This window comes from Phyllobacterium sp. RCAM01083, from assembly GCF_055685835.1.
The window spans coordinates 253015-309539 of sequence record NZ_JBVFZN010000004.1; the positions used below are offsets into that span (position 1 = coordinate 253015).

Consider the following 56525-nt stretch of genomic DNA (forward strand, 5'->3'; position numbering starts at 1 on the left):
TCCGAAGCCGATAGCCCGACGGTCTCGAGCAGTTCCTCAACGCGATCAGCGATTTCATTCGACGTTTTGAGCAGCTTCGTCTCGCGTAGCGGCTCGGCAACGATGTTCTTTACACGCCACCGGGGATTGAGCGAGGCATAGGGATCCTGGAAGATCATCTGCACCGAAAGTGGCGCCCCATTGCGTCCCGATGCAAAGCGAAGTTCGCCACTGCTGGGTTTGTGCAACCCGGTTACAAGACGCGCAACCGTTGATTTGCCGCAGCCGCTTTCTCCGACGATGCTGAGGCATCCGCCTGTGGGCACGGTGAAGCTGATGTCATTGACGGCTTGCAGAAGCTGACGTGGCTTGCGCTCGACAACCCGACTCAGCCACGGCGCCGAGACATCGAATGTCTTGACGAGACGTTCGGCGGTAAAAGCCGGCGTTTTTTGTCCGGTCCCGGTCATGCTGTTCCTCCCGCGTTGAGCCAGCAGGCGCTTGCGCCATCGCCCGCCGGCATGAGTTCAGGTTGCTCTCGAATACAGCGAGGCCCGACCGATTTGCAGCGCGGATTGAAAGCACACCCATCCGGAATCGCATCGAGCCGGGGCATGGAACCATCGATCTGATTGAGGCGCTCCACGCGGGCAGCAAGTGCCGGAATGGAAGCCATGAGGCCGCGCGTATAGGGATGCGCCGACGCGTGCAACACCTGATTGACCGAACCAACCTCGATCAACCGGCCCGCATACATGACCGCCACCCTGTCGGCTGCTTCTGCGATGACACCCATATCATGGGTGACCAGCATGACAGCCGTGCGCTTCTCCTTGCAAAGTTTACGCAGCAGCGAAATGATCTGCGCCTGAATGGATACGTCCAGCGCCGTGGTTGGCTCATCGGCGATCACCAGCTTGGGCGAGGCCGCGAGTGCCAGGGCGATGACCACTCTCTGCCGCATCCCGCCCGAGAACTGATGCGGATAATGGTTCACCCGCTCATCCGGGGAAGGAATGCCGACCTCCCCGAGCAATTCGATCGCCCGGGTTTTCGCCTGCGATTTGCTCATGTTGAGATGCTGGCGGATTGTCTCGCTCAGTTGGGCCCCCACCGTGAACAGCGGGTTCAGCGAGGTCAGCGGATCCTGAAAGATCGCACCGATTTTGCGGCCGCGGATTTTTTCCATCTCATAGTCATCAAGCGTATCAATCCGGCGGTTTTCGAGCCAGATTTCGCCGCCGCTGATATGTCCGGGGCGCTCAAGCAGACCTTGAATGGCCAGACCGGTCATCGACTTGCCGGCTCCGGATTCGCCGACCACGCCAAGGATCTCGCCTGCCCGGATGTCGAGACTCACATCCGAAAGCGCGGCCACTGTTCCGTGGCGCCCGGGGAATTCCACCGTGAGATTGCGAACCTCAAGGATGGGCTGATCCATTGTTTCACCCATGTGCGCTGCTCTCTATTGGATAACTCGGAGGGAATATTTCGGCGACCGATGGATGCGCCCAGCTTCGCTCGGGATATTTGGCAATCAGTCCGTCAAACTGTTTCTGTATGCGTTCCCGGGCAGATGTCATATCGATGCCTGCAACCTCACCGAACAGCATGGAAGGACGCCCATCGACAAAGGCCGCCCGTGTCACCTTGCCAGACCCGCCGGTAACAAGCGTCGTGATCGGATCGATCGATGGCGCCATGATCGCATCGTCAAGGCCGAACACCGCAATATCCGCGCGCGCACCCTGCGAAAGATGGCCGAGGTCCGTTCTGCCGAGCGCCCGCGCACCGCCAAGCGTTGCGGCGTCGAAAAGATCAGCGCTTCGCACCCGGTCCGGCACCCCGTCATTGATACGCGATGTGATCAGGCCGATGAGCAGATTCATCAACATGTCGGCCGGTGCCGTGTCGGTACCCATCGCAATATTGATCCCGCGGTTGCGGCATGCGGAAAACGAGTTCAGCGTATTGCCGCCACGGGCAGACACCAGCGGACAATGCACAATTGAAACACCGTTGGCCGCATAAAGGCGAAGATCTTCGTCCGTTGCGTTGGTTGCGTGCGGCGCAATCAGCCGCTCGCTCAAAAGTCCCGATTGCGCGAGCCAGACCGGCGCTGTCGAGCCATGCAGCGCACGGACCGTATCGACCTCCATGGCGCCTTGCGCCATATGCAGGCGAATCTTGCAACCGAGTTCGCGCGCTGCGGCGTCGGTGCGTTGCAGCAATCCAGCCGTGCATGTCTCGACGCGGTCGGGCGCAAGCATCCCCCGCACGAGATCTCCGTGACGCCCGGTCTGCCGTTCGATGAAGCGCACGGCATCTTCCAGACCACGCAGGCCGCGCTGCTCATCGAATACCGGTCGTATCTGGCCCGGGCTTTCAAGGACCATGCCACCCGAACGGTAGGCGGGACTGAGATAGACCCGCAAGCCGAGGTCTCCAGCTGCATCGGCAGCCGCATCGAACTCGGCAACGGTCTCACCCCACTCGCGATAGAACAGCGACGCGATCGGCGCGGCGGTGGTTATGCCGTTCAGCAGAAGCTGACCGAAGGCAAACCGCTTCTGGAAGGCCAGCTCTTCCGGCGTATACATCTCGTAGGGGCCAGCCTCGACATAAGAGCGGGGCCAGACCCGCCCCTTGGCCCAACCCGGATGGTTGTCGATGCCGAGGATCGTCGTGTCGAGATCGGAAAGTGCGTCGAGGTCGATGAAACCCGGACTGATCAGCGATCTCCCGAAATCGACACGGCGTGCCACCTCCCCCGGAAAGTGATGCCCGACGAACAGAATTTCGCCGTTCTCGAACACAACTTCTCCTTTATGGACAAGCCTATGGCCCCCATCACGATGGCCAAGCACCCAATCGGCAGTCAGCAGCGTCCGCCCTTCGGGCCTGCGGCCAAGCGTCAGCGTCTCGAATCCGGCTTTTGTCATGGCATGTCCACAATAGCTTGGCCTTGCCGTGCCGTGACACGTCCGCCCTTGATGACCAGCGGACGCGGGGCAATGTCGACAACCGCATGCGCCAGGGTTTCACCCGTCAAAAGGGTCAGATCGGCCGTACACCCGACTTGCAGACCATAACCCTCGATCTGCATCACGTCAGCGCCGCCCTGCGAAACGATATGCAGAACATGTTCAAGTTCGCGGTCTTTCCGCAGCCCGTTTTTCATACCGATGATCTTGGCACGGTCGAGCATGTCGGGCTGGCCCCACGGCCCCCAGGTATCGCGAATACCATCGCAGCCGCCGCCGACGCGTATGCCGGCTTCCTTCAGTCGCATGACCGACGGAACCGAAGCAGACGGCGCGCCCGTGGTGAGGATCGCCACATCGAGTGCTGCGAGTTCATCCATCAGCTTTCCGGCCCGCAGATAGTCGTTCATCCCGAGTGCGAACGCGTGGCTAATGGCAACTTTACCCTGCATGCCGTTTGCGCGGATACGCTCAAAAATGAGCTCCATGGTGAATGCGCCGAGATCCCCGACCTCGTGCAGATGAATATCGATCGGTCGTTGATGTTTGACGGCAAGCGCAAATATCGTGTCGAGCTGGCCTTTTGGGTCGCGATCTATACCGCAGGGATCGATACCTCCCAGCACCTCACAGCCTTGCCGCAGCGCCTCGTCAAGCAGTTCGGCGGTGCCGGGCATGACCATGACACCGGACTGGGGGAAGGCAACGATTTCGATATCGATGATACCGCGCAATTTCTCGCGCGTTTCCCAAACGCCTTCCACGATGGACAGGCCGTGGGTCGGGTCGATGTCGACATGGCTGCGGATATGGGTTGCACCATGCGCCGCCAGCCCGATCGCATGCCGCATGGACTGCCGGTGCGGATCAATGCCGATCGCGCTGCGGTTCTCGCGCTCAAAATCAATGCGCTCGCGCAGCACGGCCGCCCGGTTGTTCTCGTGCCACGGCATGCCCCATGTCGTCTTGTCGAGGTGGGTGTGGGCATCGATGAGGCCAGGAATGACGATGGAGTTGCCTCCGTCCTCGACCGGCACGCCCGGCTCTGGCGCAAATTGACCGAAACCGGCTATTTTCCCATCCTTGATCAGGACATCACAGCTGTCGCCAGCCATGGGCCGTACATTACGGAGCAATAGATTGGTCATGTGTCATCTACCTCAATTTCGGGTTTAGAGCGTCGCGCAACCAGTCGCCCAGCAGGTTCACCGCAACGACGAGAAGGCAAAGCTGGAGCACGGGAAACAGCACGATCCACCACGAACCGGAAAACAGGAACTGGTTGCCGATGCGGATCAAAGTTCCCAGCGACGGCTGGCTGGGTGGCATGCCTATGCCGAGGAAAGACAGCGTCGCCTCAGTCAAAATCGCCATGCCGAAGTTCAATGTCGCTGCCACAAGGACCGGTGTGAGCGTGTTTGGCAGGATATGGTTGGCCATGATCCGGCGAGCCGGTACCTTGATGAGCCTGGCTGCGTGCACATAGTCCTTGCCGCTCTCCACAATCGTCTGGGCGCGCACCGTGCGCGCATACTGAACCCATGCCGACAGCGCGATAGCAAACACCAGCACGGCCGAAGCCCCCATTTCCCGAAGTTCTGCGGGAAGCATTTGCCGAACGACCGTCGAAACCAGAATAGCGACGAGAATGGTAGGGATCGAAAGCGTGACATCGCCGATGCGCATCAAAAGGTTATCGACAAAGCCGCCGAAATAACCCGCCACGAGGCCGGCACTCATGCCGATCACCAGGGACAAGGCGACTGACGCTATGCCGATGAAAATGGAGATGCGTGTCCCGTAAAGGATGGCCGAGAGCATATCGCGGCCTTGCGTATCGGTTCCAAGCAAGTAGGGCCATTCACCATTTTGCTCCCAAATCGGCGGCAGCTCCGCCTTCCACATGTCAAGCTGTGCTCCGTCATAGGGGTTTTGAGCCGCGATCAGCGGCGCAAACAGGGCCGTCAAGATCAGGATTGCCAGAATGACGGCACCCGCGATTGCGACCTTGCTATGCGTGAATGACCACCAGAGGTCGCTGTTGCGCATGCGCCTGAGTAGCGGCGCGCGTGCAGGCCTTGGCGCTTTCGGTGTCTTCGATACGTCTGTTGTCATCGGACAGGTCCCTGACTCTGGGGCTAGCGTGTGCTGCGCAAACGCGGATCGATGACCGCATAAGCGATATCCACGAGCATATTCAGAACAACGAAAATGAAAGAGATGATGCACAGATAGGCCGCCATCACGGGGATATCGATGAATGTCACAGCCTGGATGAACAGCATGCCCATACCCGGCCACTGGAACACGGTTTCCGTGATGAGTGCGAAAGCGATCAATGAGCCCACATTCATTGCCGTCATCGTGACAACCGGCATGAGGCAGTTTCTCAGCGCGTGGCGGAAATAGATGCGCCAGCGGGGAATACCCCTCGCCCTGGCGAATTTAATATAGTCGGACCGGAGCACTTCCAGCATCTCTGCCCGCACCAGCCGCATGATCAGCGTGATCTGGTAAAGTGACAGCGCGATTGACGGCAGGATGAGGGCGGCCCGTCCAGACGATGTCAGCAACCCGGTCGACCACCAACCAAGTTTGACGACGTCGCCGCGTCCGAATGCCGGCAGCCACCCCATGCTGACCGAGAACACCAGGATCAGCAGGATGCCGACGACGAAACTGGGCAACGACACGCCGACAATGGAGAGGAACTGAAGCCCTTCCGTGTACCACTTACCGCGCTTGATCGCCGTAAGAACGCCAAGAGGAATGCCGAACACCAGAGAAATCAGCGTTGCCACCAGCACCAGCTCCAGGGTTGCGGGAAACCGGTCTGCAATCAGCGTCAGGACATCCTGGCCGTTGCGATAGGAGATACCGAAATTGCCCTCAGCCGCATGGATGACAAAGCGAATGTACTGGGTGGGCAGGTTATCGTTGAGACCCAGCCGTTCACGCAGGTTGTCGCGATCGGCCTGCGTCATCTGTTCATTCGCCATAAGCTCAACCGGATCGCCGGCGAGCCGGAAAATCAGGAAGGCGAGCATAGCCACTGCGAGCATCACCAGGATTGCGTTTGCCAAGCGCCTCACAATAAAAACCAGCATCTGTCGCCTCCCTTAATTCTGTCTGCCTTGAACCCGTCAAGGCAGACCGCCACGTCTACTTGGCAAAATGCGTCAACCAGTGACGGGGCTTGTTGTCGGGCAGTTGAACGATATGATCGATCTTGTCCGTCATCACCCAAGCCATGGGCTGCTGGTGCAAGGGAAGCATGATAATCTCATCCTTGACCATCTGCAGGGCCTTGGTCTGCAGCGCCAGACGCTTGTTCCTGTCCATCTCCGTCGAGGCCTGTATGACCAGCTTGTCGATTTCGGGATAGCTCCAGCCGCCCCAATTGAAGACACCGGCATTGTCCGACTTCGTCTCAATCATCTGCAGCAGAATGGAGTAACTGTCGAGCATCGGCTCGTTCGCCCAACCGATCAGATAGACATCAGCCTTGCCATTGGTCCGTTTGGGCGTTTGTGCCGCCACCGGTGCAATGTCAAGCTGCGGCTTGAACCCGGCACGGCTCAGCATGTTGACCATGCCCTGGCAGAGCTCTTCCTCGTTGACATAGGCGTCTGTCGTGCACACGAGCGTGAAAGCGAAATCCTTTGCTCCAGCCTCTGCCAACAGCTTCTTGGACAGTTCCGGATCATAGGAAACCGGCTTGTCGAGCGCCTCGGTATAGCCCGGAATTTCCGGTGCAATAATCGCACCGGCCGTACGCGATTTACCGCGCATGATCCGCTTCTGGATCAGCTGCGGGTCCAGTGCATGGGCGAATGCCTGCCGGACACGCAGATCATTGAACTTATTGTCATCGCCGTTGGTGAGCTTCGGCTTGCGATTGAACCCCATCATGACCGTCCGCAGATCGGTCCGCTCCATGACCTTGAGTTCGGGTTGGGCCGACAGGCGGGGCAGGTCCTGGGAGGGCGCGTTATCCGTAAAATTGATCTCCCCCGACAGGAGAGCTGCAACGCGGGTGGCTGCCGATGTTATCGGGGTGAACTCGATACGGTCTATATTGGTTTCGGACTTGTCCCACCAATTCGGATTCTTGATGAGAACCGTCTTGCTGTCCGGCACCCGGCTTTCAATGGTGAAGGGGCCTGTGCCATTGGCATGGTAGGTCGCATAGCCCTCGAGCTTCGCGCCGACGTCGGTCGGCTTCAACGAATTGTTCTCCGCAAGCCAAGCGGCGTTGAAAATGTGAATGTTGGTCAGATCGTTGAGCAGAAGCGGGTATGGACCCGTCAACTCGATGTCGATCGTGTAGTCATCGACCTTTTTTGCAGATTTGTAGGCGGGCAGATTTCCACGCAAGGGCGAGGTCTTGTCACTCACGCGGGTGAGCGACGCCAAGACGTCATCGGCGGTAAAACCCGCGCCGTTGTGGAATTTCACGCCCTTGCGCAGATGAAACCGCCAGACCGTGTCCGACACCGTCTCCCACGATGTGGCAAGGGCTGGCTCAATCTTCAGCTTGGCGTCGTACCGGACCAGGCCTTCATAGACGTGGTTCAGGAAAGCAAGCGTATAGCTGTCACCGTAGGAATATGGATCGAGCGAGTATATGTCATGGGGCGCGCCCCATTTGAGTGTTGCGGCTTGGCCTGGAAAAATCAGGCTCATTGCCACCGCGGCCGCGAGGCCTAGTTGCTTCAACATTGTGGTTTGCTCCGCTTCTGGACGTTTGCCGCCTCCTTGAACGGAGGTCTTGCCTTGGTTATCAGACAGCGCCAAAGGCGCTGCAGATCAGTCTGTCATGCGTGTCAGCCAATGCCGCGGCTTGTTGTCGGCCCGGATCACGACGTTCTCGATTTTGCTGGTCATGGCCCATGCCATCGGCTGCTGGTGCAGCGGGATCATGATCGCCTGATCCTTCGCAAATTTCAGCGCGGCGGTTTCAATCGCCAGACGCTTGTCGCGATCCTGCTCCGTGGCGGCCTCTTTGACCATCTTGTCGAGTTCGGGATAGGACCAACCGCCATAGTTTGCGACACCATCAGCACCATGACGGGTGGAAAGCACCTGAACTAGGATCGAATAAGCATCGAGCGTAGGCTCGTTGGCCCAGCCCACCATGTATACGTCGGATTTACCGCTCGAGCGCTTTGGTGTCTGCACGGCACGCGGGCCGATATCGAGCGTCGGCTTGAAGCCGGCACGCGTCAGCATGTTGACGACACCAGAGCAAACGTCCTCCTCGTTCACACTTTCATCGCTCATGCAAAGATAGGTAAAGGCAAGATCGCTCTTCCCGGCCTCGGCCAGAAGCTTGCGCGACAATTGCGGATCATAGGTTGCAGGCTTGTCCAGCTCGGCGCTGTAGCCCGGTATCTCCGGCGCAACCAAAGCACCGGCGGGATGCGCCAGTCCGCGCATCACCTTCTTGTTGATCAGGTCCCGGTCAATTGCATGATCGAACGCCTGCCGCACCCGCAGATCGTTGAATGGATTGTCACGCCCGTCCGTCAGCTTTTCCCGGCGATTGAATGCGATGGAAATGGTTCGCAGATCCGAGCGCTTATCGACCTTGATGCCCGGCGTCGATTCAAGCCGGCCGATATCCTGGATAGGCGCCGCATCAACCAGATCGACTTCCCCGGACAACAGAGCGGCGACCCGCGTTGCCGCGGATGTAATCGGTGTAAACTCGATGCGATCGATATTGTGCTTCTTCTCGTCCCACCAGCCGTCGTTCACGACAAGGATTGTCTTGCTGTCTGGAACGCGGCTTTCAAGCTTGAAAGGCCCGGTCCCGTTGGTGTGGTAGGTTGTGTAGCCTTCGACTTGCGCGCCCACGTCGGTGGGCTTTTCGCTCTTGTTGTCGATCAGCCATTGCGCATTGAACATGAAGATGTTCGTCAGATCGTTGAGAAAGAGCGGCGACGGCGCCGAGACTTCAATATCGACCGTATAATTGTCGACCTTTTTCGACCCGACGTAGAGAGGAATGTTGCCCCTGAGCGGCGAGCTCGGATCACTCACACGCTTGAGCGATGCAATGACATCATCAGCATTGAAATCCGCGCCATTATGGAACTTCACGCCCTGGCGGAGCTTGAAACGCCAGTATTTGTTGTCGATCAGCTGCCATTCCGTGGCCAGCGCCGGAACAACCTTGAACTCAGGCGTGTAACGGACCAGGCCTTCATAGATATGATTGAGAAATGCCAGGTTGGATGTCGAGCCGTAGGAATAGGGATCGAGGGAGAATATGTCCCGTTGCCCGGCCCACCGCAGTGTCGCAGCCTCTGCCGCTGTTCCAAACAATAGCAACGATGTCATTGCCACCAAGACGGATTTTCGCAGTCGCGTCATCGGCATTTCCTCCTCGTGTGTGCCCCGTCGTCAGGCTTGCCCGCGACTTTTATTTCCCTCCATAGGCCACAAGGATTTTGCTTTGTCAACGATATTGTCGACAATTTTCTCTATTATTGGCACCAATAAAGTATACAGTTGATGCGCAACCATCACTGAATTCGGCGCAGGTCTTCAACGATGCTGTTGTCGAAATAGCACTTCCCCTTTGCCAGACACCGCAGTATCGCCGCCATATTTTCCCGGCTTTGGACCGAGAAGCGGCTTGTCCATGATTTTCTCATCCATCAGAAAGCGATCGAACAGACGGGAGAAAGCGATATCCGGCTCGCCGCACGGCATGAAAGTTGGCGACAAATTCTCAGGCGGGCGATCAAGCAGCAATGAACCGCGCTTCATGAGATAGCCAGCCATGGCGCCGGTACGGCCGGTAATGACAATTGTTCCGGCGATCATGCGATAGCCGGCATAATCGCCACAACCTTTGACTATCGCGATTGTTCCGCGGCGAAGGCGGTCCCCCGCATAATCTGCGGCCTTCCCGCGGACGATCAACAGGCCGCCCTCCATGCCGGTGATTTCTCCGGCAAGCGGCCCACCGAGATAGTCTCCGGCATTGCCTTTGATCTCGAGCCGCCCATTGATCATGCCCGAACCGGCATGGGTTCCGGCACTCCCGTCCACATACAGCGTGCCGCCGGACAGCCTTCTGCCCGCCTGGTTGCCGACATCCCCCATCACTCGGACTGATCCGGCACTCAACCCTGCCCCCACCTTGTCAAACCGTGAACTGCCGCCCTCGAACACGATATTATTCACGTCTTTGCCGGTGATCCTGAACACATCGCCAACCAGGGCCGGATTGCGGCTCGTCCCTATGCGCAATTTGGCAATCTGGACATCCGTCAGTCCGGCCAGAGCAGCAGGCGTCAGGCATGATAGATTCAGACGTTCGACCGGTTGGGCCAACAGCGAGAAGGTCAACGCTTTCATGGCAGCAGATCCTTCAGATGATAATGGAATTTGCCAAGCTTGCCGCCGTAGTTGCCAGCGCTTATCCGCAACGCGCCATTCTCCGGCCCAAGATCAATGGCTGCCTTCAACCCCGCGCGCATGGCAGCCGCAACAGCGTCACTGGTTTCCCCATCAATGACGATTTCAAGCACCGCGTTGACCCCGGGTGTCAAGGCGCTGTCAACAACGCCGCGCAATGTCGGTGCAAAGGCGTCATTGGTAGAAGCCATCATCCCCTTGTATTTTCCGCCCACTTTCGAACCGGAACGAACGATGCCGCCGGGAAATGGCATGATCGCCCCCGCTACTTTCTCGATGGCGGCAACCGCGTATTCCGCCGCATTCAAGGCTTTGGCATTATCGGCCGCGAGAAACAGCAGATTGCCACCGCCAACCGCAAGCTTGGTCAGCCCCGTGGTTGCTTCACACAGGAACTCGCCATCCATGACGGGAACACGCCAATAATGCTTTCCGCCAAATTTCTTTGATATCTGCCAGCCGTCGCCGAAATAGCGCAGCGAATTGCCGAGGTCGAGCGGGGCCGTACCTTCGAGACCGGCAAAGCAGGCACTTCCCGGCGAAGTCAGCACACATTGGCCAAGCCTGCTTTTCAATTGCTTCTGCAGATCGTCGGTTCCCATGGCAAAAATCATCACGCGGCATCCCGGCCGCCCGTCCGGCGTCTTGGATGCGGGCAAATCGACATCAATCGCGGCCTCGCAACCGCAGCCAATAACGGAGGTCGCATAGCCCGTCATGGTGATGGCGGCCTGCCGCGCCCATTTCAGGGTCGGCGCAGTGATGATGATCGCCGTCGCACGCATGCCGAAAGCTTCGGCGAAGGTATCGTCAATAAGAACGCCATTGCGGCTCAGCTGTTGCATGGCACCTCGGCAAACGGTTCGTCGCGCTGGATGGCAGAATCCGGAAATGTGAACCAGTCCAGTGACAGTCCATAACGCTCTTCGTGATAGGTCTTCATGCGCTTGATTATCGCCTTGTCGGGCGGCGGATTGAGCCGAAGCGTTTTGCCCCAACGATATCGACTGACCTTGCCATTTTTAACGACCAGATCGCCATTCTTGAAAACCAATGCGGCCTCGCGGAACATTTTGGCGATATCCCTGCCCTTCCGGTATACGGCGATATCGGCAATCGCCCCTGCTCCCAGATGACCGCGATCCTTGAGGCCAAGCAATTTGGCGGGGGCCGCCCTGGTCATGATCGCGATCTCTTCCAGGGTGTATTCGCGACGAACCGACGCGAGCGTCGTCAGTTCAAGCGCGGCAGCATTGAGCTCCGCCGATTTCGTGTCGCGGGCCGCACTGCTCATCAGCAGCTCGAACAATTCCGGATAGGCCGTGAATGGTGCGCCATTGGGATGATCGGTCGTGAAGAACACCCGCCATGGATCGGTGATCAGCAGGAAGAGCTCAAGCCCGATAGCCCATTGCAGCGAACCGAAATAATCCTGTTTGTAGCGATAGGGCACGATTCCGCCACCGCCATTGCCGTCACCATCAAAGATGATTGTCTTTTTCGGACTGGCGTTGCCGATGGCGGAAAACTGCCGCATCACGTCCGAGGAAATTGTCACGGTCTGGCCGAACATGACCTGACCGACATCGATTGTGACATCGGGATTGGCATTGACGGCTTCCGCCAGCCGCGCAGCCTCCGACGAGAACTTCCGCTTGCCTCCTGTGCCATAGCCATAGAATTGCAGATGGGCCAGATGCAGAGGCACGCCCTCCGTTGCCGCGATGGTTGCAGCCGCCGTATCCGCGCTGCCGGCAATGCCGAGATTGTTGGCGTGAACATGCAGCGGATGCGGGATGCCAAGCCGGGTCACCGAGGACTGGAGCGACTTGACGATCTTGCGCGAGCTGACGCCATATTCCGGAACCACGTCATCCAGCGCGAAGGAACGGACATTGTCCTTGAACGCCGCAGCTGCACCGGCATTGATGACTTTGACACCAAGAGCGCGTGTTGAACCGACCACCCACGCCACATAGTCGTCGATCATTGCCGACGATTTGCCGTCACGCAGCAACGACAGGGTAAAATCGTCATTGCCGAGTATCGCCAATGTCGCCCTGTCAATAATCGGAATATCGGCCAGCTCCAGGTGCGTATGCAACGCGGTGTAGGGCGCCATGGCCGGCTCCACCACCGTCGTGAAACCCATTTGCGCATAGAGGCAGCCGGTCTGGAAAGTCGACCAGCCTGCATTCGACAGTGGCGTATTGGCAGGCCTTGGCATGTGTGCCGCGTGATGCTCCGGCAGGAGCAGGCGCGCGGTATTCACATTGCCGCCACCGATATGGGAATGAATATCGATAGCGCCAGCCATGACGATACAACCCGAAACATCGTGGCTTTGATCTGCCGCTTCACCCGTTGGCGCATCGATGATCACCTCATCCCTGATCCAAACGTCACGCTGGCTGGTTTTGCCGTTGACGGGATCGACGACGTCACCGCCTGACAACCGGATCAGCATGCGAATTCCCTTCTTCCAGGCAATGCATCAGCCAATTGGCCTATGACCTTTGAAACACTGGGCAGATGCGACGGTGTGGCGGCCTGTACCGCTCTGAACGTGCCGATCCGGCTCGAATAGGCAACACCATCATGATCCACCCCAGCCTGACCAACGGCAATCGTTACCGCCGCGCCAGCTGTTGGCACTTCGGTCCGACTCAACGAAATCAAGGCGACCTTCCCCCCCCTGGGGGGACTTTGACCGCCACGCCCCGACACCCAGACATGAAGATCCGCTTCCTTCGCATGAATCATGCGCTGGACGTCCCATTGCACCGGGTCATAGCTTGGGAGGCTATTGATAAAACCTGTCCGGAGTGGAAATCCGGTCATCCACAGCGAGGCAAGAGCAGAACCCCATGCATCGTCGTCAGCCGGCAGGAATACACTGCTGGCACGCCCCATTCTGTTCAGGTCGGCGATCAACCCCTGCAACATGACGAGACCCGCAGTTTCAACTGAACTGCCGGAAAACACGAAAACCGGGAATTGCGCGGTCGCCAGGGCCTTTTCAAAAGAATCGATATTGCTCAGCGAGGACAATGCAGGACGGCCCTGCAATCGAGCCCGCAGAACCGCCAGCGTCGTTTCCAGCGAAAGGCCCTCGCCGCGCAGCGGTTTAGCCTTCAACTGCCGCAGAAGTTTGCCATGCAATGAACTTGTTTCATCGCTCGCGATGTGAAACCAGCGACGGCTGTGTTTGTCACCAAGATCGGGTTGCGAGGCCGCCCAGGCCTGCAAAAGGTCGTGGTGCAGGGGCGGGATTTCACCGACCAGAATGATCAGGCTGGAGCGACGGCGCGCTTCTCCCGGCGTCGTGAACATGCCGCCATGATTTGTGAACAATGCAACTTCATTTGCAAGCACCTGACCTTTGGCGTGATCGTAAGCGCCGCCCAACATGGTCGCCAGCGCGATGGTGCTGCGCGTGCCATGCACATCCGTATCGAGAGTGAAAACTGGGCAGCGGCATGATGCCAGAAGCTTCGCAGCATTCCGAATTGCATCCGTCAAAGGTACCGGCTGGCTGCCAATCCATGCAACCGACATATTCCGCAACTTTCTGGTGCCAACCTGAGCTTAGCTATTTTTTTTCGAATGTGAACCCTATGGAGATGCAAAAGTTTACGGGATCAATTGTCGTACTTGATATAGGCAAAGCGCTGGTCAGTTTGCGGCGTCCCTTCAAGCGATCCCGCCTCCTGGCCCGGCTGCCACTGGACAACGCTTTCAATCTTCGCTGCAAGATCGAAGTCCTTGTCGGTAACGCCTTTGGCAGCATGGTTCATCAACAGCACCTCCACCCAGGCATACGATGCCTTAAGATCCGGATGATGCCAGGCCGCCTCCGCCAGATGACCGATGGTATTGATGACCATCAGGGTCGATTTCCAGCCATGCGTCTTGTATTTCCGGCGAATCCAACCGTTCTCATAGCGCCAGTGCGGCAGATCTTTCTCGAGTCTCGCAATAATTTCAGGTTCTGAATACACCTTTTCAGCGGGCCTCGTCCCTTTCGCTTCTTCAACCATTTGACCAATCCTCCACTTCTTTGCTCATGGTGCTTGCGCCTCGCCCGAAAGACGATATCATACTGCAGGGCCCGATTTCTGAGATTGTGTAAATTAAGCAAATGTCGGAATCCGTCACGATCGAAGTCCCGGCCCGTCTTCACCTTGGCTTCCTTGATATACCACGCAACGTACCCGAACCTGGTCAGGACCGGTTCGGCAGTATTGGCTTACCCATTCAGGACATTTCGACCGTTCTGACGATCTCCCGCGCGGCAAAAGCCCATATCGAAGGAGACGAGCGGGAACGCGTTGCGCAACACGTTGCAACCCTTTCCCGTCAGCTTGGGATCACGGCGCACCACAAGGTTGTCGTGCATCGAACCATTCCCCGACATATCGGCCTTGGCTCTGGCACCCAGATTGCCCTTGCCGTTGCAGCGGCGCTGCGCACCCTGCATGCGATACCGCTTGATATCGTGAACGATGCCCATCTGCTGGGACGCGGGACGCGGTCCGGCATCGGCATAGCTGCTTTCGACGCGGGGGGTGTCATTATCGATGCCGGCAAAGCCACCCACGGCGCTGCACCCACCATTATCTCGCGGATTGCATTTCCCGAGGAATGGCGAATCATTCTTGTCTTTGACACGTCAACCCAAGGCATTCACGGCAATGCAGAGGTCGAAGCTTTCAAGGCGTTACCTCCGTTCCCGGTGGCGACATCGGCAGCGATCAGCCGTCTTGTGCTGATGAGCGCCATGCCCGGCCTGATCGAACGGAACCTTGCCTTGTTTGGCCGGGCGATCGCCGGCATCCAGACCGAGATCGGCAATTATTTTGCACCCGCACAGGGTGGAATTTTTACCAGCAAACACGTTGAAACCACCATCACGCAGCTTGCAGAGGCTGGCGCAGTCGGTATTGGCCAGAGTTCATGGGGACCGACGGGCTTCGCCTTCGCCGCGTCACAGGCGGAAGCCGAGCGGATCGTCAATACCATCCACAGCAACCCGCATGGCACGGCCATTCAAATCGTCGCAGGAAGAAATGCCGGGGCCGATATCACGCATGCCGCTCTGAATCTTGCGAGAGCTTGTACCATGGGCGCCGTCATCAAGAAGGAGCGGATACCGTGAGCCGCAAAACGATCCTGCATATGCTAACCCCGCTTCGGCAAATGAGCCCTTTCGACGTCAACATGGCGCTCGACGCAGGTTATGACGCCGTTGTTCCCTACACCGACGTCACTCTTTCGGATGTCGGAAATCTTGTTCAAGACGCCATATTCTCGCGGCCACCGGATGCGGGTGTGGCCACGGGCATTTTCCTTGCTGGCAAGGACGCGCCCGCAGCGCTCGACATGCTGGATGCAGCAAGGAATGCCATGGTTCCGCCCTTCGAAATCTCGGTGTTTGCCGACCCGGCGGGATCATTCACGACCGCCGCCGCCATGGTGGCCAAAGTCGAAAAGGCTCTCGCCAAAATTCACGGCCGCAAGCTGGAAGGAACCAGCGTGGCAGTCTTCGGCGCGACAGGCGTGGTCGGCTATTGCACCGCGGTGATTACAGCCCAACAGGGGGCAAACGTGACGGTCATCGGCCATGACGGCATTGAGCGGGTGAAGGCGATCGCCGCTTCGATCAAGCAAAGGTTCAATCTGACTGTTGAACCAGCCGACGGGTCAACAGAAGCGAAAAAGATGGAGGTCCTGCGAACCGCAGAGGTCGTGCTGGCCGCCGCAAAAGCGGGTGTGCAGGTGATATCGGCCGCACAACTCGGCAAGGCCGGCAAGCTTCTGATCGCTGCCGACGTCAACGCCGTTCCGCCAGCTGGTATCGAGGGACTGAAGGTCAACGCCAATGCCGATCCGCTTGATGCGACAGAAGCTGTCGGCATTGGCCCGCTTTCCATCGGCAATGTCAAATACAAGACTCAAGCCGGTTTGTTCGAACAGATGATCAAGGCGAAGAAGCCGGTTATCTTTGATTTTCGGGACGCATTTGCCCTTGCTCGCGAACTCGCCAAATAATGCGGTTCTGATAGCCGCTGTCTCTGGACGCTCGCTTGCCGCGGCGGCGCGGCGGGCGGGCTTGCGGCCGTTGGTTGCCGACCTCTTCAACGATGCGGACACGCTGGCATTGGCGGAACGCGCCGTGAAACTTTCGGGGAGCCTGCAGAATGGTATCGACCGAAAACATCTTGTTGAAACGCTGCAGAAACTGGCTGGCGATGAGGACCCGGTGGCCGTGATCTACGGCTCCGGTTTCGAGCGCGATCCGCAGATGATAGAGGCGATTTCACAACACTTTGCCGTTGCAGGAAACAGCGCCAGGACGGTTCGTCTCGTCAAGGACCCCATCTCTCTGTCGCAGCTGTGCACCGAGTTTGCCATACCGCATCCCGATATATGTTTCGACACTCCCGACAATCCTCGGGATTGGCTGAGTAAGTTGACCGGTGGTGCAGGCGGTTCACATGTGAGGCCCGCGCATCGCGGAACATCGGGACAAGAATACTATTTTCAGCGGTTTGTCCAAGGCAGGAATCTGTCTGCCCTGTTTCTCGCCAATGGGGACAAGGCGCAAATGATTGGCCTGAGCCGGCAATGGTTTTCTCCGTCGGAAAACAGCCCCTTTCGCTATGGAGGCGCGGTCCGGCTACTCCGCTACAACCCGCGCAGAGCACAGCAGATAGGCGATTGGCTGACGGCTTTGAGCCGACGGACCGGTTTGACCGGATTATGCAGCGCCGATTTCATCGTTGGCGCAGAGGGTCTGCATCTTATCGAAATCAATCCACGACCAGGTGCCACGCTCGATATTTTCGATACGGAAGAAACGCCTCTTCTGCGCCAGCATTTGCATGCGGTCACCGGATCGGATTTCTCGATACCCAGCTACAAAATCTCGGCGGCCTCGGCAATCGCCTATACCGCAAAAGCCATCAGCGCATTTCCGGATGTTGTTTGGCCGACGCTCACCGCAGACCACCAAACAGCAGGCACCTCCCTTCAAGCCGGTGATCCTGTTTGTACCGTTTTCGCCACGGCTCCCTCTGCCTCCGCAGCGATGAAAGCCGTGAAGGGCCGCGTCAAACAACTCGCGGTTAATTGGAGGGAGGAGTTTTCATGAGAGACGGTCACGCCTATCTCAACAGAAGCGCTCAACATCTGGCAGATAAGATGATCGAGCAAGCGGGACGGCTTGGCATCAATCACAGTCGTGGCAACCTTGGCGAACATGTGATTGACGCAGGGGCAAGTTGTCCGGGCGGCGTCGAAGCCGGACTGCGGATTGTCGAAATCTGCATGGGCGGCCTTGGCGTGGTTTCGGCAACACTCGATACAGGCAAATGGCCCTACAGCGTGAATGTCAGATCTTCACAACCGGTTTTGGCCTGCCTTGCCAGCCAGTATGCCGGCTGGAACCTCTCGCATGAGAAATACTTCGCCATGGGATCGGGGCCAGCCCGGACACTGGCGCGGGTCGAGCCACTCTTTGATGAAATTGCCTATCGTGAACCTGAGGCAAAATCGTCGGTCATCGTCCTTGAAACAACGACGCCGCCGCCTGTGGCCATTGTTGAGAAAGTGTCCAAGGCAACAGGATTTGCACCTGAGAACCTGACATTCATCTATGCACCGACGCAAAGTCTGACGGGTGCGGTACAGATTGTCGGGCGTGTTCTTGAAGTCGCAATGCACAAGGCACACGATCTGAAATTTCCGCTGGGTGACATCGTGGACGGCGCGGGCCGCGCGCCCATCCCTGCTCCGCATCCGGACTTTCTGAAGGCGATGGGCAGAACCAACGACGCGATCATCTATGGCGGCACCGTCCAGCTTTTCGTGCGCGGCACCTCAAAAGCCGCACGCACACTCGCGGAACAGCTTCCCAGCCATACATCACGCGACCACGGCCAGCCTTTCGCCGACATATTCAAGAAATTCAAAGGCGATTTCTACGCGATCGATCCGCATCTGTTCAGCCCCGCCGAGGTCATTGTTACCGCGATTGAAACCGGCGATACTTTCCGCAGCGGTGGAATCCATGAAGCAATGCTCAAACAATCCCTGGACTGACGGACACAATGACAGAAACAATACTGATCCTTTCCGACCGGCCCGACGGTCAGGTGAAACAACTGCGCACCGCACTGCGATCGCATGGATTCAATGTCCAGACATTGCCGCTGGCAGATATCGGTTTTGATACCCGGTACCCCTCCGGCATTGCCGTCCCGCGCATGAACGGCGCCTTACCCGCTGCCGTCATCGTACGGTCGATTTCATCAGGGACATTCGAGGCGATCACGCGCCGTCTGGGGATCCTGCACGCCCTTGCTCATCTTGGCGTTCCCGTTTGGAATTCTGCCAAGGCGATCGAGCGGTGCGTCGACAAGTCCACGACGACATTCTTCCTGGCACAGGCAGGGTTGCCGACACCGGAAACTTTTGCTGTTGAAAGTCTGGCCAATGCCAAGATCATTGCGGAGCGGGAACTCACGCATGGACCTCTGGTGCTCAAACCGCTTTTCGGTTCGCAAGGCCGGGGGATCCGGCTGATCCGTAGCATTGAGGACCTGCCGCAGCCGGAGGAAATGGATGATGTTTATTATTTGCAGCGTTTCGTGGCGCGGCCAGGGCCACCTTACTGTGATTACCGGGTCTTCACCTGCGCGGGCGAAGTGCTGGGTATGATGGCACGCCGGGCCGAAGGATGGATCACCAATATTGCCAAGGGCGCGAAGGCGGAGCCAGTCATTGGCCCGTTGAGGAGCAAGCTGGAAGAACTTGCGCTCGCCGCGTCGGCCGCCATCGGCACGGATTTTGCCGGGATCGACATCATCCCTGCAGCTGATGGCAAACTTCTTGTTCTCGAAGTCAACAGCATGCCGGCCTGGTCCGGGCTTCAATCGGTCGTGCCGGTCCGCATTGCAGACTGTATTGCCGGCGCACTTGTCACCCGGATTGAACCTGACATCGGTGAGAGGCCAGCAGCGTGAGCCTGACACGCGAACACATCCGCCGCGCCTATATCGACGCCTGCTATCAGGAGATCGAGGCACTGAAACCAGGCAACGTGCATGTCTTCGCGGATGGCCATCGCATGAATGCGCAGCAGTTTTTCGACAGCGCGCAGGTCTCATCCGGCCCGCTGAGCGATCCCGCCAACTCTGTCGGCCAGCGTATTCTTGTGGCCGTTGCCGCGACGCGGCTGAAGGTTCAGACCAATACCAATCTGGGCATTCTTCTCCTGTGCGCCCCGCTTGCGCGGGCTGCTGCCGTTGAGACATCAGACCTGCAGCTCAGCCTCGCCGCGACACTCGCCCAACTCGATATGAAGGATGCGCGCGACGTATTCGCGGCGATCACATTGGCGCAGCCAGGCGGCCTCGGATCGGCGCCGGAACATGATGTTGCCAATGAACCGGATGTGCCGCTTCTGGAAGCCATGCGCGCCGCATCCGAGCGGGACATGATTGCCCGGCAATATGCGACGAACTTTTCCGACATCTTCACCGGCGGTTTGTCAGCTCATGGCGCAGCCATCGAGCGGAATGAACCTGCGATGTGGCCGAGCGTATTGGTTTATCTGTATTTTCTCTCGAATTTTCCCGATAGCCATATCATCCGCAAACACGGCATGCCAATTGCCGAAGAAGCGCGACAGGCCGCAGAGAAAATCCTTGCGCGCGTGATGGAGATGCATGACGGCCGTGAACGAGAAAAACTGCTCCTTGCTTTCGATGCTCAACTTAAAGCTCGAGATATCAATCCAGGCACCTCGGCTGATCTTACAGTTGCGACCCTTTTTGCATCCAGACTTATCTGGCTCTTGCATAATGGCGAGGTAAATGCTTGAATTTCTCTAGCGGATTTTGTCCGCTGCTATCTGGCCAACCGACCCCGTTCTGAGGGTGCTGTGAACAAGGATAGCTGTCCATCGAGAGTCGTGTCTCGAGGTACGGCGTCTTTGGACAAACCACTTGGAAACAGTTTAGGGAGGAATTTGGCTGTGGCTAAAATCAATAAAGTTATGGTTGGCGAGTCGCTTGTAGGCGATGGGAATGAAGTTGCGCATATCGATCTTCTGATCGGACCGCGCGGCAGTGCCGTTGAAACAGCATTCTGCAATGCATTGACGAACAACAAGGATGGCTTCACGTCCCTGCTTGCAGTCATCGCGCCGAATTTGGCGTGCAAGCCAAACACCATTCTGTTCAACAAGGTTACCATCAAGGGAGCCAAGCAGGCGGTCCAGATGTTTGGCCCGGCACAGCATGCGGTGGCTAAAGCGGTCCAGGACAGCGTTGCAGACGGTACGATTCCAGCAGATGAAGCAGACGATCTGTTTATCTGCGTCGGTGTTTTCATCCATTGGGAGGCTGAAGACGACGCCAAGATTCAGGACTTCAATTATCGTGCAACCAAAGAAGCTCTTGAGCGCGCAGTAACGGGCAAGCCGACTGCCGCCGAAGCAACCGCGCAGCGCGATTCCGTGAAACACCCCTTCAGCGCTTAGACAAGAGACAACCTCGCACAGAGTATGCCCTCTGTCGCACCGGATGGCCTGTTGCGCAGGTTGGCAAAAAGTTTGGGCTTCTGAACCCGGACAAGGGGAAGAGCAATCATTCCCCTTGTTCACCCCGTCCTGGAATCGTTCCCGTTCATCAGCGATGAGATCCCCTCCCGGGAAAGGGAGCCGTTGTGCAGAGAGGTCGCCACAAGTGCTGCTGAAATGCCAAGCGCTTCCAGTTGCTCAAGATCAGCGGCATGTCGAATGCCCCCGGCGGCAATGACGGCGCGATCACCGGCGCGGCGCTTGATCTCGGTCAATCGTTCGAAATCCGGCCCCGTATTGCTGCCAACGCGGCGAAGCGTCATCACGATAACCCGGGAAGGCCAAAGATCCGCATTCTCGAAAAGCGCGGAAGGTCCAAGAAACTCATCCCCGCGAAAATCCAGGGAGAGAACCAGTCGCGGATTTCCGCTCAAATGCCCAAGCACAGCGGTATCGGCCTGGGACTCCGAACCCAATACCGGCCAGACACCGTCCATCGTCAAGACGTCTTCCAATTGGCGCAGGCTTGCGAAGCCGGCATCCAGCCAGACATCAGCCACGGCAATCAATGGTTTCAGACGCTCCAGCGCACCGGCGGCAAGACCTTGCTGTATCGCATCCAGTTCAGCGACATAAAATGCAGGAAAGGGGTAGAGCTGGCGTAGGCCTTGCGCGACATCGAGGATATCGGCCGTTGGGCTGAGTGGTGTTTCGATGGGCCGATAGGCCGCGCGATTGCCCATGTGAGCACGGACAACGAGACCATCTTTTATGTCGAGTACCGGAATGATATGCACGAGCAGAATCCAAGGAATGATACAGCCATGAAATCCCGATTTGCCAGCAAAGGAAAGCCCTTGATCACAGGTTGGGATGTGGGCGGTGCCCATCTCAAGATGGCACAATGCCGAAATGGCGAGATTGTCTCGGCAAAAATCTTCAAGACACCGCTTTGGCTTGGTGTCGATCAGGTGCATGAGGCTCTGCGTGAACTGGGGCCTTTGCAGGCAGACGGCACTTTCAATGTATTCACGATGACCGGCGAACTCTCGGATACATTCACGTCCCGCGATGCGGGAGTTGCCGGCCTCCTCGATTTCATCGAAGAAAAATTCGGCAACGAGAATACGCTCATCTATGCGGGTCGCGGAGGTTTCTGCGACATTGCCGCCGCCCGCAGCCTGGGGAGCGATATCGCCTCGGCCAATTGGCACGCAACGGCATCATTGAGTGCAAAGCTGGCCGATACCGGTCTTTTTGTCGACATGGGGTCAACAACGACGGATATTCTTGCCTTCATGAACGGCGACCTGATCCATCGCGGCTATTCCGATGCGGAGCGACTGTTGACGGGTGAACTGGTCTATACGGGGTTCGCCCGCTCGGCGCTGATCGGCATAGCGGCGCTCGTCCCGGTAGGGGGGCATATGACCCCGCTCATGAACGAATATTTCGCCAACACCGCCGATCTCGGCCGCATTCTCGGCACGCTGGATGAAGCTGATGATAAATATCCATCCGCCGACCGCCAGCCGAAAACACTCGCCGGATCGATCCAGAGACTGGCGCGCATGGTCGGACGCGATAGCAGTGACCTTAAAGAGGCGGATTGGATCGATATTGCCCGGTGGTTCAGCGAGCACCAGTTGCGAATGATCCATGATGGCGCATTTCGCGTCGCACGCGATCTTGCGCGGGCTGCCGATGCGCCGATTGTCGGTGCCGGTATTGGCAGACCGCAGATCAGGCAGCTCGCCAAGCGCATGGACCGGCCCTATATCGATTTCGGAACGTTGATACCGGCAGCGCCAGGTGCCCGCGACGACGCCAGCAAGGCTGCGCCAGCGGCGGCGGTCGCGCTGCTCGCTTCAATGTACCTGCAGGGATAAGCTAGGCTGTGCCGGAAGGATGGGCCGCGCTCTTGCCTTTGGAATCGGCCGTCTCCTGATGCTCTTTTACCCGCTGCAGCAGCCATGACCAGGCCAGCAGCTCATCCGGTCCAGCGGTCTTGTCAATTGCAATCGTAAGATAGGCGATTTCCGCCTCGATCTTTTCTTGCGGCAGCATGTGCAGCCGGCTGACCAGAATAGCCAGTTCGAGCACCGCAGCCTTGGCACGGTTGAGCCCGGTAAAAGGGGCGTGCGTCGCCTCGGAAACCACTTTGCAGAAATGGCGCGGTCGCAGCCCGTCATCGTCGACAGACACCACCTCGAGCACGGAATGGCTCAGCGCGGATTGGAGACGCGGAACCGGACAATTCGCGACGGCAACGGTCGGCCAGTCCTTGCGTCCCGTCAGGCAACCGGCAAACACCAGCATATCGTCGGTATAGTTGGCAATGGCGAAGGGGACGGCCGCCAGGTTCTCCAGCGTCTTCGAAGGACGAAACGGAGCGATGATCCAACCATGATCCTGCTCGATGATACCAAGCGGTGCAATGTGAACAATACCGGCGGCATCGACCGTGGTGACGATGGTTTCCCTGATATAGGTCAAGTCACCCTATCCTTCTTCGCTCGCAACGTGTGGCCCGCTTCCTTTAACCTGAGACGGTCCGCCTGCTCTTCCGGCACACCCGCTCCCCAGGAAAGTGGTTCGTCCTGCGCGTAACGCTTGCCCAGTTTCCAGGCTATTTCAGCCTTGGTCAGTTCCGCACCCAGATAAAATGCATGAGCGCCATCCGATTCAACGTCGAGACGCGGAAAAAGTTCAAATGCATCCTGCGCAGTCGCGTGACCACTGGCGTTGAAAACATGGATGCCATCCGGCGCGGTCATAATGCGGAAATTGGCATCCCGCACATCACCGGCCAGCGCGGTGATATCCTCAACGCTGTTCGGATAGGGTTTGCGATCGTGAACCTGCAACAGACCCGCGTCATAGCCACGCGGCAGGGCATGATCCTGTTTGGCTGCAAACATCATGCGGCGGGCGTGGTCATGCTCCTCGACCGTGCGAACGGTGTGGGCGCTGACATTGACGACCAGAACATTGTCTATCGACAGTTCCGAGCAGATACCCGAGAGCAGCGCCGTTACACCGGAGGAATCCGCATCGGTGAGCTCGGTCAGATTGCCCGTACCCATCATCATCGGGATATCCGGCCAGCGGCGGCGTGCCTCCATGAATCGGCCAAGCGAAGCGGTAAAACCGAAATGGATGGGATCGAGAACCGGATCAGCGATGAAAGAAATCTCGGCTGTCTGTGCCTTGTGAATCGCACGGCCAAGCGAATCGAGATCGCCGGCAATCGAAGGAATGAGGATTGGGGTAACGCCATATCTTACCGCCAGATCAACGGTCTCCTCAGTCAGACTTAGTAGATAATCCGCACCGGCCGCGGCGCCGGTTTCAAGTTCCCCGGGGTTGGCGGAATCCACGCTGACGAAGAGGCCTTGCGCCTTTAAACGGCGAATGGCATCGGCAAGATGCGGAAACGGCGTTTCAGGCAGGCAGCCAAGATCGATGACATCGGCACCGGCCGCGGCAAGTTTCAAAGCGCGCTGCGTCAATGCCTCCAGCGACAATGCCGACGCATCGACGATTTCTGCAAAGATACGCATATTGTGCCTGGAGAGATCAACGGGCTTGCCCACCCGCCCGAGAAAAACAGGCAGATCGGCAACCTCATCGGGGCCCCGGACGAAGGGAACGCCAAAGCGCTGGCCCAGACGATCAAGATCACCGCGATATCGCCCGGGCAGAATGACACGGTCGGCGGTTACCGGCAATTTCAACCGACGCGCGATAATCTCCTCGCTCATAAGCGCCGCAACCTTCACGCCGATGTCGACGATTTCATAGGTGAACGCCACGTCATTGAGGCCGGCAAGGATGCGCTCCAGCCGTGAACGGGCCAAATGCCCGGTCAGGAACAGAAGATGCTCCGCCATATCAAGCGACCTCTTTGGCACGGCGCGCGATGGCTGCCTTCAACTCTGCCAGAGACTCGACGACCTCGGTCCGCTCATAGGTCTTGAGACGTGCCGTGTTTTCAAGATCGATCGGCCTGGGATAGACCTTGACCATGCCGCCGGGTGCCATCGTCTCGAGCTCAGGTGCCGTATCACAGGCAAAGACAATGGACGGCACCCGGCATTTGCCGGCTTGCGCATAAACATTGGTCGGAAGGGAATCCGAAATGCCGGCGACGCATTTGGCAACGGTATTCGACGTCGCCGGGGCAACAACCGCAGTATGATAAACCCCGTTGTAGAAGCCGCCAACCGGCACGGAACTTGCGGTCTTGTCATGCAAAACCCGTGTCGTCTCGGGAAAATCGAGCTTCACCTTATACATGCGCAGGACTTCATTGGCGGCCTTGGAGACGAACACGTCACAATGTTCGAGTGTTCTTATGAGCTCGAAACTCTCCACGAAGAAATGGCCGGAGCCGGTCAGCGCCCAAGCCCATCGCGGCGTATGCAGTCGTGTCATTGCTCACCCGTTGCTTCGAAATAACTGTTGCGCATCATCACGCGTCCGGGAAAGCCTGCCAAGGGTAAATCCAATGCATCCAACATCGCCGGCCCGGCAATATGAAGGGTCATGCCGTCTCCAAGCATATCCCGAAGCATACTGTCGACGATGCCCGCAGCGGCAACATCTTCTACCGATGAATAGTACTGGTGTTCATCGGTCTGCTTGATGAGCAGCAGTGCGTCAGCTTGCAATTGTCCGGCAAGCCACGCGCTCAAACTATCCGAAGTGATATCCCATGACATGGGAATGTCCGGTGCTCCGGCTGTCATCGCAGATGGCAGCCAGACGGGTATGAGCCCCGCTTCAAGTGCGTCAGCGATTTCCACGATGGACCGTGCCGTTTGGAAACGTTCATGACGCTCAGCAACAGCAATGCCAAACTGATCCATCGCCAGGATTGCCATCGCATGTGCTGCTTCGTCCGAATAGCCAAGACGCTTTTGCGAGACCCGCACCTGATCGGCAAAAGGCCCGCCCCCCGGAACAATCACCAGCGGAAACGTGGCGCTTGCCAGCGCCTCGATCCAGCGCCGCATTTCCACATGGCCCGCCGTGCTTCCTCCAAGCTTCACGACAAGCAGCCTCATGAGGACTTCCGTCCCCCATGCACCTGCGCAAACCGCAGCTTGGCTGAATTTTTCGCTTCGCGCGTACGCTCGATCTCGACACCGACACCGCCAGGTCCAATTTCGAGTTTTTCCGCGCGGACAAAGACCCGCGTCACCCGTGGATTTCTAAGCACCAGTGCGGCCACCTGTTCCGCCAATGTCTCGGCAAGCTCAACGTGGCCCTCGGCAACAATGGCACGAATTCCGTCCATGATGAGATCGTAGGAAACCACGTGCCGCATATCCTCGGGATTGCGCGTGACCCGCAAAACCTCGGCCGTCACGTCGAACCGTACCTTCTGTGATTTCCCATGCTCGAAACGATAGGCACCGATATGCACAGGCAAAACAAAATCACGAACGAAAATCTTGTCCGTGCCGAGCCCCGCCTCTTCCGGTTCAGGAAAATACCCCCGCGCAGCAAGCAGTTTGTAGTCGACGCTGGCAGGCATTCCCTGCTCGAGCACTTCGGGGATCAGACCACGTATCTTCACGGTCGCCAGCGCATCAACGGATGCCTTGCGGTCAAGGTCAGTGCAGAGCGCCCCGCGAAACCCCATAAAATCCGGATCGTAGGTTAGCAGCCGCGAGATATCCGGTGCTTCGAGTGATCCCGCGACGCCGACCATCAATCCGTTCGACTGGCCATTCCTGACGAATTTGCCGATCTGGTCTGGAGACAGATGATTGAGCAAGCGGCCCTTGGATTTGTCGGCGGTGTCGATCATCACGCCATGAAATCCGCCACCTGCCAAGATTTCAAACAAGTTTTGACTGTAACCGCTCCAATTGTCGGCAAAGACGACGGCAATCAATTTATTGTGTAAGGCAAGAGGCTGCAGCGCCGTCACGCAGGCCTCAAACTGCCCGGACGGAAACAAACCTATCTTGATATAGTCCAGACCTGCTGCTGCAAACTCTTTCACCGTCCGCCCGATCGTTTCCGGATGCATCGGAAGATCGCCGCACGCTGCACTGATGGGCCGCCTGCCCGATATAAAGTCCTTCACTTCCAGGACCTTGCTCAGGTCAACCGCGCCAAGTGCGCCGTTGGCCGGATCTTTCATATCGATGATATCCGCACCGCTTTGAAAGACGATTTCGGCTTCCTGACGGTTCTGCACACTGGCCAACATTTTTGTCATCGGCTTGCTCCCGCATGAAACCGAGAAACTTTGCCTCGCATGCAAGAAAAGCTGACTCGAAGGGTTGAGATTGTGGTGGGGTTGTTTAAAAACACTATGGGCACCTCTGTTCTTAACCCACCGCCATTACTTGAATGGCGGCAGTATGAATGGTTTGGTCATGAAGAGTACGGTGCCAATTACTCTCACGTTTTTATTCGGCTTTTTTTTGCTGTTCGTCAACGTGTCTGAGTTATCGGCGCAGCAGCCGGCAGCAAATCAGTCAGCAAAGCCGGGTGTGGACGCACGCATTGGCTATCTTCGCGCCTACGAACCGCAATTGGCCCTCTCGGTTCTGGATATACCGCCGCGCGACGAAGGTGTTGCCGGTGCGAATGTCGCGATTAGCGACAACAACACGACAGGCAAATTTCTCGGCCAGCAATTCACGCTCGATGTCACGGAAACAAAATTCAACGCCGATGTGATTCCGGCTTTCAAGGAGATGGTTGCGCGCGGCGATCGCTTCGTCCTTGCGGATGTTTCCGCCAAGCAATTGTTGTCCATAGCGGATATCGCAAAGGATGCCGGCGTGCTGCTTTTCAACATTGGCGCGACCGATGACATTTTGCGCGAGGAGGAGTGCCGCCCAAATGTCTTCCACACTGCACCGACACGCAGCATGCTTGCAGACGGGCTGGCGCAATATCTTGTCTGGAAGCAATGGCGCAAATGGGTGCTGCTTTATGGCTCGCACGAGAATGACAAGCTCTATGCTGACGCCATCCGGCGCGCCGCGAGCCGCTTCGGTGCAACAATCGTTGAGGAACGCCTGTACGAAGACCGGGGTACGGCACGAAGAACCGACAGTGGCGTCGTCCTTGTGCAGCAACAGATGCCGGTTTTCACACAAAACCTGCCCGAGCATGACGTCGTCATCGTTGCCGATGAAAGCGAAGTCTTCGGCAGCTATGTTCCTTACAGGACATGGACGCCAAGGCCAGTGGCGGGAACCGCTGGCCTCGTGGCCTCTAGCTGGCATCCGGCAAGCGAACAATGGGGCGGCGTTCAGATCCAGAGCCGTTTCGCCAAGATGACCGGACGGCGCATGTTGTCGAAAGACATGCAGGCATGGACGGCTGCGCGCATTCTGGGGGAAGCAATAACACGCACGAAAAGCGCCGAGACCAAACAGGTCGAGGATTACATCAAATCCGATGAATTCTCCATCGCGGCTTTCAAAGGCCAGAAGCTCACATTCCGCAATTGGAACTGGCAATTGCGGCAGCCGATCCTGATCGGTGACGGACACGGCGTCGTTTCGACGTCACCGCAAGCGGGCTTCCTGCACCAGTTCTCGGAGCTGGATACGCTGGGTGTCGACAGGCCGGAAACCAAGTGCAGGCTCAAATAAACGATAAACCTATGGGAGGACTGGATGCGACATCACATGTGCCTACTTGCTGCGGCCGCAGCGCTGCCGTTTCTTGCGCAACCCGGCTGGGCGAATATGGTTTATGTTTCCAACGAGAAGGGCAATTCGATTACCGTCGTCGATTCCACATCAATGGAAGTGGTGAAGACCATCGACGTCGGGCAACGCCCGCGCGGCATCACGATCTCGCCAGACGGGAAAATAGTCTATGTCTGTGCCAGTGACGATGACACCGTGCAAATGATTGATACGAGCACAGGCAAGATTGTAGGCACGTTGCCTTCCGGTCCGGATCCCGAACTCTTCATCCTGTCCCCCGATGGCAAGACGCTCTATGTGGCCAATGAGAACGATAATCTCGTCACCGTCATCAATGTAGAAACACGGGCGGTTGTTGCGGAAATCCCCGTTGGGGTGGAACCGGAGGGCATGGGCGTGAGTCCCGACGGCAAGACCATCGTCAATACGTCGGAAACGACCAACATGGCGCATTTCATCGATACTTCCACGCACGAGATCACGGATAACGTGCTTGTCGATTCACGCCCGCGTTACGCGCAATTCAAGCCAGACGGTTCGGAAGTGTGGGTATCGGCAGAGATTGGCGGCACCGTCTCTGTCATTGACAACAAGACACGCGCTGTAAAGCACAAGATTACCTTCGACATTCAGGGATTGCGCTCAGAACAAATCCAACCGGTCGGTATACGTATCAGCGCAGACGGCAAGAAAGCCTACGTGGCGCTTGGCCCCGCCAACCGGGTTGCCGTCATCAATGCCGAGACTTACGAGGTGGAAAAATATGTCCTGGTGGGGCAGCGGGTCTGGCAGCTTGCTTTCATGCCGGACGGCAAAACCATCATAAGCACCAACGGCCTGTCCAACGATATCACATTCATCGACACCGCGACGGATGAGCCGATCAAATCGGTCACCGTAGGCCAATTGCCGTGGGGTGTTGCGGTTGCGCCGAACTAGACAAAATCATCGACCAAAAGGAGGAACCATATGTCGACTTTCAGACGATTTGCACTGGCCGGATTTCTTGGGATAGTGCTTGCCCCGTCCTTTGCCTTGGCTCAGGCAGATGACGACGACGACAAAACAGCACCTGAGCCAAAGGCCGCGACAGAAGCCAAGACACCTGCGGTCACCCGCTCCAGCAAGAACCTGCCGGAACTCATCCTTGGCTCCAAAGACAGTGAATTCACGGTCAACCAAAAGGATTTTGAGCTGGTGGCCGGACAAGGCTATCGCTGGAAGATTACGTCGGCCGCGGGCCTCGAGTACAAATTCGCCACCGACCTCTTTCGCAATGTCTGGATGAATCAAATCGTCATCAATAACCTCGAAGTGCATATGAACGGCGCTCCCGCCTGGCTTGAATTCGACTCCCCCGGTACAATGAGTGTTCAATTCACGACAGTGCGTCCAGGCAAATACACCTGGTCGGTGCCCGATCTAGCTGACAAAGGAATGAAGGGGACAATTACCATCAAATAAGCGCTAACATCGGCAAGCGCGGCAACTGCAGTGGGTAACCAAGGGGTGGAGCTTGATGAGTCCGGATGTTGAGTTGAAGACTATTCATGACAAGCCGGCTACGGATACGAGTGTACCGGCGCTGGAACTTGCCTCGGTAAGTTATTCCTATGGCAGGCGACAGGCGCTGGACAATATCTCATTCTCTATTGCACCCGGTCGTTTTGCCGTGCTCCTGGGTTTGAATGGCGCAGGCAAGACAACGTTGTTTTCCCTGATCAGCCATCTGTTTGCCACCCGCAATGGCCGCATCCGCGTCTTCGGCAACGACATCGATCGCAGATCCGGCGAAGCATTGCGGCGTCTTGGAATCGTCTTTCAGGCTCGCACACTCGATCTCGATCTGACGATCCATCAGAATCTGGCCTATCACGCTTCTCTGCACGGGATCGGGTCGCGCGAAACCGATCGGCGTATTCATGAGCTGATGCAATCAATCGACATGAGCGACCGGTTGCATGAAAAAGCCCGCAGTCTTTCCGGCGGCCAGATCAGACGTGTTGAAATCATTCGCGCCTTGTTGCATCAGCCGTCCCTGTTGCTGCTCGATGAGGCAACCGTCGGACTTGATATCAAATCGCGGGCGACGATCCTTGCCGATATTCGCAGGCTGGTAGCGGAAAAGGGTATCAGCGTCTTGTGGGCCACCCATCTGATCGACGAGGTCAGTCACGCCGATCAGATCGTTGTTCTCAATCAGGGTAAGCTGGTCGCCAATGGCACGACGCACGATGTCATCAAGGATACTGGCGCGGACACCATGAACGAGGCGTTCTCACGCCTTACCGGTATCATCTCTTTGAACGCCGGAGGTCGTCTATGACCGATATCCCCGGCAACATTTCCATCAGGAGCATTGGACACAACCGCTTTGGCCCCATGCAATATCTGGTGTGCCTCAAAGGTATTCTCGTGCGGGAAGGACTTCGCTATCTGCATCAGCGCGAGCGCTTCATTTCATCGCTTGTCCGGCCTCTGCTCTGGCTGTTCATTTTTGCAGCAGGCTTCCGCCAGGTTCTCGGCGTCTCAATCATCCCGCCCTATCAAACCTACGTACTTTATGAGGTCTATATCACGCCCGGCTTATGCGGGATGATCCTGCTGTTCAGCGGGATGCAGTCCTCGCTGTCCATGGTCTATGACAGGGAGATGGGCAATATGCGCACCCTGCTGGTCAGCCCATTTCCCCGCTGGTTCCTGCTCATGTCCAAGCTGCTCGCCGGTGTCGCCGTCTCGATTGTGCAAGTCTATGCGTTCCTGTTCATTGCCTGGTTCTGGGGCGTCAAGGCGCCAGCGTCCGGCTACATCCTGACGCTGCCGGCACTCTTCATCGCAGGTATGATGCTGGGTGCGCTCGGCATGCTGCTCTCATCCATGATCAAACAGTTGGAAAACTTTGCGGGGATCATGAACTTCGTGATCTTTCCGATGTATTTCGCCTCCTCCGCGCTCTATCCGCTCTGGCGCGTGCAGGAGGCCAGTCCACTACTTTACAAGATATGCCTGCTCAATCCCTTTACCTATGCCGTCGAACTGGTGCGGTTCGCCTTCTATGGGAAGATCGAATGGATATCTCTTGCCGTCGTCTGCGGATTCACGCTCGTGTTCATTGCCGGCGCCATCATCGCCTATGATCCCTCGAGGGGCCTCGTCATCAAGAAACAAGAGGGAGGAAACAATTGAGACAGTGTCGCATTATCGCAACCAGTCTTCTCATCTGCACCGCTTCGGCCGGAGGGTCTTTTGGCGCGGCGCAGAATGATCCGACCTGGCCCTGCGTGCAACGCAAGGTGCCCGAATTGTCTGTTGGTCAGGTTTGGAATGGTCCGGATATTCCCGACTCCGCGAAGGGCTGGGACAACGATGCCGCAATCCATGCTCTGGTCGATGATTTGGCGGCGCGCCGCAATCCGCTCGATACGGCCCGGACCAGAATCGTCGAATTTGCCAACGGCCTGCCGAGAGACCAGGTGAATGACAAGATGTTGCTGCTGTTCCAGGGGCTGTTCGACACCCTGAACCGCGAGCGAATACAGGTCATCTCCGGCATTTCACGCTATGCCGGCAAACAGCGCGAAATGGCGGATGATCTGCGCAAGGAAGCGGCCAGGGTCGATGCCATGCGCGGCAAAGCTGATACGGACCCGGATGATCTGGACCGGGCCAATGAGCGATTGACCTGGGAAACACGAATATTCCAAGAACGCGTGCAGTCCTTAACCTATGTTTGTGAGGTGCCGACCATTATCGAACAGAGGCTTTATAGCCTGTCCAAGACCATCGGCCAATCCATGCTCAAGCAATAGCCTTCAGGCAATGAGCCCGGCAGTCTTGCCAATACGGCGATAGATGAAGCCATCCGGTGTCGCGTCCGGGGATTTTGCTGTCACGGCTTCATCGATCAGCGCGGCCATCCGCGCGTGCAACGGTGATTTGATGCAGGCCGGGTCAGTCGCCGCGGCATCCCCCGCGATCGCCATGGCCTGACAGCGGCATCCGCCCCAATCTATTTCCTGCCGTTCGCAGCTGCGGCACGGCTCCTGCATCCAGTCTGTCCCGCGAAACGCATTGAACGCCGGGGATTCATGCCAGATGCGACTGAGGCTCCACGCGCCGAAGCGTTCGAAATGCAGTGATTTGATCGATGCGGCCGCGTGGCACGGCAATACGGTTCCATCCGGTGCAACCATGAAGGCATCCCGCGCCCATCCCCCCATGCATGGCTTGGGATACACGGCGAAATAATCGGGTGTGACGAAGTCAATCGTCATGATACCGCGAAGCCGCTCCTGTGCTTCCTCGACGATCTGCACCTGCCGTTCGACAGCTTCCCGCTCAGGCATCAGCACCTTGCGATTGACGAGTGCCCAGCCCGCATATTGCACATTGGCAATCTCCAGCCGCTCCGCGCCAAGTTCAAGCGCCAGATCAATGAAATCCGGCACCTCTTCCATATTATGGCGGTGTATCGGGGCATTGATGGTCAGTGGAAGACCGGCAGCACGAACGCGACGGGCCGTTTCGAGCTTCTTTTCGTGCGCACCGCGAGCGTTGCCGATCTTCTCGGTCGTTGCAGCAAAGGCGCCCTGAAAACTCAGCTGGATATGATCGAGCCCGGCATCAGCGAGAGCCTCGATACGCCCCTCGGCAATTCCGACCCCGGCCGTGATCAGATTGGTGTAAACACCGCGTTTGGCCAGACCGGCGACGAGTTCGGCGAGATCGGTGCGCAGCGTCGGTTCGCCGCCGGATAGATGCACCTGGAGAACCCCGAGATCCGCTGCCTGTTCGAACAGAGCAAACCAGCCGGCCGTATCCATCTCGCGGTTTGCTTTGAGCAATTCAACCGGGTTGGAGCAGTAGGCACATTGCAAGGGACAGCGGTGGGTCAGCTCCGCCAGCATGCCAATCGGCGGCAGCACAGGGCTCATCATAACGACACCAGGAACTTGTCGGACCACTCCTGCAGGAAGGCGCTGATATCAGGCGCGATTTCTTCCTGCTCCGCGGTGTACTGATCGGCAAGAAGCGCAATCATCTGTGCCACATTGTGGCGGCCATCGCACAGCTGCAAAATGTCGAGACTGACTTCGTTCGGCCAGAATATTTTTTCCGGCGACAGCAGCGCCCAAGCTTCGCGCACACCATCATATTGCAGCCGCACATGACGCTTCAAAACAGGCCGTGACTGCATCGACACGATAGCACGGGAGCGAACGGCCGCGTTCATGCTGCCTCCGGAACAAAGGCACCGGGCGGTATATTGCCCTTCTCGCCATAAGCATGCGCCAACGCGTCCAGCATCGCCCAGAGGACATCACATTTGAAGACAAGCGCATTGATCACCGATTGCTGCTTCTCGGCATTGTCGGCTTGTTTCATTACATAGGCGAGTGCAAAATCGGAATCGCGCGAGGCAAGCGCCGGACGCTTGTCGAAATAGGCGAGAATGTCCGCGGTGATATAGTCATATTTCGCCAGCATCGCCGGAACGCGCTCGCCGATGATGATGGGCGAGAACAGTTCCGTCAACGACGACGCGACGGCTTCTAGCATTGTCCGGTTCGTGCAGTAGGACAGATAGGCACCGACGGCAAAGCGTGTGCCCGGCAATACGAATTTCTCGCTTTTGACCATATCGGCATCAAGTCCGAGACCCGCTGCGAGCTTCAACCAGCGGGCAATACCGCCGCTCCAGCCGTCACCGCCATCATGGTCTTCAATCCGTTTGCGCCATTCGGCGCGGAACGCGGGATCGTCCGACCGCATGATGATGGCGGCATCCTTGCGCGGAATGACCGATTGGTAGGAATAGCGGTTGAGAGCCCAGGCCTGCATCTGACCCTTGTTCAGAGCACCGCTGGTCATCTGGTGATGGAACGGATGCCGGTTGTGGTAGCGCGCAGCACCCACGTCACGCAGAACGTTTTCAAGCTGGGCCGGAGATAATCCACCACGTGCCGCATCGCCAAATTCGCTCAAAGTCTGACCTCCATGCCATCGAATGCTATTTTCCAGCCTGCATCGACAGCCGCGGCGTGCGCGGCCGATGCGGTGTCAAGGACGGGATTGGTGTTGTTGATGTGAACGTAAATCCTGTTGCTGATGCCAAGTTCTGCCAGCGCAGCCAATGACCCGTTTTCGCCTGAAATGGCGACATGCCCCATCCGTGCGCCGGTCTTTGATCCGACGCCCGCCGCAACCATTTCGTCGTCGGTGTACAGAGTGCCATCAAAGAGCAGGCAATCGGCCCGCTGCAATCTCGACTTGAGTGCCGCATCGATGCGGGCACAACCCGGGACATAGAATGCTGCCTGTTCGCCATCGGTCGAGGAAATGCGAAGGCCGATCGTATCGCCCTCCTGTGTACCGAAACCTTCACCTGCCTTGCTGTGATCCTCAAGAAACAGCGCCACCTTGCCTGGGACGGGAAAAGCTTCAACGGTAATTCCCGTCGGAGTTTTCGCGACATCAAGAATATCGGTTTTTCCGCCGATCTTCAGCTCACGCCGGTCAACAAGCGCCCGATCAAGCACGTTGAAGATGGAATTGGCCTCAAGCACATCAAGCACACGACGCGTCGCATAAATCACGAACGGCTCGCGCTCACGCAAGCTGAGCAGTCCGGCAATGTGATCGACGTCGGCATTGGTCAGAACCACCGCGCGTATCGGCGTCGAGCGCAAGCGCCCGTTCTCCTGTGGCCGAAGTTCCGGTGTTGCCGCGATCTGCTGGCGAATATCAGGCGACGCATTGAAGAGAACCCAGTCCGTTCCATTCGAGCTGACGGCAAGGCTGGATTGCGTGCGGGAACGCACGCTTTCATCGCCGTTCCATGCGCGGCGGCTCAATTGATAATTGCAATTCCATTGGGGAAACCCGCCGCCAGCCGCCGAGCCGATTATTTTCAATCGCATTGCGCGCAATACCCCAACAGGCCGGAATCCGCCCCGCGTGATTGGCTCACGCAGGGCGAAGACTGGAGATTACTTCTTCGTCTTCAGTTCAGCAGGCATGTAACGCGTCAGTTCCATACCAGCAGCAACCTGACACATGGTCGGCTTTGTCCAAATTTTCTTCATGCTAGCCTCCTTCTATCCAAAGATCACCGCAGTGATCTTTCTCCGCCACCATACGCCATCATGGCGCAGGATCTAAATTAGTAGGGTTCATTTTTTTGTGTGGCTTGCCCCGCCGCGATCCAGCCGTCCGTGCCGAGCGGGTACCAGAAGACGGAACGATATCCCCATTCGACCGCTCTTTTGGCGGCATTCCACGACATCCAGCAATTCTCCATACAATAGAACAACACCCTTCGATTCTTCTCATGCCCGAGCCGCGATTCCAGTCCCTTGCGGAAATAGGATTCCGTCTCCTTGTTCAAAATTCCGTAGCCTGTGTTTGCAAGCCAGATGCTCCCGGGAATGTCCTCCCGCACCTTGTCTCGCCATATGGTTCCGGCCGGAAGGTTTGCCGGTTTAGAATCGTGCGGCAGCACATCAATGAAAACGGTTTCCTTGTCTTTCCACAGAGCGATGGCCTCATCCGTCGTTACCACTTTCGCTCCCTTCAGCGTCGCAGGAACGGGAGCCCGGTACATCTCTGTCCGGTATCCCTCCGGTTCAGGCGCATTTCCTTCCGCACCGGCCAGATTGACACCCGTATTCATCAAAAGGACCGCAGCGACAAAGCAGATAGGCGCCGCGTCGCCCAACGGGCTATTGCGTGATCGGCTTGTCATTTTCGTCTATCAGCGGCACATGATATTCGCCCAGAATCCGATTGATCTCAGGCTGGTTCTCCTTGATGACCTTGTTCAATGCCCGCTTCCATTCCTGATCGGACGGACGCACACCCATGGTGATCCGGTAAGCCATATGTCCGGACTTTTCCTTTGCCAGCGAGACAACCGCCAGATCCGGATTGATCTCATGCGCATAATAACCCGCCATTGGGCCCCAAAGGACTGCCACATCTATGGTGCCCTTCATAAGGTCCTTGATCATCACGTCAGCCATGGACGGCGCGAGGCGCGTGTCCACCATCAACGGATAGGGAACAACGCTGCGCATGTAACCGGCCTTGGCAAGATTGGCAGCCGGCGGTGTTCCCGCGACAACACCGATCTTCTTGCCTTCCAGCGTCTTGTCCTCGATCGACACCACATCGTCGAGACCGGCTCCCTTCCTGTAGACCATGACATAGGTAGAGCGATAATAGGCGTTGGTGTTCTGTACGAGATCATCGCCTTGGGCATATCCCATGATGATATCGCAATGGTTGGACCGCAGTGTATTGCGAACGAAGCCGGTCGCCATGGGATACCAGGTGTAGGCCACCGATTTTCGTCCGGTTTTGGCCGCGACCAGTTCCGCCAGCTTGTTTTCAAATCCTTTGCCGCTTTGGTCGGAAAACGGCATATTCGACGGGTCTGCGCACACGCGCAGTATATCCGGATCGACAAGCTCACCGGCAGCTCCCAGGCCGGCGCTCTGCGCCGAGGCAGCCGACGGCACAGCGAGTATCGCTGCAATCAAGGCTGCGATCTGGTATTGGCGGGATTTCGCGCGCTGCATCATCTCATCCACCCATGCATGAATCTTCCGCCTGTTTGGCGGCCGCCGACTTGTCTTCATGCTTTGCAGGACGCCCTCGCGGAAGGTCCCCGACAGCACGGGCGCGCAGATAGACGTAGAGATCGTCCATGTAGCAATAAACGTTCTTGTTGTCGCCGAAGGCCGGCATCACTTTGTCGTTGCCGTTCGACAGATTCTTACGGCCTCCCGCCACTGTCGACAGGAAATCGGCGTAGGACATTGTCTTGAGCGAATCGGCGAGAACCGGCGCAAAGGACGACCCCGCACCGTCTGCTCCATGACAGACATTGCATTCCGAATTGAACCGCCGGTAACCACTGTAGGTATGCCAATCAACAGTTCCATCCGGTTGTATCTTGAATGTCGGATTTCCGTCCTTGTCGGCGTATTTGCCATTGTCGTCGGAAACAACCGCAGCTGCGGCCTTGTCATCGGCACGGCTGCTGCCTTGCCCTATCAGGAGAGCAAGAGTGGCAGTGACGGCCAGAAGGATTGTTCGAATCGGCATTCGGTAACCTCGCATTCGCGCGTCGGGCAACACCTGTTGGCGCCAGCTCAACGGTTATGATTGATCATCAGGTATCGGTCAGGTGACACGAGGGGCCCGGCCTGATTGAAACCGGGCGCCCTGTTCAAGTGTCTGCTCGCCCCGGTTTATTCGGGGACGGCGAAAACGGTCAGCTGACCGCCCAAAGCCGTATAGTCGGAGAGACCGGCATAACCGCCGACCGCGCCCAGACCATCCGTACCTTTTGTCAGACCGGCAGCAAGACCAATGCCTGCCCAGCCACCAACACCGGACAGAACGGCAACATATTGTTTGCCCTTGTGTTCGTAGGTGGTGACGTTGCCGATAATGCCGGAAGGAGTCTTGAACTTGTACAGTTCCTTGCCGTTCTTATCGACTGCCTTCAGATAACCTTCAAGCGTACCGTAGAACACCACGTCGCCATCGGTTGCCAGCGCGCCGGACCAGACCGAGAACTGCTCGGGTTTGGACCAGACGATTTCACCCTTTGCCGCATCCCAGGCAATGAAGTTGCCCATGCCGCCATGGCTGTTCGGAGCGGGATACATGGAAAGCGTTGCGCCGATGTAAGGTTGACCGGCGGTATAGCTGACCTTGTAGGGCTCGTAATCCATGCAGACATGGTTTGTCGGGACATAGAAGAGTTTCGTCTTCGGTGAATAGCTGGCAGGCTGCTGATCCTTGGTACCAAGTGCAGCAGGGCAAATACCCGTCGTGTTGACGTCTTCACCCTGTTTTGCCGTCGAATATTTGTCGACGACGACAGGACGCCCATAGTCCTTGCTGTTCTTGTCCATCACGACTTCTGTTGCCCAGTTCACAGCCGGATCGTATTTCTTGGCTACCAGAAGTTCGCCGGTTGCACGGTCCAGAGTGTAGGCAAAGCCGTTGCGATCAAAATGCACCAGCACATTGCGATCCTTGCCGTCTATTTTGATATCATCTGCAAGGATCATCTCGTTGACGCCGTCATAATCCCACTCGTCATGCGGGGTCATCTGGTACAGCCATTTCGCCATACCGGTGTCGGCATCACGGGCCATGATTGTCATGGACCACTTGTTGTCGCCAGGCCGCTGGCTGGGATTCCATGTGGATGGGTTGCCCGTGCCATAATAGATAAGGTTCAATTTGGGATCATAAGAATACCAACCCCACGTTGTTCCACCACCGATCTTCCACTGATCGCCTTCCCATGTCTTGGTGCTGGAATCTGCGCCAACCGGCTTACCGAGTTGGGTCGTCTTTTCCGGATCGATCAATGTGTCCTTGTCCGAACCAATTGACCATGCCCGCCACGCCTGCTTGCCATCTTTGATATTATAGGCAGTCAAAGCACCGCGAACGCCGAACTCACCACCGGAAATACCGACGATGACTTTGTCCTTGACGACCATCGGAGCAGATGTACCGGATTCGCCTTTACTGCCATCGGCAGCTTCACCATTCTTCACAGACCATTCGGGCTTGCCGGTTTTTGCATCGAGAGCCACGAGGGTTGTATCGGCCTGGTACAGGAAAATCTTGCCATCGCCATAAGCCACGCCGCGATTAACGGTATCGCAGCACATGATTGGAATAACATTAGGGTCCTGTTTGGGTTCATATTTCCACAGGATCTTGCCGTCATTGTTCAGGTCAAGCGCATAGACTGTATTCGGATAGGGCGCATGGACATACATGACATCCCCTATGATGAGCGGGCCACCTTCGTGACCGCGCAGCACGCCTGTCGAAAACGTCCAGGCGACCTGAAGGTTCTTGACGTTGTCCTTGTTGATCTTGTTGAGTTTTGAATATCGGGTGTTGGCATAATCGCCGGTCTGGATCGCCCAGTCCTTCGAATTGGAAATCAAGGCTTGCAGATCGTCATTGGCTAAAGCTCCTCCCGCCAATGAAAACGACAGACTAAAGGTGGCCAACGCTCGCATTAAATTCTTGTGTACACGCATTATGAGTCCTCCCTAAGTTCACATTTATGAACCATCGGGCGGAGCCGTTTATCACAGCGGTCCGCTCCATTAGCTCACGCAAATGGGGAAGTATTTCCGGCAGCGTGTCACGACCTAAGCCAGGCGCGCAGAGGGCACCGTTACTGCCCACCCCGCTTGGCCTACGAAGACTGTCACCACTCCCTTGACGGTAACGTCCTTGAAGCCGGAAACAAGGTGACGATAGGAGAAAGATTTGCATTAGGCAAGCATGTTTATCAATTTATATTTTCTGCGCTGCAATATATATATCTTGCACCGCAACATATATCGCGTTTTCCTATTTTATTCTACAATATATAGGATCATCATGATTTGATACTTTAATACTGGACAACTCTTGCCAATCAATATTATTATTTTCTATCCATTTGAAAACCGCGGCACCTCACCAGCGCGAAGGCAACGGCCCGATGTCCATATCAAAAGCCCTGCAATTATGCCTGTTAGCAACCGCAGCAATTGCATATTCTTCGCCGGCAAAATCAGCCGCGGATTATCCCACGCCAGCCCTTGCCGAGTACGTTTACGGCTGCATGAAGGCCAACGGAGAGAACCGGGATTCGCTGCAACGCTGTTCCTGTTCGATCGATGTCATTGCCTCTGTCATCTCCTACGATCACTATGTTGCCGCTGAAACATACAAATCAATGGGAATGGTTCCCGGCGAAAACGGCGCGCTCTTTCGCGAAAGCGCTCCGGCGAAAGCTTCCATCACGGAGCTGAAACGGGCGCAGGCCGAAGCGGACATACGCTGCTTCTGAATCCTCGGTCCCCTTCATCACAAACTTGATGATTCAAGCGGCCATTCATCCTTGAATTGCTTGCCTTCGGTGTCGGCCGCTTCAACCTTGATATCCTCTCCCGGCTTTGCATCAAATTCGAAGCGGAAGTTCGGATCTTCCGAAATCGAAATTCCGCCTTCCATCGACATGATCAGCCGATTGCCTTGAGACACCGTCAATCCCTGAATGAAGTGCGCGGGGATGTAGTACCGGGTTATCTGGTCCATCTGCAGCCCGGAATTGTTGGGATGGCGGATCATGAGCTGCATTTCCGTCGCACGGGTCATTGGCTCCATACCGGATGCTTTCGACGAAAACACGCGCAGTTTCATTTTGCCCAGATTGGCGAGTGCTTCGTCGGTGTTCTTCATGGCCGGTGCCGAGCATCCTCCCGATGCCTTGACGAAGGTCTCTGTCATATGAAGTTTACCGTCCTCGGTTTCCGCGATGGCTCTTACATAGGAATAGGCATTCACACGCAATCGCGTTGCCAGATGGGTCACTCCGGCATCCGGACCGAACTTGAACACCGCGGCAACCGGCGATGGATTTTCATCCACGACCAAGGTCACAGTCTTGACGCGGCCAGTCCCGGCATCGGTTTTGAAATGCAGGTCAACCGGCACAATCGCAGCATCTTCGGCGCGCTTCGGCGCATCGATGCTCACAATGCCGTTTGCCGGTTCGATGGGCTTCTGTCCAAAGACATCGCCCTTCAAACCGTTCCAGGTCGCGCTTTCGGGAGGCCCCGCATTTTGCGCCCATACGGGAAATGAAATAACCGCACCAACCAGCACAAAAAGCGCAGTGGCAACCATCCGGCTACGCGGCTGTACTATCGTAAACATCGTGTTCTGCCTCCACCAAGGATAATTTGGCGGTGCCCGGCTGTTACTACCTATACCACCCATCCGAGCGGTCTGGCAAATGCCGGCACCGCCCAATCATTCCCACTCGAGTTCAGCGAAAGCCGCGGTGGCATTGCGCTGATTGTATTCGTCAAAGAGCTTCCAGTTTGCGCGTTCGCGTTGCGCCGCTGACTTGACGGCATCCGACATCGGCACACCATCGGCAATGGCTTTGCGCATATCGCTCGCAAGCACATCGAAGTAACGGCGCTCCGCATCCAGTGCCTGCGGCCATGGTGATGGTATGGGTCCATGCCCGGGGACAGCAGATTTCGCCTTGATCCCGTTCAGGATGTCCAGTTGCGCGATCCATCCAAGCAGCGATCCATCCATCGTTGGCAGATGGCCGATAAAGCAGAGATCGCCGGTAAAAAAAGTATCGGTTTTGTGGTCAAAAACGGAAAGATCATTGTCCGTATGCGCTGGTTTCCATGCCTTCAAGGTGAGTCTGCGATTGCCAAGATCGAGCTCTTCCTCGCCGGTTACGAGCTTGGTTGGCGGAACGATCCTGATGTCCGCCATCAGATCATCACCCATCGCATCCCTGTAACTCTGCAGATAATAAGCCCCACGGCTTTCCAAAGCGCGCGGCAAATTGCGGTGACCGACGATGATTGCGCCGGTAGACTCGAACGCTGCGTTACCGAAGAGGTGGTCCGGGTGCATATGGGTGTTGATCAGATAGCGGATCGGCCTGTCGGTTCTGGCGCGAATGGCCCCGATCAAAGCCTTGCCTTCAACCACGCTGCCGCCACTGTCGATAACAGCGACCGCCTCGTCACCGATGATGAAACCGACATTGCAGATCTCGCCATCATTCTGATTGTTCATCATCGCAGGGATGCCGGCAAAGGCAAACACCCCGTCGGCAATCTGCTTCACCGGCAACGGATCACCTGGCCGTGACTGGGCCAGCGCCAGACGCGCATGCGACATGCCGCAACAGGCAAAGACCAGGCCTGTTTTGAGGACACCGCGCCGGGTCGTGCCGCTCATGGACCCACGCCTCTGTCCGAGAATTTTGCGTGGAACGAACGCAAGAGATCCGCCCTAACCTGTGCGTTGCGGCTGTGTCGCGGCACCCTGATGTCGAAAGTTCCGACGACGTGGGCAGGACGATCCGAGAAGACGATGATCCGGTCCGATAGCATGATCGCTTCCTGCACATTGTGGGTCACCATGAGCGCCGTCGTCGGACGTTCGGACCAGACCGACAGGAGCAGGTGACGCAGCTGATCCGCCGTTGCTTCATCCAGTGAAACAAAGGGCTCATCGAGCAGCAGAATGTCTGGTTCGATTGCCAATGCCCGCGCGATTGCCACGCGCCGCGCAAGGCCGAGAGACAATTCACCGGGATAGAACGTCCGCATTGCGGTCAGACCCAAGATACGGAACAGGGCATCGAGATTCGCGCCCCTCGACCGTTTCGGCAATGCAAGCCGCACGTTTTGCTCAACTGAACACCACGGCAACAATACCGGTTCTTGAAACACTGCCCCGACGCGTGGTTCGGCCAGCCCCGGCAACTGAACGGAGCCGCCATAGCTCCCTTCGAGCCCGAGCAATATGCGCAGTGTTGTCGTCTTGCCGCACCCGGAAGGACCAAGGATACAGGCAAATTCGTTCTGCTCCACTTCGAAACGCAAATCGCGCAGGACATCGATCGCTTCACCATTGGATGAGCGAAACGATTTTTCCTGGATATCGACCTTAAGCCGGGCGGCGACGCCAACGCGTTGATGTGTGTTCAAGGGGCTGTACCAATACAAGTTCGATGAAAAGCATCACGGCAACGAACGCCAGAGTGTAGGCGAGAATTGCAGCAACATCGAAGAGTTGAAAAAACAGGTTGATCTGGAAGCCGATACCATTCGACCGGCCCATGAGTTCGACAACAAGCACAATCTTCCAGATCAGTGAAACGCCGGAACGCGACGTTGCAGCGATGTAGGGTTGCAGCTGCGGTAACAGGATATGCCGCAAACGGTCGATTGCGCTGAACCGGTACACCCGCGCCATCTCCGCATAACGCCCGTCGAGCGCCCGTGTCCCTTCGCGCATCGTCACGACCACATTGGGGATTTTGTTCAGGGCAACCGCACCAATCGCCGCGGCCTCGTTCAGACCAAACCAGATATAAGCCAGGACGATGATCACGAGTGCCGGGATATTCAGGAAGAGAATGAGCCAGGGATTGAAGAACTGGTCTGCTCGCCGATGGCTGCCCAGGAAAACGCCGATCACGGATCCGATGAGCATGGCAAGGAAGAACGAGGCCGCCACGCGCCATAGCGTGATTGCCAAATGATAGGGTAAATCGCCGCTCGCGGTCTCGCTTGTGAACTTTTGCAGAACGAGCAACGGTGCCGGAAAGGATCGGCTCGGCCAAAACGTGGCCCCGATATGCCAGAGGATCAAGAGTGCCGCAAAGGACAGAAAAACCATGACGGATGAGGTCCAGCGCCGTGACCGCGGCAACGGTACTACCTCACGTGCTCCTCGCCGTTCGGTGGAGACCACAGACATCTATTGGGCCCTCCAGAACGTGCCGGGAGCCAGCGTGACCGCCGGACCGACCAGCCGCGGGCCACCGAGTTCCGCGAGAAGCGCATAGAGCTTTTCTGCGTCGGCCTGTTCGGCGTCGACGGATCGGGAAGGAATGCCTTCGCGATAACGATCCCGTAAGATATCGAGTTCGCGCCCTTCTGCCTTCACCACCGGCGCGAGTCGCTGCCATTCCGCATCGGAGCTGCCAAGAAGCGCCTTGGCGTCTCGGCTGGCCTTGATGAATCCTGCAATGGCCGCGGGATGGGCGCTTGCCCATTTGTCGTGGAATATATAGCCAAGAGCCGATGTGGTGCCAGTGGCGCCGAGCGCCTTGGCGGCTTCGCTTGTACTGATAACCCTGCGAAAGCCATTGGCCTCCAACCGCGCACAAAAATTCCAGAAGTTCAGAACGGCATCGAGCTCATTCTGTTGCGCTTTCTCAGTGAGCAATGGCGGAGCGCCAAAGACAATGTCGTTTTGCGCCGCCAGATCGAGCGACTGGCGTTTGGCAAGCCCCTGAATGAGCAGCCAGCTCTTGTCGAGAGGCCCGCCGGCAATGCCGATTTTCTTGCCTTTGAGATCCGTGAGACTTTTGATCGGTGAGCCATCTCGCACCATGAGTGCGCCGACAGAACTGGAATAGGGCACGAAAGCCAGGTCTTCGCCCGAGGCGCGTTGACGCGACACCCAAAGCCAATCGCTGACGATTATATCAACATCCCCGGCCAACATCGCGACATTGGTCGCCTCCTCACCGGCGAAGAACCGGACATCGACATGCACACCATATTTCTCATCAAGCTTGTTGTGTTTGATCGTGTCGAGTTCCCAATTCACCGTGCCGAATTTGAGAACACCGACGCGAACTGTTTCCGATGCCAGACCGTTCGCCGTGCCGCTGCACACAATCGACAATATGAAAAGCAACACCATGAAAAATCGATATTGATATTTGCCCGTCACAAAACCTCCCTGACAGATCGCGGCCGGATTATCCGGTCATAAAGTCAACTCGTTGGTTGGATAGGCGCACTTCCAGCGCGCAACACGCAGTTTCGGATGTTCTCCGGCCCACTTTGCAATTTCGGCCGGAGCAAGGAACATGCAATTGAGAAGGTTACCCTTGTTCTCGAAATGCAGGCGTTCCTCCCGGCAATTTGATGGGTTGGATATAAGACAGACTGTCAGGATAAGATCGATAACGTCCATTCAGCACCCTCAATCCGCTACCCCTTCCCCCCAATACCTCGAATACACAAGGTGGATTGACTGGATCAGAAGCCGTTCGACGGATTTCTCAAGGTGCCCGATGAGAAATATCGTTGCATCCAAATTACGTTTCCCGCCCGCTGCCGTCAATCATGCGTTCAGCGGAAAACGCAATCGTGATGCTGCGGCGTTATTTCCGCAGCCCGGCGATTGACTTATGCAATGTCGCGGGTAACGTTTTGGAATGCTATGATCAGCCGTTCTTCAACAAAAAGATCAAGCTAAAATGGTGGTGCCAATGCATGGAAATTGGTGCCAGTCTTCGTCTAGGGCACCCTTGGCGAAAATGAGGAAATGCCATGCGATACCTTGTACTACTGATTGGTATGTCAGTTGTAGCTCTGTCAGTTGCCAGTGCCCGCGCTCAAGATGCGGGTGATGCAACAGCAGGTGCAACGGTTTTCAAGAAATGTATGGCCTGCCACGTGGCAGACACCGACAAGAACAAGGTCGGGCCGTCTCTGTTCGGACTGTTTGGGCGAACAGCCGGTACACATCCGGGATTCGGCTATTCTCCTGCAATGAAGGCTGCCGGTGCGGGCGGTCTTGTGTGGGACATTGCCAGCTTGCGCGACTATTTGCATGATCCGAAGGCCAAGGTTCCAGGCACCAAGATGGCCTTTCCCGGCCTGAAGGATGAGACGGAAATTACCAACCTCGAGGCCTATCTCAAACAATACTCGAAGTAACAGATTGCCGCCGGCCGGATCGCCGGCGGCATCACTCTGTCAGGGCGAATCGCGCCATTTGATGGAGCAGCCCACCGAGGCAATCTGTTCGCGTGGTCCAGCGCCCGATCGCGCAATCTGGCGCATTGCCTCGAACAAATCCCGCCGCAGGTCCGCGATAGCTTCCTGTTTGCGCGAGCCGTCCAGCCGCCCGCGGTATTGCAATTCACCCCTTGCATTGAACCCGAAGAAATCCGGCGTGCAGACTGCACCATAGGCGTGTGCAACCGCTTGGTCTGCATCGTGCAAATAGGGAAAGGGAAATGCATTCTCTTGGGAGAACCGTTGCATGTTTTCATAGGAATCGGCGGGGTAAGCTGCTGCATCATTGGCATTGACGGCAACAAAGCCAACATCTAGCGCTGCGAGATCATGCGCGTCACGCACGATACGCCCGATGACGGCCTTCACGTAGGGACAGTGGTTGCAAATGAACGCGATGACAAGTCCTTGCCGTCCGGCCTGAGCCAGGAGGGAGTGCCGTTGGCCGTCAGTCCCGATCAAGCTTGCATCGACAGCTTGCCAGCCAAAATCACAAAGGGGTGGGACTGCTGCCATCGTTTTCCCCTCCTCTCACGCTGCCTTCTGGTGCCTGGCGCCATCGGCAGCACGGCGGATGGCAGCAATATTGGCGGCGTAAGCAGCCTTGCTGCCTCCCTTGAAAATCGCTGACCCGGCGACAAGAACATCAGCGCCGGCAGCAGCCACCAGAGGCGCGGTCTCCGGCGTGACACCGCCATCGATTTCGATATGAATCGGACGATCGCCGATCAGTGCTTTCAGACGCCGTGTCTTTTCGACAACCGACGGGATGAATGCCTGTCCGCCGAACCCTGGATTGACCGTCATCAACAATACGAGGTCGAGGCGGTCCAGCACATATTCTATTACCGTTTCAGGCGTAGACGGATTGAGGGACACGCCTGCTTTCCTGCCGAGATTGCGAATGGTCTGCAGCGAGCGGTCCAGATGCGGCCCTGCTTCCGCATGAACGGTGATGAAGTCGCACCCGGCATCGGCAAAGGCCGCGAGATAGGCGTCTGCCGGTGCGATCATGAGATGGCAATCGAACACCGCTGCTGTCCGGCCGCGGACCGATTTTATGACTTGAGGACCAAAGGTGATGTTGGGAACGAAATGCCCATCCATCACATCAAGGTGCACCCAGTCCGCTCCGGCCTCGATGATATCCTCCACCTCTTCACCAAGCCTGGAAAAATCCGCGGACAGAACGGACGGCGCGATGAGCGTCTTGCGGTTCATGGCGTTTGCCCCTCCACAGGCGGCATTGAAAAGACACGGCTATTGCCGATATCGGCTGCTGTGATTGTCGACAAGGCGTCAGCATCCAGCGGCCCCTTGGATGTCTCGAACAGGCGGTTGGCCTGCCGCAGACGGGCCCGATCGAGTGCGTTGCGGATGGAACGGGCATTGCCAAAATGCGGCTGTTGCCGGCGGCGCTCAATATAGTCAACCATGATCGCACGGCCTTCCGCGTCAAAGCCATAATTCTGCTTCGACAGCATCGTTTCCGCAATGCGAAGCAATTCGTCGGAGCTGTAATCCGGGAAATCGATATGATGAGCGATGCGCGAGCGAAAACCCGGATTGCTTTCGAAGAACTTGTCCATCCGATCCGTATAGCCGGCCAGTATAACCACCAGATCTTCGCGCTGATTTTCCATCACCTGAAGCAGAATCTCAATGGCTTCCTGACCATAATCGCGCTCGTTCTCCTGCCGGTGCAGATAATAGGCTTCGTCGATGAACAGCACGCCGCCCAACGCCTTCTTCAATATCTCCTTGGTCTTCGGCGCGGTGTGGCCGATATACTGCCCGACCAGATCGTCGCGCGTTACCGAAACAAGATGACCTTTGCGGATGTAGCCAAGCCGGTGCAGGAGATCCGCCATACGCAGCGCCACCGTGGTCTTGCCGGTGCCCGGATTACCACTGAAACTCATGTGCAGCGTCGGCGTCTCATGGGCAAGCCCCATCCGCCGACGCGCCCGTTCCACCAGCAGCAGGGCGGCGGTCTCCTTGATCCGCAGCTTAACCGGCTTCAGGCCGATCAAATCGCGGTCGAGTTCGTCGAGCACGTCTTTCACGCCGGATTCAACATATTCGGCGTGCAGATCAATCGCGGCTGGAATGTCCTCGCTGGCACGCGCGAGCGCTTCGATCCCGATGTCAGCCATAACGTTGCCCCGCCGGCTTGTCCGTTGCGTAGGATCTCGTCGTATAGCGGACGACACGGCCTTCGCCTTCCTGACGCGCGAGATGGAAGCCGGGCTCTTCCTGCGGACGATTGACGAGGAAAGACAACTTCACCGACTCCCAGCCATGCGAGTTGTCGAACGCAACGAAGCGAATATAGCCATCGCCATAGACCTTGCGGCATTCCTTCAGTTCCATGATCAATGCAGCGGAATCCGGATTGTCGAACATCGGATGCCCCCACATCTCCCAATAGGTATTGCGCGGGTGCGGATCGTCGGTGAATTCGAGACTGACAGCCCAGCCTTTGTCGATGCAATACTGTGCTTGCCTGGCAATCTGCTCGTCCGTCAGGTCAGGCAGGAACGAGAATGCTCCTTGGGTAATACGCATGTCGTTTCTCCTATTCGGCTGCTGTTGCCGTCGGAACGAAGTCCGGCGAGTCGGTTGACGTGTAGTTGAAGGAAACATCCTTCCAGACTTCCAGCGCCTGCTGCAGAGGCTGACAGTTGCGGGCCGCCATCCGCAGGATGTCCGGCCCCTCGCGCAGGATATCCCGGCCTTCATTGCGTGCGAGCACCATGCATTCGAGAGCAACACGGTTGGCAGTGGCTCCGGCCGCGATGCCGAGAGGGTGGCCGATAGTACCGCCGCCGAATTGCAGAACGACATCCTCGCCGAGAAGATCCAGCAGCTGATGCATTTGACCGGCATGGATACCGCCAGACGCAACCGGCATCATCTTGTTGAGAGAAGCCCAGTGCTGATCGAAGAACACACCGTTTTCGAGCCGCATCGGGTTGAAATCCTCGCGGCAAATATCGTAGTAGCCGCGCGTGGTTGCCGGATCACCTTCAAGTTTACCGACCACCGTTCCGGCGTGAATGTGATCCACACCGGCGAGACGCATCCACTTGGCGATCACGCGGAACGAGACACCGTGTGACTTCTGCCGTGTATAGGTGGAATGGCCGGCGCGATGCAGATGCAGGATCATGTCATTGCGACGCGCCCATTTGGCCATTGATTGGATTGCCGTATAGCCGATCACCAGATCGATCATAACGATGTTGGAGCCCAGTTCTTTGGCAAAATCGGCACGTTCGTACATGTCCTCCATCGTCGCCGCGGTGACGTTGAGGTAACTGCCCTTGATTTCGCCGGTGGCAGCCTGGGCCTTGTTGACGGCCTCCATGCAGTAAAGGAACCGTTCGCGCCAATGCATGAAGGGTTGCGAGTTGATGTTCTCGTCATCCTTGGTGAAATCGAGACCGCCTTTCAGCGCTTCATATACAACACGCCCGTAATTGCGGCCGGACAATCCAAGCTTTGGCTTCACGGTCGCGCCAAGCAGCGGCCGGCCGAACTTGTCGAGGCGTTCGCGTTCAACGACAATGCCTGTCGGCGGCCCCTGGAAGGTTTTGACATAGGCGACCGGCAGGCGCATGTCCTCTAGCCGCAAAGCCTTGAGCGGCTTGAATCCGAAGACATTGCCGATGATCGAGGCCGTCAGATTGGAGATGGAGCCCGGTTCGAACAGATCCAGATCATAGGCGATGTAAGCGAAATATTGACCTTCGCCATTGGGAACGGGATCAACGCGATAGGCCTTGGCGCGATATTTTTCGGTTGCTGTCAGCCGATCTGTCCACACCACCGTCCAGGTTGCGGTTGACGATTCACCGGCAACGGCGGCAGCCGCCTCGATCGGGTCAACGCCATCCTGCGGCGTAATGCGGAAGAGCGCGATGATATCGGTGTCTTTCGGTTCATAATCGGGCTCCCAATAGCCCATCTTCTTGTATTCCATGACACCGGACCTGTAGCGGTCCTTCCCTGTGACCGTTTCCGACTTGTTTGACATGATAAGGTCCTTTCCGTTTCATTCGGGACTCAAGCAGCCCGTGCTGCGGCGATTTGTGGATCGAGCTTGCCAGCCGCATAGCGTTTGGCCATGTCATCGAGACCTATGACCTTGATTTTCAGAGCATGACCTGCCGTGCCGAACCGCTCGAAGCGGTCCCGGCAGAGATCACGCATCGCATCCATGGCGGGTTTCAGGAACTTGCGTGGGTCAAACTCAGCCGGATTTTCGGCGGCTATCTTGCGGAACTGTCCGCTCATCGCCATCCGGCAATCCGTATCGATGTTCACCTTGCGCACACCGTGGCGAATGCCCCGCTCGATTTCCTCCACGGGCACGCCATAGGTTTGCGGCATCTCGCCGCCAAACCGGTTGATGATGTCCTGCAAGGGTTGCGGGACGGATGAGGACCCATGCATGACCAGATGCGTGTTCGGCAGTTTGCGGTGGATCTCCTCGATCACGCCCATCGCCAGAATGTCACCATCGGGCGCACGGGTGAATTTGTAGGCGCCATGCGATGTGCCACAGGCTATTGCGAGTGCGTCCACTTTCGTACGAAGCACAAAATCGACTGCCTGGTCCGGATCAGTCAGCAGTTGATCATGGCTCAGCACACCGCTTGCGCCGTGCCCGTCCTCGGCCTCAGCCTCGCCACTCTCAAGCGATCCCAGCACGCCGAGTTCACCTTCCACCGAGACGCCAAGCCAGTGAGCAATGGATGCGACCCGCTTGGTGATCCCGACATTGTATTCGTAGGATGCGGGTGTCGCCGCATCCGCTTCGAGCGACCCGTCCATCATCACCGACGTGAATCCATGCCGGATCGCCGTCATGCAGGTGGCTTCGTCATTGCCGTGATCCTGATGCAGGCAGACAGGAATGGCTGGGTACAATTCCACCAGCGCGTCGATCATCCGCGCCAGCATGATATCCTTGGCGTAGGAGCGCGCGCCACGGGATGCCTGCAGAATAACCGGCGCCTCGCAGGCTGCCGCGGCTTCCATCACGGCAAGCCCCTGCTCCATGTTGTTGATGTTGAAGGCAGGAACGCCGTAGCCATGCTCAGCCGCATGATCGAGCAGTTGTCGCAGTGTAATACGGGCCATCATCAATACTCCTTCTCGCTGATGAGCTTGCGTGCAGTGGCAACAATCTTTTCGGGCGTAATCCCGAAATGACGATAGAGGTCCGGTGCCGGCGCGCTGGCGCCAAAACCGTGCATGCCGATGAATGCACCCTTGTCACCGATCCAGCGGTCCCAGCCGAGACGTGCCGCCGCCTCGATACCGATGCGCGGTGCTGCAGCAAGAACCGACCGGCGATAGGCCGGGGTCTGCGCCTCAAACAGTTCCCAGGAGGGCATGGAAACAACAGCCGCTGCGATCTTATGTTGCGCCCGCAGCATATCGGCAGCGGTACAGGCAATCTCGACCTCCGAGCCCGTGGCCAGCAGAGTGACCGCACGCGGCTCGGCTGTTTCACGCAGCACGTAAGCGCCACGAGCGGACCGGTTTTCCTCGGTATAACCGGGACGCAGCATCGCGAGGTTCTGGCGGGACAATACGATGACGCTCGGACGGTCACTGTATTTCAATGCCAGTTCCCAGCATTCCGCCGTCTCGATAATATCCGCCGGCCGGAATACAGTGATACCCGGTGTGGCACGCAGCATGGCAAGGTGTTCAACCGGCTGATGCGTCGGACCGTCCTCACCAAGACCAATCGAGTCATGGGTCATGACATAGACGACCTGCTGGCCCATCAAGGCGGAAAGGCGTATGGCTCCCCGCGCATAATCGGCGAAAGCCAGGAACGTACCGCCATACGGGATGAAACCACCATGTAGCGCTAGACCGTTCATCGCGGCGGCCATGCCGTGCTCGCGGATCCCATAGTGAATGTACCGGCCGGAAAAATCACCGGATGCAACACTGCGCATGCCGGGCGTTACGGTGAGGTTCGAGTGGGTAAGATCGGCGGATCCGCCGATCGTGAGATCGGTAGCGGCGTTGACGATGCCAAGCACCATTTCCGAAGCCTTGCGCGTCGCGACCTTGGTGGCCTTCTCGATATGGTCGCGGCGAAACGCGGCAAGTTCTTCAAACACCCTTGCCGGCACCTGCTTCTGCACTGCCAGCTTGAAATCCTCCCCAAGCGGCGATTTTGATACCCGTACCGACCAGTCGCGCCGTTCATCGGCACCCCGGCGTGCAACATCGCGCCATGTCTCAAGGATATCCTCCGGAACGGTGAATGGCTCATACGGCCAGTCCAATGCCAGACGCGCTGCAGCAATTTCCACAGCACCCAGTGGGGCGCCGTGGGTCTTTTCGGTGCCTTGCAGGTTGGGCGCCCCTTTTCCGATGATGGTGCGGCACGAGATCAGCGAAGGCCGTCCGGAGGCCTTGGCATGCGAAATCGCCCCGGCAATTTCATCGAAGTCATGACCGTCAATGTCCTGAACGTCGAAGCCAGCGGCCTTGAAACGCGCCAATTGATCCGTCGACGTCGAGAGCGATGTCGGCCCGTCGATGGAGATGGCATTGTTGTCCCAGAACACGATAAGCTTTGACAGGTTCAAATGACCCGCAAGGTCGATAGCCTCCTGGCTGATACCTTCCTGCAGGCAACCATCTCCGGCCATGACATAGGTATGATGATCAACGATATCCGCTCCAAATCGCGCGGCCTGCATGCGCTCGGCCAGTGCCATGCCGACCGCGGTCGCGATACCCTGCCCAAGCGGGCCGGTGGTCATCTCGATGCCCTGTGCATGACCGTATTCCGGATGACCCGCGGTTTTTGCACCGATCTGGCGAAAGCGCTGCAGTTCCTCGATGGGCATATCGGGGTAGCCGACAAGATAGTGCAGCGCATATTGCAGCATGGAACCATGTCCCGCCGACAGGATAAACCGGTCACGGTCGGGCCATTGCGGGTGCAGCGGATCAAGTTTGATGAAGCGCCTGAACAGCACGGTTGCGACATCCGCCATCCCCATCGGCATGCCTGGATGTCCGGAATTCGCCTTCTGGACGCTATCCATGACCAGAGCGCGGATCGCATTCGCCATGTCCCGTTCCGAAAGGATTTCGGTATCCGGCTTGTCTTGAAGCAGAGCTTGCGTGTTCATCATCTTCTCCTCACGAGGCTCGGTTTTTGCGCTCGATCAACTGCATGATCAGCGGCGTCAGGATGAGTTGCATGGCCAGGTCGAGTTTGTTGCCAGGCACGACGATCGAATTGGCGCGCGACATGAACGAGTCGTGAATCATCGAAAGCAGGTACGGAAAATCAATCCCGCGCGGCCGGGCAAACCGGATCACCAGCATTGACTCGTCGGGCGTCGGTATCCACCTGGCGATGAACGGATTGGACGTGTCGACAATGGGTACGCGCTGGAAGTTGATATCCGTCAGCGTAAACTGCGGCGTGATATAGCGGACATAGTCCGGCATACGGCGCAGGATGACATCCATCACCGCTTCAGTGGAGTATCCGCGGGTCGAGCGGTCGCGATGGATTTTCTGTATCCACTCGAGATTGATGACGGGCACCACGCCGATCTTGAGATCCGCATGGCGAGCAAGATTGATGCCTTCCGTGACGGCGCAGCCGTGCAGTCCCTCGTAGAAGAGAAGGGTGCTGGGCGGAAAATCACGCCATTCGGTAAATGTACCGGCTGGCGTATTGTACTGCTCGGCTTCGGCATCATCATGAATGTAGGTCCGCGTCTGGCCAGTTCCCTTGCGACCATATTCTTCAAACACCGCGTCGAGCTTAGCGAGTTCATTGGCATCGACGTGGAAATGCGTAAAGTTGGGATTACCCTTCTTTTCTTCTTCCGCGACCTTCACCTTCATAGTGTTGCGGTCATATTTGTGAAAGGCATCGCCTTCGATGAAGGCGGCTTCGATGTGCTCGCGGCGAAAAATCTGTTCGAAGATGCGCTTGACCGACGTGGTGCCGGCACCAGACGAACCGGTGATGGAGATGATCGGATGCTTTGCTGACATGATTGATCTGGCTCCCCTCAAACCCTGAACAGGCCACGGTTGCTGAAGAGCGGCGCCCGCTCGCCAATATTGCTGGGTTCGGCATGGTAGCGGCCGATCCGGGCCACTTCCCGTGCTGAACCAAAAACGAACGGAACCCGCTGATGCATGGTGTGGGGTATCAGATCGAGGATACGGTTCGCCGTATCCGTTGCACCTCCGCCCGCTTGCTCGATGAGAAAAGCAATGGGATTCGCCTCGTAGATCAGCCGTATCCGGCCCTCGCCGTAGCCTTTGCGCTTATCACCGGGATAGAGGAACACGCCACTGCGCATAAGAATGCGGTACGTCTCGGCGACCAGCGACGCGATCCATCGCATGTTGAAATCACGCTCGCGCGGCCCCTCGCTGCCCTTCAGGCAATCATCGACATAGAGCTGTACTGCCTCGTCCCAATGCCGATAATTGGCCGTGTTGATGGCAAACTCATGTGACTGGCTTGCTATGACGATGCTTTCATACGCCTGCACGAAGGTTCCAAGCCGGCTTGAAAAGACAAAAACGTGCGTACCGCTGCCAAGTGTCACCACAAGTGCAAGCTGCGGGCCGTAAATGAAAAAGCCGGCAGCGAGCTGGCGATCGCCCTTTTGAAAGAACGATGCGCCAGGCTCGCTGCTCGGATCACCGGCCACCGGGAGGACGGAGAAGATAGTTCCGATCGAAACATTGGTATCGATATTGGACGAGCCGTCGAGCGGATCGATTGCAAGTGCCAGCGGCGCACGCGGATCTAGCATCGCCGGATGCGTCAGCTCCTCCGAGCCGTAGAGGGCAACAGGAGCCTGCCGTGCCGCTTCGAGAAACATGTCGTCAGCAAATACGTCGAGTGCCTTCTGCGGATCGCCGTCGGCATTCCTGTTGCCAGTTCCCCCGGAAAAGGCCTTTCCAAGGGCTCCCTGATTGATGACGCTGCGAATCTTAACCGCCGTCAAAGCCAGTTGGCGCAGAAGCGCGGATACCGATGCACGCAAGGGATCGTCATGTTCCGCATAGGATCCAAGAAAGGCGTCTAACGTCGCCGTGGTCATGGTCGTCCTCCCGTGCCTGATCGTCTTTCTGCGTCAGACTTCGGTGCTAAGGGACCATTGATGGATACCTAAGTAAAATTTAATATATTTACGTCTTAGATAAAATTTATTAATCTCACACAATGCGCAATCTGAATCTCAAGCAGTTACGGGCGATACAGGCAATCAAGCGGCATGGGACAATCGTCGCTGCTGCCAATGCATTGGGACTAACACCCCCTGCCGTGACCATTCAGCTCAAGCTGGTGGAGGAAGACGCGAATATTATCCTGTTCGATCGCACCACTGAGGGACTTCGCCCCACCGCCGCCGGTCTTGCTTTTCTCGATGCCGCGCAGATGATCGAGGAAAGGCTACGGGTTCTTCACGACGAAATCGATGCGATCAAAGGTTTACGGGTGGGCACCCTGTCCTTGGGTGTCGTGTCGACAGCCAAGTACTTTGCGCCGCAACTCATGGCGATTTTCGCAAAGGAACATCCCGACATCGTCGTCAAACTGGCAATCGGCAACCGCGCGGAAATCATCGACAGTTTGAAAAGCCATGCAGTGGACCTTGCTCTGATGGGCCGGCCGCCAAAGGATATCCCGCTGCGTTCGGCGGTTTTTGGCGATCATCCGCTGGTGATGATCGCCGCACCGGATCACCCTCTGGCCAAATGCCGGGACATAACGAAAGAGCGTATCGCGCAGGAGCATTTTCTGATCCGCGAGCCTGGGTCCGGCACACGCATTTCGCTGGAGATTTTCCTGAGTGAGCTGCCGGGACGTATTGATGATCTCGGCACCGAAATGTCCTCGAACGAAACAATCAAACAGGCTGTCATGGCGGGGCTCGGCGTAGCCTTCATTTCAGCCCACACGATCGCGCTCGAACTGGAAGTCGGCAAGCTCGTGATGCTGGATGTCACTGGTATGCCCATCCGCCGTCAATGGTTTTCGGTCATGCGGACCGACCGGACATTGTCGCCGGCAATGCGGGCCTTCCAGGATTTTCTCAACCGCAAAGGCGCGCAATGTCTGCCCTCCATCGATCGGCTCTATCCCATGGCCGGCGCGCAAATTTCGTAAAGTCGACGAACTTGGACAAGTAGGAATGGCGTTGCTGGCCCATATGACGTTTAATGAGTGCGGGATGTCCGGGGGTACCATGATTGAACAAAAGCCGTTGAGCCTGGCGTCGCGGATCGCCTATTTTGCCTCCAGCCTCATGTTCGCGATCTTGATAACCATTGGGTTATCGGTTGTATATCTTGCAGCACTATCCAACCCCGCGGTGAGCAGGGTTGATGTTGGTGGCTTTATGGTCGGGATGTTGTTTGTATGCACGCTGCT

Annotated in this window: 60 protein-coding genes (2 of these 60 only partly in view); 18 read left to right on the forward strand and 42 right to left on the reverse strand. The window is 57.1% G+C overall.

Annotated features, from left to right (window positions below):
• The 13 genes from ACZ25R_RS05275 to ACZ25R_RS05335 all read right to left on the reverse strand — a co-directional run.
• On the reverse strand, positions 1 to 449 hold the beginning of the coding sequence (locus ACZ25R_RS05275) for an ABC transporter ATP-binding protein (protein WP_472460301.1). 547 nt of this gene lie to the left of the window's left edge; only the first 449 of its 996 coding nucleotides appear in the window; it begins with the start codon at positions 447 to 449; its stop codon lies off the left edge, out of view.
• Complete coding sequence (locus ACZ25R_RS05280; protein WP_472460302.1) at positions 446 to 1420, reverse strand: ABC transporter ATP-binding protein; 975 nt, start codon at positions 1418 to 1420, stop codon at positions 446 to 448. Before ACZ25R_RS05280 ends, ACZ25R_RS05275 begins: the two co-directional genes overlap by 4 nt.
• A 4-nt stretch (positions 1421 to 1424) precedes the next feature.
• On the reverse strand, positions 1425 to 2921 hold the full coding sequence (locus ACZ25R_RS05285) for an amidohydrolase family protein (RefSeq protein WP_472460303.1): 1497 nt from the start codon (positions 2919 to 2921) through the stop codon (positions 1425 to 1427).
• A complete protein-coding gene (locus ACZ25R_RS05290) occupies positions 2918 to 4111 on the reverse strand; it encodes an amidohydrolase family protein (RefSeq protein ID WP_472460304.1) in 1194 nt (397 codons plus the stop codon). Before ACZ25R_RS05290 ends, ACZ25R_RS05285 begins: the two co-directional genes overlap by 4 nt.
• A gap of 7 nt (positions 4112 to 4118) precedes the next feature.
• Positions 4119 to 5078 carry an ABC transporter permease gene (locus ACZ25R_RS05295; protein WP_472460305.1) on the reverse strand — a complete coding sequence of 320 codons (960 nt, stop codon included), beginning with the start codon at positions 5076 to 5078 and terminating at the stop codon, positions 4119 to 4121.
• A gap of 23 nt (positions 5079 to 5101) precedes the next feature.
• Positions 5102 to 6070 carry an ABC transporter permease gene (locus ACZ25R_RS05300; protein ID WP_472460306.1) on the reverse strand — a complete coding sequence of 323 codons (969 nt, stop codon included), beginning with the start codon at positions 6068 to 6070 and terminating at the stop codon, positions 5102 to 5104.
• A 55-nt stretch (positions 6071 to 6125) separates the two neighbouring features.
• On the reverse strand, positions 6126 to 7685 hold the full coding sequence (locus ACZ25R_RS05305) for an ABC transporter substrate-binding protein (protein WP_472460307.1): 1560 nt from the start codon (positions 7683 to 7685) through the stop codon (positions 6126 to 6128).
• 87 nt (positions 7686 to 7772) lie between these two features.
• Positions 7773 to 9341 carry an ABC transporter substrate-binding protein gene (locus ACZ25R_RS05310; RefSeq protein WP_472460308.1) on the reverse strand — a complete coding sequence of 523 codons (1569 nt, stop codon included), beginning with the start codon at positions 9339 to 9341 and terminating at the stop codon, positions 7773 to 7775.
• A gap of 174 nt (positions 9342 to 9515) precedes the next feature.
• A complete protein-coding gene (locus ACZ25R_RS05315) occupies positions 9516 to 10334 on the reverse strand; it encodes a formylmethanofuran dehydrogenase subunit C (RefSeq protein WP_472460309.1) in 819 nt (272 codons plus the stop codon).
• Positions 10331 to 11239, reverse strand: a complete 909-nt coding sequence (gene fhcD, locus ACZ25R_RS05320; protein ID WP_472460310.1) for a formylmethanofuran--tetrahydromethanopterin N-formyltransferase — start codon at positions 11237 to 11239, stop codon at positions 10331 to 10333. The genes ACZ25R_RS05315 and fhcD overlap by 4 nt, the downstream gene beginning before the upstream one ends.
• Positions 11227 to 12861, reverse strand: coding sequence for a formylmethanofuran dehydrogenase subunit A (locus ACZ25R_RS05325; protein WP_472460311.1), 1635 nt, complete (start codon positions 12859 to 12861; stop codon positions 11227 to 11229). Before ACZ25R_RS05325 ends, fhcD begins: the two co-directional genes overlap by 13 nt.
• Positions 12855 to 13952, reverse strand: a complete 1098-nt coding sequence (locus ACZ25R_RS05330; protein ID WP_472460312.1) for a tungsten formylmethanofuran dehydrogenase — start codon at positions 13950 to 13952, stop codon at positions 12855 to 12857. Before ACZ25R_RS05330 ends, ACZ25R_RS05325 begins: the two co-directional genes overlap by 7 nt.
• Positions 13953 to 14035: 83 nt before the next feature.
• A complete protein-coding gene (locus ACZ25R_RS05335; protein ID WP_464663753.1) occupies positions 14036 to 14434 on the reverse strand; it encodes a 4a-hydroxytetrahydrobiopterin dehydratase in 399 nt (132 codons plus the stop codon).
• A gap of 101 nt (positions 14435 to 14535) precedes the next feature.
• Here ACZ25R_RS05335 and ACZ25R_RS05340 point away from each other — a divergent pair, with 101 nt between their 5' ends.
• The 7 genes from ACZ25R_RS05340 to fae all read left to right on the forward strand — a co-directional run bounded on the left by ACZ25R_RS05340 (position 14536) and on the right by fae (position 20940).
• Positions 14536 to 15552, forward strand: coding sequence for a beta-ribofuranosylaminobenzene 5'-phosphate synthase family protein (locus ACZ25R_RS05340; RefSeq protein WP_472460313.1), 1017 nt, complete (start codon positions 14536 to 14538; stop codon positions 15550 to 15552).
• Entirely contained in the window at positions 15549 to 16445 is an 897-nt protein-coding gene (locus ACZ25R_RS05345) for an NAD(P)-dependent methylenetetrahydromethanopterin dehydrogenase (RefSeq protein WP_288191463.1), read from the forward strand. The genes ACZ25R_RS05340 and ACZ25R_RS05345 overlap by 4 nt, the downstream gene beginning before the upstream one ends.
• The gene (locus tag ACZ25R_RS05350; RefSeq protein ID WP_472460314.1) at positions 16399 to 17547 is read left to right on the forward strand and encodes an ATP-grasp domain-containing protein; all 1149 of its coding nucleotides are present in this window, start codon (positions 16399 to 16401) and stop codon (positions 17545 to 17547) included. The genes ACZ25R_RS05345 and ACZ25R_RS05350 overlap by 47 nt, the downstream gene beginning before the upstream one ends.
• A complete protein-coding gene (gene mch / locus ACZ25R_RS05355; RefSeq protein WP_472460315.1) occupies positions 17544 to 18497 on the forward strand; it encodes a methenyltetrahydromethanopterin cyclohydrolase in 954 nt (317 codons plus the stop codon). The genes ACZ25R_RS05350 and mch overlap by 4 nt, the downstream gene beginning before the upstream one ends.
• An 8-nt stretch (positions 18498 to 18505) precedes the next feature.
• On the forward strand, positions 18506 to 19420 hold the full coding sequence (locus ACZ25R_RS05360) for an ATP-grasp domain-containing protein (protein ID WP_464663745.1): 915 nt from the start codon (positions 18506 to 18508) through the stop codon (positions 19418 to 19420).
• A complete protein-coding gene (locus ACZ25R_RS05365; RefSeq protein WP_472460316.1) occupies positions 19417 to 20280 on the forward strand; it encodes a triphosphoribosyl-dephospho-CoA synthase in 864 nt (287 codons plus the stop codon). Before ACZ25R_RS05360 ends, ACZ25R_RS05365 begins: the two co-directional genes overlap by 4 nt.
• Positions 20281 to 20433: 153 nt before the next feature.
• Positions 20434 to 20940: a formaldehyde-activating enzyme gene (gene fae / locus ACZ25R_RS05370; RefSeq protein ID WP_105734854.1), complete on the forward strand. Its 507-nt coding sequence runs from the start codon at positions 20434 to 20436 to the stop codon at positions 20938 to 20940.
• A 119-nt stretch (positions 20941 to 21059) separates the two neighbouring features.
• On the opposite strand, the gene ACZ25R_RS05375 is transcribed toward fae, so the two are convergent.
• Positions 21060 to 21956, reverse strand: coding sequence for a HisA/HisF-related TIM barrel protein (locus tag ACZ25R_RS05375; RefSeq protein ID WP_472460317.1), 897 nt, complete (start codon positions 21954 to 21956; stop codon positions 21060 to 21062).
• Between ACZ25R_RS05375 and ACZ25R_RS05380 the strand changes: the two genes are divergently transcribed.
• Positions 21876 to 22868 carry a hydantoinase/oxoprolinase family protein gene (locus tag ACZ25R_RS05380; RefSeq protein ID WP_472460318.1) on the forward strand — a complete coding sequence of 331 codons (993 nt, stop codon included), beginning with the start codon at positions 21876 to 21878 and terminating at the stop codon, positions 22866 to 22868. The two genes, ACZ25R_RS05375 and ACZ25R_RS05380, sit on opposite strands and share 81 nt — an antisense overlap.
• A gap of 1 nt (position 22869) precedes the next feature.
• Here ACZ25R_RS05380 and ACZ25R_RS05385 read toward each other — a convergent pair whose 3' ends face one another.
• Genes ACZ25R_RS05385 through ACZ25R_RS05405 form a run of 5 tightly spaced genes read right to left on the reverse strand, consistent with a single transcriptional unit; the run spans position 22870 to position 27214 of the window.
• Positions 22870 to 23475, reverse strand: coding sequence for a DUF447 domain-containing protein (locus tag ACZ25R_RS05385; RefSeq protein WP_472460319.1), 606 nt, complete (start codon positions 23473 to 23475; stop codon positions 22870 to 22872).
• Positions 23472 to 24872, reverse strand: coding sequence for a DUF6513 domain-containing protein (locus ACZ25R_RS05390; RefSeq protein ID WP_472460320.1), 1401 nt, complete (start codon positions 24870 to 24872; stop codon positions 23472 to 23474). Before ACZ25R_RS05390 ends, ACZ25R_RS05385 begins: the two co-directional genes overlap by 4 nt.
• 1 nt (position 24873) lies before the next feature.
• Positions 24874 to 25416 carry a flavoprotein gene (locus ACZ25R_RS05395; protein WP_223614345.1) on the reverse strand — a complete coding sequence of 181 codons (543 nt, stop codon included), beginning with the start codon at positions 25414 to 25416 and terminating at the stop codon, positions 24874 to 24876.
• Positions 25413 to 26048 (reverse strand): dihydroneopterin aldolase, encoded by a 636-nt coding sequence (locus ACZ25R_RS05400; protein WP_472460321.1) that lies wholly within the window; start codon positions 26046 to 26048, stop codon positions 25413 to 25415. The genes ACZ25R_RS05395 and ACZ25R_RS05400 overlap by 4 nt, the downstream gene beginning before the upstream one ends.
• A complete protein-coding gene (locus ACZ25R_RS05405) occupies positions 26045 to 27214 on the reverse strand; it encodes a (5-formylfuran-3-yl)methyl phosphate synthase (RefSeq protein WP_472460322.1) in 1170 nt (389 codons plus the stop codon). Before ACZ25R_RS05405 ends, ACZ25R_RS05400 begins: the two co-directional genes overlap by 4 nt.
• Positions 27215 to 27374: 160 nt before the next feature.
• Here ACZ25R_RS05405 and ACZ25R_RS05410 point away from each other — a divergent pair, with 160 nt between their 5' ends.
• The 6 genes from ACZ25R_RS05410 to ACZ25R_RS05435 all read left to right on the forward strand — a co-directional run bounded on the left by ACZ25R_RS05410 (position 27375) and on the right by ACZ25R_RS05435 (position 32476).
• The gene (locus ACZ25R_RS05410; protein ID WP_464663732.1) at positions 27375 to 28607 is read left to right on the forward strand and encodes an ABC transporter substrate-binding protein; all 1233 of its coding nucleotides are present in this window, start codon (positions 27375 to 27377) and stop codon (positions 28605 to 28607) included.
• Positions 28608 to 28643: 36 nt separating this feature from the next.
• Positions 28644 to 29606 carry a YVTN family beta-propeller repeat protein gene (locus tag ACZ25R_RS05415; protein WP_464663730.1) on the forward strand — a complete coding sequence of 321 codons (963 nt, stop codon included), beginning with the start codon at positions 28644 to 28646 and terminating at the stop codon, positions 29604 to 29606.
• A 30-nt stretch (positions 29607 to 29636) separates the two neighbouring features.
• Positions 29637 to 30131: a cupredoxin domain-containing protein gene (locus tag ACZ25R_RS05420; protein WP_472460323.1), complete on the forward strand. Its 495-nt coding sequence runs from the start codon at positions 29637 to 29639 to the stop codon at positions 30129 to 30131.
• Between the two features lie 73 nt (positions 30132 to 30204).
• Positions 30205 to 30993, forward strand: coding sequence for an ATP-binding cassette domain-containing protein (locus ACZ25R_RS05425; RefSeq protein WP_472460324.1), 789 nt, complete (start codon positions 30205 to 30207; stop codon positions 30991 to 30993).
• 56 nt (positions 30994 to 31049) lie between these two features.
• Entirely contained in the window at positions 31050 to 31853 is an 804-nt protein-coding gene (locus ACZ25R_RS05430) for an ABC transporter permease (protein WP_223614585.1), read from the forward strand.
• Entirely contained in the window at positions 31850 to 32476 is a 627-nt protein-coding gene (locus tag ACZ25R_RS05435) for a hypothetical protein (RefSeq protein ID WP_464663726.1), read from the forward strand. The genes ACZ25R_RS05430 and ACZ25R_RS05435 overlap by 4 nt, the downstream gene beginning before the upstream one ends.
• 3 nt (positions 32477 to 32479) lie before the next feature.
• Here ACZ25R_RS05435 and pqqE read toward each other — a convergent pair whose 3' ends face one another.
• The 9 genes from pqqE to xoxF5 form a co-directional block, all read right to left on the reverse strand.
• Positions 32480 to 33604, reverse strand: coding sequence for a pyrroloquinoline quinone biosynthesis protein PqqE (pqqE, locus tag ACZ25R_RS05440; protein ID WP_472460325.1), 1125 nt, complete (start codon positions 33602 to 33604; stop codon positions 32480 to 32482).
• Positions 33601 to 33900: a pyrroloquinoline quinone biosynthesis peptide chaperone PqqD gene (gene pqqD / locus ACZ25R_RS05445; RefSeq protein WP_472460326.1), complete on the reverse strand. Its 300-nt coding sequence runs from the start codon at positions 33898 to 33900 to the stop codon at positions 33601 to 33603. Before pqqD ends, pqqE begins: the two co-directional genes overlap by 4 nt.
• Entirely contained in the window at positions 33897 to 34652 is a 756-nt protein-coding gene (gene pqqC, locus ACZ25R_RS05450; RefSeq protein WP_472460327.1) for a pyrroloquinoline-quinone synthase PqqC, read from the reverse strand. The genes pqqD and pqqC overlap by 4 nt, the downstream gene beginning before the upstream one ends.
• Positions 34649 to 35587 (reverse strand): pyrroloquinoline quinone biosynthesis protein PqqB, encoded by a 939-nt coding sequence (gene pqqB, locus ACZ25R_RS05455; protein WP_472460328.1) that lies wholly within the window; start codon positions 35585 to 35587, stop codon positions 34649 to 34651. Before pqqB ends, pqqC begins: the two co-directional genes overlap by 4 nt.
• Before the next feature lie 69 nt (positions 35588 to 35656).
• The gene (locus ACZ25R_RS05460) at positions 35657 to 35752 is read right to left on the reverse strand and encodes a pyrroloquinoline quinone precursor peptide PqqA (protein ID WP_223614361.1); all 96 of its coding nucleotides are present in this window, start codon (positions 35750 to 35752) and stop codon (positions 35657 to 35659) included.
• Positions 35753 to 35829: 77 nt separating this feature from the next.
• Positions 35830 to 36384 (reverse strand): PQQ-dependent catabolism-associated CXXCW motif protein, encoded by a 555-nt coding sequence (locus tag ACZ25R_RS05465; RefSeq protein WP_472460329.1) that lies wholly within the window; start codon positions 36382 to 36384, stop codon positions 35830 to 35832.
• A gap of 4 nt (positions 36385 to 36388) precedes the next feature.
• Positions 36389 to 37249, reverse strand: a complete 861-nt coding sequence (locus ACZ25R_RS05470; protein WP_472460330.1) for a substrate-binding domain-containing protein — start codon at positions 37247 to 37249, stop codon at positions 36389 to 36391.
• Between the two features lies 1 nt (position 37250).
• Complete coding sequence (locus tag ACZ25R_RS05475) at positions 37251 to 37775, reverse strand: c-type cytochrome, methanol metabolism-related (RefSeq protein WP_464663717.1); 525 nt, start codon at positions 37773 to 37775, stop codon at positions 37251 to 37253.
• A 146-nt stretch (positions 37776 to 37921) separates the two neighbouring features.
• Entirely contained in the window at positions 37922 to 39727 is a 1806-nt protein-coding gene (gene xoxF5, locus ACZ25R_RS05480; RefSeq protein ID WP_472460331.1) for a lanthanide-dependent methanol dehydrogenase XoxF5, read from the reverse strand.
• Between the two features lie 473 nt (positions 39728 to 40200).
• Here xoxF5 and ACZ25R_RS05485 point away from each other — a divergent pair, with 473 nt between their 5' ends.
• The gene (locus ACZ25R_RS05485; protein WP_464663715.1) at positions 40201 to 40551 is read left to right on the forward strand and encodes a hypothetical protein; all 351 of its coding nucleotides are present in this window, start codon (positions 40201 to 40203) and stop codon (positions 40549 to 40551) included.
• Positions 40552 to 40568: 17 nt separating this feature from the next.
• Here the strand turns inward: ACZ25R_RS05485 and ACZ25R_RS05490 are convergent, their stop codons facing one another.
• From ACZ25R_RS05490 to ACZ25R_RS05510, 5 genes are all read right to left on the reverse strand, one after another.
• Positions 40569 to 41420 carry a quinoprotein dehydrogenase-associated SoxYZ-like carrier gene (locus tag ACZ25R_RS05490; protein ID WP_472460332.1) on the reverse strand — a complete coding sequence of 284 codons (852 nt, stop codon included), beginning with the start codon at positions 41418 to 41420 and terminating at the stop codon, positions 40569 to 40571.
• Between the two features lie 96 nt (positions 41421 to 41516).
• A complete protein-coding gene (locus ACZ25R_RS05495) occupies positions 41517 to 42476 on the reverse strand; it encodes a quinoprotein relay system zinc metallohydrolase 2 (protein ID WP_472460333.1) in 960 nt (319 codons plus the stop codon).
• Positions 42473 to 43231 (reverse strand): ABC transporter ATP-binding protein, encoded by a 759-nt coding sequence (locus ACZ25R_RS05500; RefSeq protein ID WP_472460334.1) that lies wholly within the window; start codon positions 43229 to 43231, stop codon positions 42473 to 42475. The genes ACZ25R_RS05495 and ACZ25R_RS05500 overlap by 4 nt, the downstream gene beginning before the upstream one ends.
• A complete protein-coding gene (locus ACZ25R_RS05505) occupies positions 43191 to 43925 on the reverse strand; it encodes an ABC transporter permease (protein WP_472460523.1) in 735 nt (244 codons plus the stop codon). Before ACZ25R_RS05505 ends, ACZ25R_RS05500 begins: the two co-directional genes overlap by 41 nt.
• 81 nt (positions 43926 to 44006) lie before the next feature.
• Positions 44007 to 44960, reverse strand: coding sequence for an ABC transporter substrate-binding protein (locus ACZ25R_RS05510; RefSeq protein ID WP_472460335.1), 954 nt, complete (start codon positions 44958 to 44960; stop codon positions 44007 to 44009).
• 635 nt (positions 44961 to 45595) lie between these two features.
• Here ACZ25R_RS05510 and ACZ25R_RS05515 point away from each other — a divergent pair.
• A complete protein-coding gene (locus tag ACZ25R_RS05515) occupies positions 45596 to 45985 on the forward strand; it encodes a c-type cytochrome (RefSeq protein WP_472460336.1) in 390 nt (129 codons plus the stop codon).
• Between the two features lie 39 nt (positions 45986 to 46024).
• Here ACZ25R_RS05515 and ACZ25R_RS05520 read toward each other — a convergent pair whose 3' ends face one another.
• From ACZ25R_RS05520 to ACZ25R_RS05560, 9 genes are read right to left on the reverse strand one after another with little or no spacing between them, the layout of a single operon-like run.
• Positions 46025 to 46582 carry a thioredoxin family protein gene (locus ACZ25R_RS05520; RefSeq protein WP_464663704.1) on the reverse strand — a complete coding sequence of 186 codons (558 nt, stop codon included), beginning with the start codon at positions 46580 to 46582 and terminating at the stop codon, positions 46025 to 46027.
• 15 nt (positions 46583 to 46597) lie between these two features.
• Positions 46598 to 47287 carry a ribulose-phosphate 3-epimerase gene (gene rpe, locus ACZ25R_RS05525; protein WP_472460337.1) on the reverse strand — a complete coding sequence of 230 codons (690 nt, stop codon included), beginning with the start codon at positions 47285 to 47287 and terminating at the stop codon, positions 46598 to 46600.
• Positions 47284 to 48222, reverse strand: a complete 939-nt coding sequence (cbbX, locus tag ACZ25R_RS05530; protein ID WP_472460338.1) for a CbbX protein — start codon at positions 48220 to 48222, stop codon at positions 47284 to 47286. Before cbbX ends, rpe begins: the two co-directional genes overlap by 4 nt.
• Positions 48215 to 48634 carry a ribulose bisphosphate carboxylase small subunit gene (locus ACZ25R_RS05535; protein ID WP_472460339.1) on the reverse strand — a complete coding sequence of 140 codons (420 nt, stop codon included), beginning with the start codon at positions 48632 to 48634 and terminating at the stop codon, positions 48215 to 48217. The genes cbbX and ACZ25R_RS05535 overlap by 8 nt, the downstream gene beginning before the upstream one ends.
• Positions 48635 to 48644: 10 nt before the next feature.
• Positions 48645 to 50105 carry a form I ribulose bisphosphate carboxylase large subunit gene (locus ACZ25R_RS05540; RefSeq protein WP_223614375.1) on the reverse strand — a complete coding sequence of 487 codons (1461 nt, stop codon included), beginning with the start codon at positions 50103 to 50105 and terminating at the stop codon, positions 48645 to 48647.
• Positions 50106 to 50134: 29 nt separating this feature from the next.
• The gene (gene fba, locus ACZ25R_RS05545; RefSeq protein WP_472460340.1) at positions 50135 to 51214 is read right to left on the reverse strand and encodes a class II fructose-bisphosphate aldolase; all 1080 of its coding nucleotides are present in this window, start codon (positions 51212 to 51214) and stop codon (positions 50135 to 50137) included.
• Between the two features lie 2 nt (positions 51215 to 51216).
• On the reverse strand, positions 51217 to 53241 hold the full coding sequence (tkt, locus tag ACZ25R_RS05550) for a transketolase (protein WP_472460341.1): 2025 nt from the start codon (positions 53239 to 53241) through the stop codon (positions 51217 to 51219).
• Positions 53242 to 53251: 10 nt separating this feature from the next.
• Positions 53252 to 54124 (reverse strand): phosphoribulokinase, encoded by an 873-nt coding sequence (locus ACZ25R_RS05555; protein ID WP_464663694.1) that lies wholly within the window; start codon positions 54122 to 54124, stop codon positions 53252 to 53254.
• Between the two features lie 17 nt (positions 54125 to 54141).
• Entirely contained in the window at positions 54142 to 55191 is a 1050-nt protein-coding gene (locus ACZ25R_RS05560) for a class 1 fructose-bisphosphatase (RefSeq protein ID WP_472460342.1), read from the reverse strand.
• Between the two features lie 122 nt (positions 55192 to 55313).
• Between ACZ25R_RS05560 and ACZ25R_RS05565 the strand changes: the two genes are divergently transcribed.
• Both ACZ25R_RS05565 and ACZ25R_RS05570 read left to right on the forward strand, forming a co-directional pair.
• The gene (locus ACZ25R_RS05565) at positions 55314 to 56261 is read left to right on the forward strand and encodes a LysR family transcriptional regulator (RefSeq protein WP_472460343.1); all 948 of its coding nucleotides are present in this window, start codon (positions 55314 to 55316) and stop codon (positions 56259 to 56261) included.
• A 25-nt stretch (positions 56262 to 56286) separates the two neighbouring features.
• Positions 56287 to 56525: the 5' portion of a hypothetical protein gene (locus tag ACZ25R_RS05570; protein ID WP_472460344.1), read on the forward strand. The gene runs 130 nt beyond the window's last position; the window shows 239 of its 369 coding nt (coding positions 1-239); it begins with the start codon at positions 56287 to 56289; its stop codon lies beyond the right edge, outside the window.

Bases quoted from the DNA above. Each gene is read 5' to 3' on its own strand.
- ACZ25R_RS05360 (WP_464663745.1), top strand. From the start codon at position 18,506: ATGACAGAAACAATACTGATCCTTTCCGACCGGCCCGACGGTCAGGTG.
- ACZ25R_RS05495 (WP_472460333.1), bottom strand. From the start codon at position 42,476: ATGAGCGGCACGACCCGGCGCGGTGTCCTCAAAACAGGCCTGGTCTTT.
- ACZ25R_RS05390 (WP_472460320.1), bottom strand. From the start codon at position 24,872: ATGGCGGAGCATCTTCTGTTCCTGACCGGGCATTTGGCCCGTTCACGG.
- ACZ25R_RS05410 (WP_464663732.1), top strand. From the start codon at position 27,375: ATGAAGAGTACGGTGCCAATTACTCTCACGTTTTTATTCGGCTTTTTT.
- ACZ25R_RS05305 (WP_472460307.1), bottom strand. From the start codon at position 7,685: ATGTTGAAGCAACTAGGCCTCGCGGCCGCGGTGGCAATGAGCCTGATT.
- ACZ25R_RS05405 (WP_472460322.1), bottom strand. From the start codon at position 27,214: ATGACAAAAATGTTGGCCAGTGTGCAGAACCGTCAGGAAGCCGAAATC.
- ACZ25R_RS05485 (WP_464663715.1), top strand. From the start codon at position 40,201: ATGTCCATATCAAAAGCCCTGCAATTATGCCTGTTAGCAACCGCAGCA.
- rpe (WP_472460337.1), bottom strand. From the start codon at position 47,287: ATGAACCGCAAGACGCTCATCGCGCCGTCCGTTCTGTCCGCGGATTTT.
- pqqE (WP_472460325.1), bottom strand. From the start codon at position 33,604: ATGATGAGCCCTGTGCTGCCGCCGATTGGCATGCTGGCGGAGCTGACC.
- pqqD (WP_472460326.1), bottom strand. From the start codon at position 33,900: ATGAACGCGGCCGTTCGCTCCCGTGCTATCGTGTCGATGCAGTCACGG.
- ACZ25R_RS05540 (WP_223614375.1), bottom strand. From the start codon at position 50,105: ATGTCAAACAAGTCGGAAACGGTCACAGGGAAGGACCGCTACAGGTCC.
- ACZ25R_RS05430 (WP_223614585.1), top strand. From the start codon at position 31,050: ATGCAATATCTGGTGTGCCTCAAAGGTATTCTCGTGCGGGAAGGACTT.
- fhcD (WP_472460310.1), bottom strand. From the start codon at position 11,239: ATGCAACAGCTGAGCCGCAATGGCGTTCTTATTGACGATACCTTCGCC.
- ACZ25R_RS05515 (WP_472460336.1), top strand. From the start codon at position 45,596: ATGCGATACCTTGTACTACTGATTGGTATGTCAGTTGTAGCTCTGTCA.
- ACZ25R_RS05490 (WP_472460332.1), bottom strand. From the start codon at position 41,420: ATGTTTACGATAGTACAGCCGCGTAGCCGGATGGTTGCCACTGCGCTT.
- ACZ25R_RS05400 (WP_472460321.1), bottom strand. From the start codon at position 26,048: ATGAGGCTGCTTGTCGTGAAGCTTGGAGGAAGCACGGCGGGCCATGTG.
- ACZ25R_RS05470 (WP_472460330.1), bottom strand. From the start codon at position 37,249: ATGATGCAGCGCGCGAAATCCCGCCAATACCAGATCGCAGCCTTGATT.
- ACZ25R_RS05340 (WP_472460313.1), top strand. From the start codon at position 14,536: ATGTCGGAATCCGTCACGATCGAAGTCCCGGCCCGTCTTCACCTTGGC.
- ACZ25R_RS05300 (WP_472460306.1), bottom strand. From the start codon at position 6,070: ATGCTGGTTTTTATTGTGAGGCGCTTGGCAAACGCAATCCTGGTGATG.
- ACZ25R_RS05325 (WP_472460311.1), bottom strand. From the start codon at position 12,861: ATGCTGATCCGGTTGTCAGGCGGTGACGTCGTCGATCCCGTCAACGGC.
- ACZ25R_RS05560 (WP_472460342.1), bottom strand. From the start codon at position 55,191: ATGACCACGGCGACGTTAGACGCCTTTCTTGGATCCTATGCGGAACAT.
- ACZ25R_RS05280 (WP_472460302.1), bottom strand. From the start codon at position 1,420: ATGGATCAGCCCATCCTTGAGGTTCGCAATCTCACGGTGGAATTCCCC.
- ACZ25R_RS05380 (WP_472460318.1), top strand. From the start codon at position 21,876: ATGGCACAATGCCGAAATGGCGAGATTGTCTCGGCAAAAATCTTCAAG.
- ACZ25R_RS05375 (WP_472460317.1), bottom strand. From the start codon at position 21,956: ATGCACCTGATCGACACCAAGCCAAAGCGGTGTCTTGAAGATTTTTGC.
- ACZ25R_RS05315 (WP_472460309.1), bottom strand. From the start codon at position 10,334: ATGAAAGCGTTGACCTTCTCGCTGTTGGCCCAACCGGTCGAACGTCTG.
- ACZ25R_RS05555 (WP_464663694.1), bottom strand. From the start codon at position 54,124: ATGTCAGCAAAGCATCCGATCATCTCCATCACCGGTTCGTCTGGTGCC.
- ACZ25R_RS05520 (WP_464663704.1), bottom strand. From the start codon at position 46,582: ATGGCAGCAGTCCCACCCCTTTGTGATTTTGGCTGGCAAGCTGTCGAT.
- ACZ25R_RS05475 (WP_464663717.1), bottom strand. From the start codon at position 37,775: ATGCCGATTCGAACAATCCTTCTGGCCGTCACTGCCACTCTTGCTCTC.
- pqqB (WP_472460328.1), bottom strand. From the start codon at position 35,587: ATGCGATTGAAAATAATCGGCTCGGCGGCTGGCGGCGGGTTTCCCCAA.
- ACZ25R_RS05510 (WP_472460335.1), bottom strand. From the start codon at position 44,960: ATGGTGTTGCTTTTCATATTGTCGATTGTGTGCAGCGGCACGGCGAAC.
- ACZ25R_RS05535 (WP_472460339.1), bottom strand. From the start codon at position 48,634: ATGCGTATTACCCAAGGAGCATTCTCGTTCCTGCCTGACCTGACGGAC.
- tkt (WP_472460341.1), bottom strand. From the start codon at position 53,241: ATGAACACGCAAGCTCTGCTTCAAGACAAGCCGGATACCGAAATCCTT.
- ACZ25R_RS05395 (WP_223614345.1), bottom strand. From the start codon at position 25,416: ATGACACGACTGCATACGCCGCGATGGGCTTGGGCGCTGACCGGCTCC.
- xoxF5 (WP_472460331.1), bottom strand. From the start codon at position 39,727: ATGCGAGCGTTGGCCACCTTTAGTCTGTCGTTTTCATTGGCGGGAGGA.
- ACZ25R_RS05285 (WP_472460303.1), bottom strand. From the start codon at position 2,921: ATGACAAAAGCCGGATTCGAGACGCTGACGCTTGGCCGCAGGCCCGAA.
- ACZ25R_RS05420 (WP_472460323.1), top strand. From the start codon at position 29,637: ATGTCGACTTTCAGACGATTTGCACTGGCCGGATTTCTTGGGATAGTG.
- ACZ25R_RS05295 (WP_472460305.1), bottom strand. From the start codon at position 5,078: ATGACAACAGACGTATCGAAGACACCGAAAGCGCCAAGGCCTGCACGC.
- ACZ25R_RS05330 (WP_472460312.1), bottom strand. From the start codon at position 13,952: ATGTCGGTTGCATGGATTGGCAGCCAGCCGGTACCTTTGACGGATGCA.
- ACZ25R_RS05335 (WP_464663753.1), bottom strand. From the start codon at position 14,434: ATGGTTGAAGAAGCGAAAGGGACGAGGCCCGCTGAAAAGGTGTATTCA.
- ACZ25R_RS05565 (WP_472460343.1), top strand. From the start codon at position 55,314: ATGCGCAATCTGAATCTCAAGCAGTTACGGGCGATACAGGCAATCAAG.
- fba (WP_472460340.1), bottom strand. From the start codon at position 51,214: ATGGCCCGTATTACACTGCGACAACTGCTCGATCATGCGGCTGAGCAT.
- ACZ25R_RS05415 (WP_464663730.1), top strand. From the start codon at position 28,644: ATGTGCCTACTTGCTGCGGCCGCAGCGCTGCCGTTTCTTGCGCAACCC.
- ACZ25R_RS05505 (WP_472460523.1), bottom strand. From the start codon at position 43,925: ATGGTTTTTCTGTCCTTTGCGGCACTCTTGATCCTCTGGCATATCGGG.
- mch (WP_472460315.1), top strand. From the start codon at position 17,544: ATGAGAGACGGTCACGCCTATCTCAACAGAAGCGCTCAACATCTGGCA.
- ACZ25R_RS05460 (WP_223614361.1), bottom strand. From the start codon at position 35,752: ATGAAGAAAATTTGGACAAAGCCGACCATGTGTCAGGTTGCTGCTGGT.
- ACZ25R_RS05310 (WP_472460308.1), bottom strand. From the start codon at position 9,341: ATGACGCGACTGCGAAAATCCGTCTTGGTGGCAATGACATCGTTGCTA.
- cbbX (WP_472460338.1), bottom strand. From the start codon at position 48,222: ATGGCTGACATCGGGATCGAAGCGCTCGCGCGTGCCAGCGAGGACATT.
- ACZ25R_RS05290 (WP_472460304.1), bottom strand. From the start codon at position 4,111: ATGACCAATCTATTGCTCCGTAATGTACGGCCCATGGCTGGCGACAGC.